This window comes from Citrobacter sp. Marseille-Q6884, from assembly GCF_945906775.1.
GTDB lineage: Bacteria > Pseudomonadota > Gammaproteobacteria > Enterobacterales > Enterobacteriaceae > Citrobacter.
In genome coordinates this window covers 226,835-283,381 of record NZ_CAMDRE010000003.1, presented here as the reverse complement: position 1 = coordinate 283,381, position 56,547 = coordinate 226,835, and the positions used below count along the sequence as shown (strand labels likewise).

54 protein-coding genes and 6 pseudogenes (2 of these 60 only partly in view) are annotated in these 56,547 nt (G+C 54.7%); 26 read left to right on the top strand and 34 right to left on the bottom strand.

Annotated features, from left to right (window positions below; translation table 11 throughout):
* The 3 genes and pseudogenes from N7268_RS25065 to N7268_RS25055 all read left to right on the top strand — a co-directional run.
* Positions 1-1,260 (top strand): annotated as a pseudogene (locus N7268_RS25065) (Tn3 family transposase) (its annotated part extends 1,532 nt beyond the left edge of the window); the annotation flags it as partial.
* An 84-nt stretch (positions 1,261-1,344) separates the two neighbouring features.
* Positions 1,345-2,367, top strand: a complete 1,023-nt coding sequence (locus N7268_RS25060) for an IS110 family transposase (protein WP_000156887.1) — start codon at positions 1,345-1,347, stop codon at positions 2,365-2,367.
* Between the two features lie 288 nt (positions 2,368-2,655).
* Positions 2,656-3,618 (top strand): annotated as a pseudogene (locus N7268_RS25055) (ISL3-like element ISPst2 family transposase); the annotation flags it as partial.
* Positions 3,619-3,753: 135 nt separating this feature from the next.
* Here the strand turns inward: N7268_RS25055 and N7268_RS25050 are convergent.
* The 7 genes from N7268_RS25050 to N7268_RS25020 form a co-directional block, all read right to left on the bottom strand.
* The gene (locus N7268_RS25050; protein WP_043086373.1) at positions 3,754-4,806 is read right to left on the bottom strand and encodes an aldo/keto reductase; all 1,053 of its coding nucleotides are present in this window, start codon (positions 4,804-4,806) and stop codon (positions 3,754-3,756) included.
* A 62-nt stretch (positions 4,807-4,868) separates the two neighbouring features.
* Positions 4,869-6,008, bottom strand: a complete 1,140-nt coding sequence (locus N7268_RS25045) for an alkene reductase (protein WP_023112348.1) — start codon at positions 6,006-6,008, stop codon at positions 4,869-4,871.
* An 80-nt stretch (positions 6,009-6,088) separates the two neighbouring features.
* Entirely contained in the window at positions 6,089-7,480 is a 1,392-nt protein-coding gene (locus N7268_RS25040) for an NAD-dependent succinate-semialdehyde dehydrogenase (RefSeq protein ID WP_023102500.1), read from the bottom strand.
* Between the two features lie 70 nt (positions 7,481-7,550).
* On the bottom strand, positions 7,551-8,720 hold the full coding sequence (locus tag N7268_RS25035) for a nitroreductase family protein (protein ID WP_085007665.1): 1,170 nt from the start codon (positions 8,718-8,720) through the stop codon (positions 7,551-7,553).
* An 11-nt stretch (positions 8,721-8,731) separates the two neighbouring features.
* Positions 8,732-9,409 carry a type 1 glutamine amidotransferase domain-containing protein gene (locus N7268_RS25030; RefSeq protein WP_023102497.1) on the bottom strand — a complete coding sequence of 226 codons (678 nt, stop codon included), beginning with the start codon at positions 9,407-9,409 and terminating at the stop codon, positions 8,732-8,734.
* A 37-nt stretch (positions 9,410-9,446) separates the two neighbouring features.
* Positions 9,447-10,475 (bottom strand): NADP-dependent oxidoreductase, encoded by a 1,029-nt coding sequence (locus N7268_RS25025; protein WP_023102496.1) that lies wholly within the window; start codon positions 10,473-10,475, stop codon positions 9,447-9,449.
* Between the two features lie 101 nt (positions 10,476-10,576).
* Complete coding sequence (locus N7268_RS25020; RefSeq protein WP_023102495.1) at positions 10,577-11,182, bottom strand: TetR/AcrR family transcriptional regulator; 606 nt, start codon at positions 11,180-11,182, stop codon at positions 10,577-10,579.
* Between the two features lie 318 nt (positions 11,183-11,500).
* Between N7268_RS25020 and N7268_RS25015 the strand changes: the two genes are divergently transcribed.
* Both N7268_RS25015 and N7268_RS25010 read left to right on the top strand, forming a co-directional pair.
* Positions 11,501-11,629 (top strand): hypothetical protein, encoded by a 129-nt coding sequence (locus N7268_RS25015; protein WP_257719772.1) that lies wholly within the window; start codon positions 11,501-11,503, stop codon positions 11,627-11,629.
* A gap of 128 nt (positions 11,630-11,757) precedes the next feature.
* A pseudogene (locus tag N7268_RS25010) lies at positions 11,758-12,225 on the top strand (PilL N-terminal domain-containing protein); the annotation flags it as partial.
* Positions 12,226-12,314: 89 nt separating this feature from the next.
* Here N7268_RS25010 and cadR read toward each other — a convergent pair.
* Entirely contained in the window at positions 12,315-12,722 is a 408-nt protein-coding gene (cadR, locus tag N7268_RS25005; RefSeq protein WP_004364961.1) for a Cd(II)/Pb(II)-responsive transcriptional regulator, read from the bottom strand.
* Between the two features lie 95 nt (positions 12,723-12,817).
* On the opposite strand from cadR, the gene N7268_RS25000 reads away from it, so the two are divergent.
* From N7268_RS25000 to N7268_RS24985, 4 genes are all read left to right on the top strand, one after another.
* Positions 12,818-13,714, top strand: a complete 897-nt coding sequence (locus N7268_RS25000) for a cation transporter (protein ID WP_004574643.1) — start codon at positions 12,818-12,820, stop codon at positions 13,712-13,714.
* A 3-nt stretch (positions 13,715-13,717) separates the two neighbouring features.
* A complete protein-coding gene (lspA, locus tag N7268_RS24995) occupies positions 13,718-14,230 on the top strand; it encodes a signal peptidase II (protein ID WP_004863699.1) in 513 nt (170 codons plus the stop codon).
* 21 nt (positions 14,231-14,251) lie between these two features.
* Positions 14,252-15,541, top strand: a complete 1,290-nt coding sequence (locus tag N7268_RS24990; protein WP_004574636.1) for an ISL3-like element ISPpu12 family transposase — start codon at positions 14,252-14,254, stop codon at positions 15,539-15,541.
* A 137-nt stretch (positions 15,542-15,678) separates the two neighbouring features.
* On the top strand, positions 15,679-16,659 hold the full coding sequence (locus N7268_RS24985; protein WP_260864728.1) for an IS5-like element ISKpn26 family transposase: 981 nt from the start codon (positions 15,679-15,681) through the stop codon (positions 16,657-16,659).
* Between the two features lie 420 nt (positions 16,660-17,079).
* On the opposite strand, the gene N7268_RS24980 is transcribed toward N7268_RS24985, so the two are convergent.
* Together N7268_RS24980 and N7268_RS24975 are read right to left on the bottom strand one after the other, a co-directional pair.
* Positions 17,080-17,508 carry a hypothetical protein gene (locus tag N7268_RS24980; RefSeq protein ID WP_032155219.1) on the bottom strand — a complete coding sequence of 143 codons (429 nt, stop codon included), beginning with the start codon at positions 17,506-17,508 and terminating at the stop codon, positions 17,080-17,082.
* A gap of 133 nt (positions 17,509-17,641) precedes the next feature.
* The gene (locus tag N7268_RS24975) at positions 17,642-17,956 is read right to left on the bottom strand and encodes a hypothetical protein (RefSeq protein ID WP_009652923.1); all 315 of its coding nucleotides are present in this window, start codon (positions 17,954-17,956) and stop codon (positions 17,642-17,644) included.
* Positions 17,957-18,771: 815 nt separating this feature from the next.
* Between N7268_RS24975 and parM the strand changes: the two genes are divergently transcribed.
* Both parM and N7268_RS24965 read left to right on the top strand, forming a co-directional pair.
* Positions 18,772-19,782 (top strand): plasmid segregation protein ParM domain-containing protein, encoded by a 1,011-nt coding sequence (gene parM, locus N7268_RS24970; RefSeq protein WP_223883253.1) that lies wholly within the window; start codon positions 18,772-18,774, stop codon positions 19,780-19,782.
* 13 nt (positions 19,783-19,795) lie between these two features.
* Positions 19,796-20,182 (top strand): plasmid partitioning/stability family protein, encoded by a 387-nt coding sequence (locus N7268_RS24965; RefSeq protein ID WP_009652914.1) that lies wholly within the window; start codon positions 19,796-19,798, stop codon positions 20,180-20,182.
* A gap of 26 nt (positions 20,183-20,208) precedes the next feature.
* On the opposite strand, the gene N7268_RS24960 is transcribed toward N7268_RS24965, so the two are convergent.
* Positions 20,209-20,613 (bottom strand): FCD domain-containing protein, encoded by a 405-nt coding sequence (locus N7268_RS24960; protein ID WP_007372197.1) that lies wholly within the window; start codon positions 20,611-20,613, stop codon positions 20,209-20,211.
* 112 nt (positions 20,614-20,725) lie between these two features.
* Between N7268_RS24960 and hdeB the strand changes: the two genes are divergently transcribed.
* Positions 20,726-20,977: an acid-activated periplasmic chaperone HdeB gene (gene hdeB / locus N7268_RS24955; RefSeq protein ID WP_007372196.1), complete on the top strand. Its 252-nt coding sequence runs from the start codon at positions 20,726-20,728 to the stop codon at positions 20,975-20,977.
* Positions 20,978-21,028: 51 nt separating this feature from the next.
* On the opposite strand, the gene N7268_RS24950 is transcribed toward hdeB, so the two are convergent.
* The 5 genes from N7268_RS24950 to N7268_RS24930 are packed head-to-tail and all read right to left on the bottom strand — an operon-like array spanning position 21,029 to position 26,402.
* A complete protein-coding gene (locus tag N7268_RS24950; protein WP_007372195.1) occupies positions 21,029-21,832 on the bottom strand; it encodes an MIP/aquaporin family protein in 804 nt (267 codons plus the stop codon).
* A gap of 53 nt (positions 21,833-21,885) precedes the next feature.
* Complete coding sequence (locus N7268_RS24945) at positions 21,886-23,697, bottom strand: diol dehydratase reactivase subunit alpha (protein ID WP_007372194.1); 1,812 nt, start codon at positions 23,695-23,697, stop codon at positions 21,886-21,888.
* 10 nt (positions 23,698-23,707) lie between these two features.
* Positions 23,708-24,136 (bottom strand): diol dehydratase small subunit, encoded by a 429-nt coding sequence (locus N7268_RS24940; RefSeq protein ID WP_007372193.1) that lies wholly within the window; start codon positions 24,134-24,136, stop codon positions 23,708-23,710.
* A 2-nt stretch (positions 24,137-24,138) separates the two neighbouring features.
* A complete protein-coding gene (locus N7268_RS24935; RefSeq protein ID WP_009652918.1) occupies positions 24,139-24,723 on the bottom strand; it encodes a propanediol/glycerol family dehydratase medium subunit in 585 nt (194 codons plus the stop codon).
* Positions 24,724-24,734: 11 nt separating this feature from the next.
* The gene (locus tag N7268_RS24930; RefSeq protein WP_016241522.1) at positions 24,735-26,402 is read right to left on the bottom strand and encodes a propanediol/glycerol family dehydratase large subunit; all 1,668 of its coding nucleotides are present in this window, start codon (positions 26,400-26,402) and stop codon (positions 24,735-24,737) included.
* A 392-nt stretch (positions 26,403-26,794) separates the two neighbouring features.
* Here N7268_RS24930 and N7268_RS24925 point away from each other — a divergent pair, with 392 nt between their 5' ends.
* From N7268_RS24925 to N7268_RS24910, 4 genes are read left to right on the top strand one after another with little or no spacing between them, the layout of a single operon-like run.
* On the top strand, positions 26,795-27,223 hold the full coding sequence (locus tag N7268_RS24925; protein WP_007372190.1) for a GlcG/HbpS family heme-binding protein: 429 nt from the start codon (positions 26,795-26,797) through the stop codon (positions 27,221-27,223).
* Positions 27,224-27,245: 22 nt separating this feature from the next.
* Positions 27,246-28,409 carry a 1,3-propanediol dehydrogenase gene (dhaT, locus tag N7268_RS24920; protein ID WP_007372189.1) on the top strand — a complete coding sequence of 388 codons (1,164 nt, stop codon included), beginning with the start codon at positions 27,246-27,248 and terminating at the stop codon, positions 28,407-28,409.
* 16 nt (positions 28,410-28,425) lie between these two features.
* The gene (locus tag N7268_RS24915; RefSeq protein ID WP_007372188.1) at positions 28,426-28,779 is read left to right on the top strand and encodes a glycerol dehydratase reactivase beta/small subunit family protein; all 354 of its coding nucleotides are present in this window, start codon (positions 28,426-28,428) and stop codon (positions 28,777-28,779) included.
* Entirely contained in the window at positions 28,780-29,310 is a 531-nt protein-coding gene (locus N7268_RS24910; RefSeq protein WP_007372187.1) for a cob(I)yrinic acid a,c-diamide adenosyltransferase, read from the top strand. It abuts the gene before it with no gap.
* On the opposite strand, the gene dhaR is transcribed toward N7268_RS24910, so the two are convergent.
* Entirely contained in the window at positions 29,288-31,213 is a 1,926-nt protein-coding gene (gene dhaR, locus N7268_RS24905; protein ID WP_009653098.1) for a dihydroxyacetone kinase operon transcriptional regulator DhaR, read from the bottom strand. The genes N7268_RS24910 and dhaR overlap by 23 nt on opposite strands.
* A gap of 89 nt (positions 31,214-31,302) precedes the next feature.
* Positions 31,303-32,400, bottom strand: coding sequence for a glycerol dehydrogenase (locus N7268_RS24900; RefSeq protein ID WP_007372185.1), 1,098 nt, complete (start codon positions 32,398-32,400; stop codon positions 31,303-31,305).
* Between the two features lie 560 nt (positions 32,401-32,960).
* Here N7268_RS24900 and N7268_RS24895 point away from each other — a divergent pair.
* Positions 32,961-33,176: pseudogene (locus N7268_RS24895) on the top strand (dihydroxyacetone kinase subunit DhaK); the annotation flags it as partial.
* Here N7268_RS24895 and N7268_RS25255 read toward each other — a convergent pair.
* Both N7268_RS25255 and N7268_RS24890 read right to left on the bottom strand, forming a co-directional pair.
* Positions 33,166-33,315, bottom strand: a pseudogene (locus tag N7268_RS25255) (hypothetical protein); the annotation flags it as partial. The pseudogenes N7268_RS24895 and N7268_RS25255 sit on opposite strands and share 11 nt — an antisense overlap.
* Positions 33,316-33,428: 113 nt before the next feature.
* Complete coding sequence (locus N7268_RS24890) at positions 33,429-34,526, bottom strand: glycerol dehydrogenase (protein WP_007372182.1); 1,098 nt, start codon at positions 34,524-34,526, stop codon at positions 33,429-33,431.
* A gap of 555 nt (positions 34,527-35,081) precedes the next feature.
* Here N7268_RS24890 and dhaK point away from each other — a divergent pair.
* The 4 genes from dhaK to N7268_RS24870 all read left to right on the top strand — a co-directional run bounded on the left by dhaK (position 35,082) and on the right by N7268_RS24870 (position 39,948).
* Positions 35,082-36,152, top strand: coding sequence for a dihydroxyacetone kinase subunit DhaK (gene dhaK, locus N7268_RS24885; protein ID WP_260864727.1), 1,071 nt, complete (start codon positions 35,082-35,084; stop codon positions 36,150-36,152).
* Positions 36,153-36,162: 10 nt separating this feature from the next.
* The gene (gene dhaL, locus N7268_RS24880) at positions 36,163-36,795 is read left to right on the top strand and encodes a dihydroxyacetone kinase subunit DhaL (protein ID WP_007372179.1); all 633 of its coding nucleotides are present in this window, start codon (positions 36,163-36,165) and stop codon (positions 36,793-36,795) included.
* A gap of 10 nt (positions 36,796-36,805) precedes the next feature.
* Positions 36,806-38,224: a dihydroxyacetone kinase phosphoryl donor subunit DhaM gene (gene dhaM / locus N7268_RS24875; protein ID WP_007372178.1), complete on the top strand. Its 1,419-nt coding sequence runs from the start codon at positions 36,806-36,808 to the stop codon at positions 38,222-38,224.
* Between the two features lie 74 nt (positions 38,225-38,298).
* Positions 38,299-39,948, top strand: coding sequence for a glycerone kinase (locus N7268_RS24870; RefSeq protein ID WP_007372177.1), 1,650 nt, complete (start codon positions 38,299-38,301; stop codon positions 39,946-39,948).
* A 103-nt stretch (positions 39,949-40,051) separates the two neighbouring features.
* On the opposite strand, the gene N7268_RS24865 is transcribed toward N7268_RS24870, so the two are convergent.
* On the bottom strand, positions 40,052-40,822 hold the full coding sequence (locus tag N7268_RS24865; RefSeq protein ID WP_007372176.1) for a siderophore-interacting protein: 771 nt from the start codon (positions 40,820-40,822) through the stop codon (positions 40,052-40,054).
* Positions 40,823-41,061: 239 nt separating this feature from the next.
* Between N7268_RS24865 and N7268_RS24860 the strand changes: the two are divergent.
* The 3 genes and pseudogenes from N7268_RS24860 to N7268_RS24850 all read left to right on the top strand — a co-directional run.
* Positions 41,062-41,279: pseudogene (locus N7268_RS24860) on the top strand (PadR family transcriptional regulator); the annotation flags it as partial.
* Between the two features lie 48 nt (positions 41,280-41,327).
* Positions 41,328-41,870, top strand: a complete 543-nt coding sequence (locus N7268_RS24855; protein ID WP_226988882.1) for a hypothetical protein — start codon at positions 41,328-41,330, stop codon at positions 41,868-41,870.
* A complete protein-coding gene (locus tag N7268_RS24850; protein WP_043016716.1) occupies positions 41,867-44,440 on the top strand; it encodes a DEAD/DEAH box helicase in 2,574 nt (857 codons plus the stop codon). The genes N7268_RS24855 and N7268_RS24850 overlap by 4 nt, the downstream gene beginning before the upstream one ends.
* A 90-nt stretch (positions 44,441-44,530) precedes the next feature.
* Here the strand turns inward: N7268_RS24850 and N7268_RS24845 are convergent, their stop codons facing one another.
* The 8 genes from N7268_RS24845 to N7268_RS24810 form a co-directional block, all read right to left on the bottom strand.
* Positions 44,531-45,064, bottom strand: coding sequence for an inovirus Gp2 family protein (locus N7268_RS24845; protein WP_373886939.1), 534 nt, complete (start codon positions 45,062-45,064; stop codon positions 44,531-44,533).
* Positions 45,065-45,138: 74 nt separating this feature from the next.
* A complete protein-coding gene (locus N7268_RS24840; protein ID WP_000019445.1) occupies positions 45,139-46,119 on the bottom strand; it encodes an IS5-like element ISKpn26 family transposase in 981 nt (326 codons plus the stop codon).
* A gap of 40 nt (positions 46,120-46,159) precedes the next feature.
* Entirely contained in the window at positions 46,160-47,683 is a 1,524-nt protein-coding gene (locus N7268_RS24835; protein ID WP_260864726.1) for a DUF4942 domain-containing protein, read from the bottom strand.
* 191 nt (positions 47,684-47,874) lie between these two features.
* The gene (locus N7268_RS24830; protein WP_032951326.1) at positions 47,875-48,459 is read right to left on the bottom strand and encodes a hypothetical protein; all 585 of its coding nucleotides are present in this window, start codon (positions 48,457-48,459) and stop codon (positions 47,875-47,877) included.
* Between the two features lie 51 nt (positions 48,460-48,510).
* Positions 48,511-48,951 (bottom strand): hypothetical protein, encoded by a 441-nt coding sequence (locus N7268_RS24825; RefSeq protein ID WP_223226831.1) that lies wholly within the window; start codon positions 48,949-48,951, stop codon positions 48,511-48,513.
* Positions 48,941-49,423 carry a hypothetical protein gene (locus N7268_RS24820; protein ID WP_032951323.1) on the bottom strand — a complete coding sequence of 161 codons (483 nt, stop codon included), beginning with the start codon at positions 49,421-49,423 and terminating at the stop codon, positions 48,941-48,943. Before N7268_RS24820 ends, N7268_RS24825 begins: the two co-directional genes overlap by 11 nt.
* Before the next feature lie 97 nt (positions 49,424-49,520).
* Positions 49,521-49,949 (bottom strand): HNH endonuclease, encoded by a 429-nt coding sequence (locus tag N7268_RS24815; RefSeq protein ID WP_032951321.1) that lies wholly within the window; start codon positions 49,947-49,949, stop codon positions 49,521-49,523.
* An 18-nt stretch (positions 49,950-49,967) separates the two neighbouring features.
* Entirely contained in the window at positions 49,968-50,570 is a 603-nt protein-coding gene (locus N7268_RS24810) for a hypothetical protein (protein WP_223226832.1), read from the bottom strand.
* Between the two features lie 223 nt (positions 50,571-50,793).
* On the opposite strand from N7268_RS24810, the gene N7268_RS24805 reads away from it, so the two are divergent.
* Positions 50,794-51,914 (top strand): IS3-like element ISSen4 family transposase gene (locus tag N7268_RS24805; RefSeq protein ID WP_085950818.1). Its coding sequence is split into 2 segments (ribosomal slippage): positions 50,794-51,052 and positions 51,052-51,914, totalling 1,122 coding nucleotides; the frame shifts between segments, so codons are not numbered across the junction.
* Positions 51,915-51,923: 9 nt separating this feature from the next.
* On the opposite strand, the gene N7268_RS24800 is transcribed toward N7268_RS24805, so the two are convergent.
* The 5 genes from N7268_RS24800 to dnaN form a co-directional block, all read right to left on the bottom strand.
* Entirely contained in the window at positions 51,924-52,670 is a 747-nt protein-coding gene (locus N7268_RS24800) for a hypothetical protein (RefSeq protein WP_260864725.1), read from the bottom strand.
* A gap of 11 nt (positions 52,671-52,681) precedes the next feature.
* A complete protein-coding gene (rdgC, locus tag N7268_RS24795) occupies positions 52,682-53,665 on the bottom strand; it encodes a recombination-associated protein RdgC (protein ID WP_007372167.1) in 984 nt (327 codons plus the stop codon).
* Positions 53,652-53,882 (bottom strand): hypothetical protein, encoded by a 231-nt coding sequence (locus N7268_RS24790; protein ID WP_007372166.1) that lies wholly within the window; start codon positions 53,880-53,882, stop codon positions 53,652-53,654. The genes rdgC and N7268_RS24790 overlap by 14 nt, the downstream gene beginning before the upstream one ends.
* The gene (locus N7268_RS24785) at positions 53,879-54,700 is read right to left on the bottom strand and encodes a DNA adenine methylase (RefSeq protein ID WP_007372165.1); all 822 of its coding nucleotides are present in this window, start codon (positions 54,698-54,700) and stop codon (positions 53,879-53,881) included. Before N7268_RS24785 ends, N7268_RS24790 begins: the two co-directional genes overlap by 4 nt.
* A 150-nt stretch (positions 54,701-54,850) precedes the next feature.
* Complete coding sequence (dnaN, locus tag N7268_RS24780) at positions 54,851-56,119, bottom strand: DNA polymerase III subunit beta (protein WP_223307982.1); 1,269 nt, start codon at positions 56,117-56,119, stop codon at positions 54,851-54,853.
* A 227-nt stretch (positions 56,120-56,346) separates the two neighbouring features.
* Here dnaN and N7268_RS24775 point away from each other — a divergent pair, with 227 nt between their 5' ends.
* Positions 56,347-56,547, top strand: the 5' portion of a protein-coding gene (locus N7268_RS24775; protein ID WP_000019473.1) for an IS5-like element ISKpn26 family transposase. Its footprint extends 780 nt past the window's final position; the window shows 201 of its 981 coding nt (coding positions 1-201); it begins with the start codon at positions 56,347-56,349; the stop codon falls past the right edge of the window.

Sequence of the window (56,547 nt, the reverse complement as noted above, 5' to 3'; positions counted from 1 at the left end):
ACCTAAAATCACGGAAATTCTCGATGAGGTAAACAGCTGGACGACGTTTACCCGACATTTTTCGCATATAAAAAATGACATTACCCGTCCCGATACCCGACTGCTCCTCACCACCATTCTTGCGGATGGCATCAACCTTGGCCTGACCAAAATGGCAGAAGCCTGCCCCGGGAGCACCAAATCATCACTCGAAGATATTCAGGCATGGTACATCCGTGATGAAACTTATTCAGCCGCTCTTGCAGAGCTGGTAAATGCGCAGGGAAAAAGGTCTCTGGCGGCATTCTGGGGAGACGGGACAGCGTCATCATCAGACGGACAAAATTTCAGAACAGGCAGCTCAGGCCGCTACGCAGGGCAGGTTAACCCGAAATATGGGCAGGAGCCTGGACGTCAGTTTTATACCCATATATCGGATCAATACAGCCCGTTTTACACCTGCATAATCAGCCGGGTCAGGGATTCAACCCATGTTCTCGATGGCTTGCTGTACCACGAAAGCGACCTGGAAATCAGGGAGCATTACACCGATACTGCGGGTTTCACCGATCATGTCTTTGCCCTGATGCATCTGCTGGGATTTGCGTTCTGTCCACGAATCAGGGATCTCCACGACAAGAAACTGTTTATCAAAGGGAAAGCAGACCAATACCCGGCGCTTCAGTCACTGATATCAACGACCAGCCTGAATCTGAAAGAGATCGAAATTCACTGGCGTGAAGTGCTGCGTCTGGCAACCTCGATAAAGCAGGGAACCGTGACGGCATCCCTGATGCTGAAAAAGCTTGCCAGCTACCCCAAGCAAAACGGACTTGCCAAAGCACTGAGAGAAATTGGCCGTATTGAACGAACGCTGTTTATGCTCGACTGGTTCCGCGATCCGGCACTGCGTCGGCGTGTACAGGCGGGACTGAATAAAGGAGAAGCCCGTAACGCGCTGGCGCGTGCGGTATTCCTGCACCGGCTGGGTGAAATCAGGGACCGAAAACCGGAAAATCAGAGCTATCGCGCCAGTGGACTAACGCTCCTGACAGCTGCCATATCCCTGTGGAATACCGTCTATATGGAAAGAGCGGTCGATGCGCTGAAGCGTAAAGGGGTGAAGATCAACGAGCAACTGCTGTCGCATTTGTCGCCCTTAGGCTGGGAGCACATCAATCTGACAGGAGATTATATCTGGAAAAGCAACCGGATACCCGCTTCCGGTAAGTTTCGTCGGCTGAGGCCAGCTAAAGTAGAAAGGTCAAAAAACAACCTTAACGAATGGAAGGGACTTCCCCTGATTATGCGCCTGATTAACTCTTGTGCAATCATGGGGTACACATCGTCCCGGAGGAATTCGTTATGACTATCACGACTGTCGGTATCGATCTTGCTAAAAATGTGTTTGCTGTTCACGGTGTTGATCAAAATGGTAGAACTGTTCTGGTTAAGCCTAAAGTATCGCGTGCTGCACTTCCTGAGTTAATTGCAAGTTTGCCTCCCTGTGTTATCGGGATGGAAGCATGCTCCGGGGCTCACTACTGGGCAAGATTGTTTCGGCAGTATGGTCATGAGCCACGTCTGATGGCTGCTAAGTTTGTATCGCCTTATCGTATGGCCGGAAAATCAGGAAAAAATGATGCAGCTGATGCTCAGGCTATCTGTGAAGCTGTTCGTCGTCCGCATATGCGGTTCGTACCAGTGAAAGACGAAAGCCAGCAGGCCATGCAGTGTTTACATCGTACCCGTCAGGGTTTTATCGAAGAGAAAACAGCAACGTATAATCGTCTGCGAGGATTGATATCTGAATTCGGTGTCATCGCGCCACAAAGTGCTGATGCCCTGCGCCACATGGTTTCTGTGCAGAAGAGCTCTTTACCGCTTCAGGTTCAGCAATGTGTTGATGATTTGATGGAACACGTTGATCGCATTGAAGCTAACATCACTGAATATGACCGAATTTTGTCCCACATAGCCAAAACAGATCATCGCAGTCAGCGGCTGATGGAGCTAAAGGGCGTTGGTCCCACAACGGCCTGTGCACTGGTCGCCAGTATCGGTAATGCACATGATTTTAAAAATGGACGTCAACTGGCAGCCTGGCTGGGGCTGACGCCATCACAATACAGCAGCGGGGGAAAGTCGAAACTCGGCAGGATCACAAAAGCCGGTGATTCGTATCTGCGAACGCTTCTGGTTCAGGGGGCTCGTTCAGTGCTTATTGGCGCCGGGAAAAGGACTGACTCATTCAGCCGTTGGGTTTGTATGTTGGTTGAGCGCAGAGGGTACTGGCGGGCTGTTGTGGCCATCGCCGCCAAAAATGCGCGGCTGTGTTGGGCATCACTACATTACGGTGATGATTTCCGGCTGTACTCAGTCAACTAAAGCTCGAAGCTGTATAACCATCTGACCTGCAATTCGTTGATGATAAAGGGTTAGACCCCGTGAGGCCTATCTGGCTATTGTACAGGATATACGTATCCGCTTAACGAACAAGAACCTCACGCGCGTCTTTCATCAGGGCCCGAATCGATGACGATTCATCATGGCCGTTTATAGTACCGCAGTCTCTCCCCTTTATTTTTACTGAAGAGCAGACAGAAACCATAAATACCGGCTTTGACATGCCGGGGAAGTCCTTATAGTACAATAATTTTCGATATCCAAACTGACCCCTTCAACCACCCCTACACCTTTGTGGCGGCACAGACCGGCCTGGACGAGAAGACGGTGCGCGACATCTTCAACGCCCGCGCCGAGTTCCTGGGGCGCTGGCACCGCTTCGAGACGCCCCGCATCCTGGGCATTGACGAGCTATACCTGAACAAGCGCTACCGCTGCATTCTGACCAACATTGAGGAGCGAACCCTGCTCGACCTGCTGGCCACCCGCCGCCAGGACGTGGTGACCAACTACCTGATGAAGCTGAAAGACCGGCAGAAGGTCGAGATCGTCAGCATGGACATGTGGAACCCCTACCGGGCAGCGGTCAAGGCTGTGCTGCCCCAGGCCCGTATCGTGGTCGATAAGTTCCATGTGGTGCGCATGGCCAACGATGCCCTAGAGAGAGTGCGCAAGGGCCTCAGAAAGGAGCTGAAACCGTCCCAGAGCCGGACTCTCAAGGGAGACCGGAAAATCCTGCTGAAACGCGCTCACGAAGTCTCAGACCGGGAGCGCCTCATCATGGAGACCTGGACAGGCGCGTTCCCGCAACTGCTGGCCGCCTACGAGCACAAGGAGCGCTTCTACGGCATCTGGGACGCCACCACACGGCTCCAGGCAGAAGCCGCCCTGGACGAGTGGATAGCCACCATCCCGAAGGGCCAAAAGGAAGTCTGGAGCGATCTGGTCAGGGCAGTGGGAAACTGGCGCGAAGAGACCATGACCTACTTCGAGACGGACATGCCCGTCACCAACGCTTACACGGAGTCCATCAACCGACTGGCCAAGGACAAGAACCGTGAAGGGCGCGGTTACTCCTTCGAGGTGATGCGGGCACGAATGCTCTACACCACGAAGCACAAGAAGAAGGCACCGACTGCGAAGGTCTCTCCTTTCTACAAGAAAACCATCGGTTACGGACTGCCGGACTTCGCAGAGGAACTCAACTACGGAGTCGATCTATCAACCATCTGAGGGTGGTATCAGATTGATGGGGTGAAGGTGCCCCATCAACCATTAAATCCGTATACCCTAGAAAATCTTCATGATGTCAACTCCTAAGGGTCAAGGGATCGGAAAAGAGCGGACCGGAGTGGTCCGCGACGAATTTCAGGAAGAAAGGCCGGACCAGCGGTCCACGGGGCCGAGCCGATCCGCGTTCTGCACTTCCAGCACCCAGCCGGGGTACTCGCGCAGCAAGGCGCTGGCCGCATCAAGCGCGGTCAGCTCCACCTCGCTCAGCGCCAGTTCGACGGCGGCAAGATTGTCGTGCAACTGCTCCAGGCGCCGGGCGCCGACGATCACCGAGGTCACCACCGGCCGCGACAGCAGCCAGGCCAGCGCGACGCGGGCGACACTGCAGCCGTGCGCCGCAGCTATCGGTTTCATCGCCTCGACGACGTTCCAGGCCCGTTCCTTGTCGACGAACGGGAAGTCGAACTCCGAGCGACGCGCGCCTTCCGGCTTCTGGTGCTCGCGGTCGAACTTGCCCGAGAGCAGCCCGCCGGCCAGTGGACTCCACACCAGCAGCCCGATCTTCTCGGCCTGCAGCAGCGGTACGAGTTCGCGTTCGATGTCGCGCCCGGCAATCGAGTAGTACGCCTGCAGGGTATCGAAGCGGGCCAGGTTGCGCGCTTCGGAGACGCCCAGCGCGCGGGCGATCTTCCACGCCTGCCAGTTGGAGACGCCGACGTAGCGGACCTTGCCCTGGCGCACCAGGTCATCGAGCGCGCGCAGGGTTTCCTCGATAGGCGTGACCGGATCGTTGGCATGGATCTGGTAAAGGTCGATGTGATCGGTCTGCAGGCGCCGCAGGCTGGCCTCCACCGCATCGAGGATGTGGCCGCGCGAAGCGCCCACATCGTTGCGCCCGGGGCCGGTGCGGGTATAGCCCTTGGTCGCCAGCACCACATCCTTGCGGGCGATGCCGAGGTTGCGCAGCGACTGGCCAAGCACCTGCTCGCTGCTGCCGGCCGAATAGGCATCGGCGGTGTCGAAGAAGTTGATCCCGCCGTCGACGGCAGCCTTGACTATCGCGTCGGCCTCGTCCTGGCCGGCGCTGCCGATGTGCCGGAAGATGCCCTGGCCGTCGCCGAAAGTCATCGTGCCCAGGCACAGCGAAGAGACCAGCAAGCCGGTGTTCCCCAGCGTCTTGTATTCCATCGCGATGTCCTCTGTGGTGAGGGCGGCCATGGCTGCCCGGTGGGTGATGCGACGCGCGCCGGCTAGCCGGCGTGGACCGGATAATCCGTGTAGCCTGCCGTACCGCCGCCATACATGGTGGCGGGGTTCAGCGCATTGAGCGGCCAGCCGTGCGCGATGCGCGCCGGCAGATCAGGGTTGGCGATGAACGGGCGACCAAAGGCGATCAGATCGGCCAGCCCCGCCTCAAGCAGGCGCTCGCCGCGCTCGGCGGTGTAGCGACCGGCGACGATGATGCGTCCGCTGAACGTCTGGCGCAGGTCGCGACGAAAGTCCTCGGGCAGTTCCGGGGCGTTGTCCCAGTCGGCCTCGGCGATCGAGACATAGCCGATTCCCGCCTCCTCCAGCACCCTGGCGGCAGCGATGTAGGTCGCGTGCGGATCGTCCTCGACCAGGCCCAGGTAGACGCGATCCTCATCGGTCGTGGTGAACAGCGGCGAGAAGCGCACGCCCAGGCGCTGCGGGCCGACCACGCCGGCCACCGCCTGGACCACCTCGCGCAGAAAACGCAGGCGGTTGTCCAGCGAGCCACCATACTCGTCGTCGCGCTGGTTGGTACGGGCGGAGATGAACTGGTTAACTAGGTAGCCATTGGCGGCGTGGATCTCCACGCCGTCGAAGCCGGCGTCCAGCGCGTTGCGGGCAGCCTGGGCATAGAGCTGCACCAGCTCCTTGACTTCGGCGGTGCTCAGGGCGCGCGGCACTGACGGCGGCACCAGGGTACCGGCGCCGGGGGCAGTCTCTATGAACACGCTGACCCGGTCGGCCGGGATCGCAGAGGGAGCGACGGGGGCCGCGCCCCCCGGCTGCAGCGCGCTGTGGGAGACGCGACCGACGTGCCAGAGCTGGGCGAAGATGATCCCGCCTTCGGCGTGTACGGCCTCGGTGACCTTGCGCCAGCCCTCGACCTGGGCCGGGCTGTAGATGCCCGGGGTCCAGGCATAGCCCTCGCCGCGCGGCTCGATCTGGGTGCCCTCGCTGATCAGCAGGCCGGCACCGGCGCGCTGCTGGTAATAAGTGGCCATCAGCTCATTGGCGGCATTGCCGGGCTGGGTGCTGCGTTGCCGGGTCAACGGCGGCAGCACGATACGATTCTTCAGTGTGTAGCTGCCGAGTTGCAAGGGCCGGAAAAGGCTTCGGTTGCTCAAGATGTTTTCCTTCATGTTGTGAGCAGAACGGGGTTGGGCGCCGCCAATCGTTCCCGCGATGAGAGCGGGAGCGACTGGCCGCCGGCCGGCCCGCATCAGAACGGCGCGTCGATATCGACCACGTCGATCAGCTTGTGGTTGACGAACTCCTTCAGGCCCAGGCCTAGCAGCTCGCGGCCGTAGCCGGAGCGGCGCACTCCGCCGAACGGCAGGTCGGCCTTGGCCATGGTCGGGTGGTTGACGAACACCATGCCGGTGGAGATGCGCTTGGCGACTTCCGCGCCATGTTTGGCGTCGGCGGTGAACACCGAGCCACCCAGGCCGAACGGCGAGTCGTTGGCGATGGCGATCGCCTCTTCCTCATCGGCGGCGCGGTAGATCAGCGACACCGGCCCGAAGAACTCCCAGTAGTAGGCTGGGTTGTCCGGGGTCACGCCGGTGAGGATGGTCGGCTGCACGAAGGCGCCTTGGGTCGGCACCTTGGGTCCGACCTCAGTGGCGGTAGCGCCGTGGGCGACAGCTTGACGAATCTGCTCCTTGATGTCGTCGGCGGCTTTCTGCGAGGACAATGGCGCCAGGGTGGTTGCCGCATCGAAGGGGTCGCCCGCCTTGAGCGCGGCCACGCCCTCGGTGTAGCGGCGCAGGAACTCGTCGTAGATGGCCTCGACCAGGATGATGCGCTTGGAGGACACGCAGACCTGGCCGGCATTCCAGTGGCGACCGAACACCGCCCACTTCACGGTCTTGTCCAGTTCGGCGTCGGCCAGTACCACGAAGGCGTCGGCGCCCCCCAGTTCCAGCGTCGACTTCTTCAGCGCCTTGCCGGCCTGGGCGGCGACCACTGCGCCGGCACCCTCCGAGCCGGTCAAGGCCACGCCGTGCACGCGCGGATCGTTGATGATGGTCTCGATCTGCTGGCGCGTGGCGTAGAGGTTCTTGAAGGCGCCTTGCGGCAAGCCCGCGTCGAGCATCAGTTTCTCGAAGGCGTCCGCGCTCTGCGGCACGTTGGCGGCGTGCTTGAGCAACAAGGTATTGCCAGCGGCCAGCTGCGGAGCCAGGATGCGGGCGATCTGGTAGTAGGGGAAATTCCACGGCTCGATCGCCAGGATCACGCCCAGCGGCTCGTGCACCAGCAGCGCGTCGCCTTCGGCCGGATCGGCCACCGGCAATTTCTCCGGTGCCAGCAGGGCTTCGGCGTGCTTCACGTAGTACTCAAAGATGCGCGCGGACAGCTCGACCTCGGCCAGCGCTTCGGCGGTGATCTTGCCCATCTCCAGGGTCAGCAGCCCCGCATGCGCCTCGGCATTCTCGCGCAGCAGGTCGGCGGCGCGCTGCAGGATCGCACCGCGCTCTTCGAACGAGCGCTCGCGCCAGGCCAGGAAGGCTTCATGGGCGGCGCCGATGGCCTGGGAGACTTCGGCGTCGGTAGCGTCGGGGAAGGTCTTGACGACTTCGCCGGTGTAGGGGTTGGTGGTGGCGTAGGCCATAGCTATGACTCCTTGCAGCAGTGAACGAACAAGTTGCGTTCGGCTCGACACGAGCCGGACGCGGTGGGTTTCAGCGCAGGGCGAAGCCGAGCGCGTTCAGGGCCTCGCGCAGGCGGTGGCGGCCCATCAACGCTTCGGCACTGCCGACGCGCTGCAATGACGTCTGCGACCAGGGCCGGTCGTCGCGTTGCTGGTCCTGCTGGAAGCGGCGCATCAGCGGGTCGTAATGCCCCACCGCGACCGCCTCGCCCGCGGCGTCGTAGTGCTCGCGGTGCAGCACCGCCGCCTGCGCCAGGCGCGGCTTGATCTCGGCCGGGCGGGCCTGATCGGGATGGCCCACGCACATGCCGAACACCACGAAGCTGTCCTGCGGCAGGCCCAGTTCGGCGGCGGCCGCCTCCGGCTGGTTGCGCATGCCGCCGATATAGACGATGCCCAGCCCCTGGGCCTCGAAGGCGACCACGGCGTTCTGCGCGGCCAGCGCGGTGTCGACCACACCGACGGTGTAGCTCTCCAGGTAGTCGATACCGTCGGTCGCCACGCCTTGCGCGGCACCGAGCCGGCGCAGCCGCGACCAGTCGGCGACCCAGGCCAGGAACAGCGGGGCCTCGGCCACGTGCCGCTGGCCGCCTGCCAGCTCGGCCAGCCGCGCCCGCCGCGCGGGGTCGCGCACGGCGATCACGCTCCATGGCTGCAGGTTGGACGAACTGGAGGCCGATTGCGCGGCGGCGATGGCGAGTTCAAGCGCCTCGTCGTCGACCGGCTGATCGGTGTAGGCGCGCACCGAGCGGTGCGCCAGCAGCGCCGCCAGGACGGCGGGAACGGGCGGCAACGGTCGGGTGGCAACCTCCCCGTAGCGGGCCTGCCACGCAGTGGCGGGATCAATTTGTTGGGATGTCATGCCAGATTCCTGTGCGTGTGTGGGAGCGTCGACCCAGGCCGCAGGCGGCGCATCGATACCGTCGAGCAGGACCACGCGGTATTCCGCGCCCTTGAACCGGTGCGCTCGTGCCGCCTGGTAGGCGGGGCTGTGATACCAGGCGCGCGCGGCCTGCATATCGGGAAAGCGCAGGATCACGCCGCCCTCGATCGTCGGGCCTTCCAGCACTTCGAAATCGTCATAGAACGCCAACGGCGTCAGGTCGTGCCCTTCGCGCGCGGCTGGAGCTTCCTTGGCGTAGGTGTCAAGTTCGCCGGCGTCGAGGGTGCGTTCTCGCAGGAAAACCACATAAGCGGACATGTTCAGACTCCTCACAGAAGGGAAAGCAGGGCCTTGGCGGCGTCGGCGGACGAGGCCGGGTTCTGGCCGGTGACCAGCAGGCCGTCGGTCTGCACATGCGAGGCCCAGTCGGCGCCCTGGCTGTAGTGGCCGCCATTGGCCTTGAGCACGTCTTCGACCAGGAACGGCACCACCTCGGTCAGGCCGACCGCTTCCTCCTCGCTGTTGCTGAAGCCGGTCACCCGCTTGCCGGCGACCAGCGGCTTGCCGTCGACGCCCTCGGCGTGGCGCAGCACGCCCGGCGCGTGGCAGACCGCACCGACCGGCTTGCCGGCCCTGACCGCCGCCTCGATCAGGCCGATCGAGGCGGGGTCTTCGGCCAGATCCCAGAGCGGGCCGTGGCCGCCGGGGTAGAACACCGCATCGAATTCGCCGATGGCGACTTCGGACAGCTTGCGGGTGTTGGCCAGCGCCTTCATCGCGTCGGCGTCGGACTGGAAGCGGCGGGTGGCCTCAGTCTGGGCGTCGGGTTCGTCGCTCTTGGGGTCGAGAGGCGGCTGGCCGCCCCTGGGCGAGGCCAGTGTCAGGGTCGCGCCGGCATCGTGGAAGGCGTAGTAGGGTGCGGCCAGTTCCTCCAGCCAGAAACCGGTCTTCCTGCCGGTGTCGCCGAGCTGGTCGTGAGAGGTGAGGACGACGAGAATGTTTGCCATGTGGAAGTTCTCCTTGGAATGATGAAGATGGAAAGGTTCAGGCGCCGGCCACGCGCACCACGACCTTGCCGAAGTGCTTACCGGCCAGCAGGTCGATCAGCGCCTGCGGCGCGCGCTCCAACCCCTCGACGAAGTCCTCGCGGAGCTTGACCTTGCCCGCGGCGACCCAGCCGCCCATGTCGCACTGGAAGGCTGTGAAGCCGTCGGCGTAGTGATCGCTGATGATGAAGCCCTGGAGCAGCAGGCGCTTGCGCAGCACCAGGCCCAGCAGCTGCGGCATACGGTCCGGGCTGGGCGGCAGGCCGGTGTCGTTGTAATGCGCGATCAGCCCGCACACCGGCACGCGGGCGCCGACGTTGAGTCGCGGCAGCACGGCGTCGAGCACTGCACCACCGACGTTCTCGTAGTAGACGTCGATGCCCTGCGGCGTGGCGGCCGCCAGTTGCTCGGCGAAGTCAGGCGCACGGTGGTCGAGGCAGACGTCAAAGCCCAGCGCTTCCACCGCGTAGCGGCATTTCTCCTCCCCGCCGGCGATGCCGATGGCGCGCGCACCCTTGAGCCTGGCAAGCTGCCCGACCACCGAGCCGACCGCGCCGGTGGCCGAGGCGACGACCACGGTCTCGCCCGCTTGCGGCCGGCCGATGTTCAGCAGGCCGTGGTAGGCGGTGAACCCCGGCATGCCCAGCACGCTCAGCGCCAGCGAGGGCTGCGCCAGGCTGCGGTCGAGCAGGCTCAGGCCATGCCCGTCGGACAACGTGTGGCTCTGCCAGCCGGTATCGCCGAGCACCAGATCGCCGGGTTGAAAATCGGGGTGATGCGAGACCGCCACCCGGCTCACCGCGCCGCCGCTCGGCACCGCGCCCAGTTCCCACGGCGGCGCGTAGGACGGTGCATCGCTCATCCGCCCGCGCATGTACGGGTCGAGCGAGAGATAGAGCGTCTCCAACAGCAATTGACCCGCGGCGGATTGAGGCAGCGGCCCCTGCTCCAGCCGGAAGTCTTCCGGCTTCGGCTCGCCCACAGGGCGCGAGGCAAGCACGATGCGGGTCTGGGTGATCTCAGTCATGAGTGAGCTCCTTGAGGATGTGAGGTAAAGGCGGCCAAACAAAACAGATACATTGCTTGATTAGACCGGTCGTATAGCTCCCGGACAAAAAAACTGGTGTTTCAGGTGCCGACCGCAGCAGGCAGCCCCAGCAACCCACGCGTAGCGGTCAATGCGGACTCAAGAGGTACGCGGTCGCGCGTAATCTTGGCGCGCAAGCTCGCCCCTAGCCACAATTGGTACAGCGTGGTCGCCATGGCGCTGGCATCCGGCTGCGAGGCAAGGGAGCCGTCTGCTACGCCAGCCTCGATGGCACGGGTCAGGCGCGCAATGATGCGTGCAGTCCCATAATCGAGGACGGAACGCATCGCTTCGGAAAGGTCGCTGACCTCGGCGGCCAGCTTGACCGCCAGGCACTTGCCTTTCGGATCGCAGGTTGCCTGGGTCTCCAGCCAGTGCTCGAAATAGGCCATCAAGCGCTCCCCGGCCGACACGTCGGACCGAGCCAGCACGGCATCAAGCGCAGCCAGGTAATCGGTGAAATAGTTTTCCAGCAAGGCCTCACCAAACGCCTCCTTCGACCCGAAGTAATGATAGAACGAGCCCTTGGGCACGCTCGAGGCATGGAGGATTTCATTCAGGCCAACGGCACTGAAGCCCTTACCGCCAATGATGCTTTGCGCGGTAGTCAGGATGTGTTGGCGAACGTCGTTCGTAGTATTGGTCATGCGATGCAGTATATTCCAAATTAGACCAGTCGGCTAGTCCTTAAATGCTCCTGCTCCAAATCACACGCCGATCAGTGGCTAAAAATGGAACATCTCCAACCTAATGTCTTCAGTTTTGCGATATCGGGAGCCCTCTTGTTGCATGGACGCGGGATACGCGCATCGCTGTAGTGCCTGCCCCGGCGGATCCGGACACTCTGCCGCTAAGAATCGGGTTGACCCGGACTGGAACCGCCCCTTTAGCGTTTCTTGGCGGCTTGGGCATGACGTTCTGGTACCACGACTGTCTGGCGACGCGCTACCAAGGGAGCCAGGAAAATGGCCTCCGGGTTGCAGTCGCTGACCTTCCACCGCGACGGCGTGGTCGGCACCAAGGTGCTGGAGGCCGGCGGCTTCTTTGACACCGATCGCGGCGGCGGCCTGGACACCCAGCGCATGGTGGTGTGACTCAGGCCCAGGCTGCGCAGCGACATCGCAGATGACTTAAATAGGGAGAGCCAGCAAATCCCTTTGTTTGCTGATGCTCCCGCCATCAACAGCGATGGTGTCGGTTCAACGTCCCAGAGAACCGACACATGCAACCACTCAGCCACTTTCATCGCCGTCTGGCGGGCGGCGGCCTGCTGATCGCCGCCGTACTGATGAGCGGCTGCGCGACGACAACGCCTCCGCCCAAGGCCGCCCCGATCGCAAAGCCGGCGATCGCACCGACGAAGCCGAATCCGGAATTCGTGCCCGTCGTTCGCTATGGCCGTTACACGCTGGTCGAACTGGCGCCGGCATCGGCACAGCAAGACCTGTTGCTGCAGGTTGTCGATGTCTCCATTCCCGACACGCGCAGCGCGACAGTGGGCGATGCACTGCATCACGTCTTGCTGCGTTCCGGCTACCAACTTTGCCCGGTGGGCGACATCACCGCACTCAACTCATTGCCGCTGCCAGCATCCCACTATCGGCTGGGGCCGATGCTGCTTCGCGATGCCCTGCTGACGTTAGCAGGTCCTGCGTGGGATCTGAAAGTCGATGATGGCGCTCGCCGAATTTGGGGTAAGCGGATTAAATGGTTGATCTTACCTTTGCATGAGAGTGAGACAGACCGGCATCTCATCGGATTATCTGGTTGATGCTTCACCTACTGCTGGTGCATGTTTCCTTCGCTAATTCCAGCAAGAACCCCACACGCCTCAACTTCCCGGTCATCGTTGCAACTCGCTCTCAGTGAAACGAGTTGTTTCTCAAGCGCTTGCAGAGCGGTTATCTGCGACCGCACATGAGAGATGTGATCATCGAGCAAGGCGTTGACGGCGGTACAAGGCTGATGAGGGTCGTCCTGATAGCTCTGTAGTTCGTGAATCTCAGCCAGTGACAGGCCCAGGATTCTGCAGCGACGGATGAAGGCCAGCCCCTCACCATGCTTCTCGGTATAGACACGGTAACCGTTGTCCTGCCGATCAGGCGGCGGCAACAAGCCCTGCTGTTCATAGAAGCGGATCGTCTGTGTTTCGACCCCTACCAACTGCGCCAACTGACCAATGCGCATCAGCCTCCTCCCCAACGGATTCTTTACTCTATTGACCTTATAGTAGCTTTATAGTTTTAAATGGTACCACAACATTGTTCAAGTGGAGTCGTATCATGAGCAAATCCTGTGGTGGCGCCTGTGGCGGTGATGCAACGTCCGCAGCGGATACCGATATACAGGCCTCCTCCGAGGCGCCAGGGAGATGGGTCAGTGTTTATGCCGTGCCGAAGATGGACTGTCCATCAGAAGAACGAATGATTCGCCTAGCCCTGAACGGCTTTGAGGAGATTCGGGCGCTGTCCTTCGACTTGTCGAACCGCCGGCTGAAGGTCGTGCATGACGGCGAGGTCGAGCCCGTCACCTCGAAACTGAAGACCTTGGGGCTAGGCGCCTCGCTTCAGGAAACCGTCGCTGCAAATCCGGAGACCATCAAGGCCGCCGAGTTTTCGGCAGCTTCTGCTAAGCAAGAATCCGGGACCCTGCGCTGGTTGCTCGGCATCAATGCACTTCTGTTCGTGGTGGAAATGACTGCCGGTCTGATCGCCCAGTCCACCGGCCTGATTGGAGAATCCCTGGACAATTTTGCCGATGCGGCGGTGTACGGGCTTGCCCTTTATGCGGTTGGACATAGCGTGAAAATGCAGGTACGTGCCGCGCATCTTGCTGGTGTACTGCAACTGATCTTGGCTGTGGGCGTGCTCGTAGAGGTGGTGAGACGCTTTGTATTCGGTAGTGAGCCTGAATCGCTGGTGATGATGGCTATCGCATTCGTCGCATTGATTGCCAATACCAGTTGTCTGCTGCTCATATCCAAACATCGGGAAGGCGGGGCGCACATGAAGGCAAGCTGGATATTCTCGGCCAACGACGTGGTGATCAACCTGGGGGTCATCACCGCCGGCGCCCTGGTCGCGTGGACCGGTTCCAATTATCCGGATCTGATTATCGGCACCATCGCGGGGGGCATTGTACTTAACGGTGCCAGACGCATTTTGGCGTTGAAGGGTTAAATAATGCTCATTATTGGCAAAAAGCTCTCGCCGTATGCCCTATTGTCCATATCGGGCCTGCTGGCAGCGTCTGATCAGGCTGTAAAGTGGCTGGTGCAGCAATCAATGGCCTATGGCGAGTATGTTTCGGTGACCCCGTTCTTTAACTGGGTGCACCTATGGAACACCGGTGCCGCATTCAGTCTTTTTGCGAATGGTGGAGGCTGGCAGCGCTACTTTTTTATCGGAATCGCGGTAGTGGTCTCGATTTTTCTGATCAAGCTGATCCTTGAAAATCGTCATAAAGGAGAAGCCATCGCTTACAGTCTTATCCTCGGTGGCGCCATGGGCAACCTGATTGACCGGGTCTTTCGCGGCTATGTTGTGGATTCCTTTGATTTCTATTGGCGAGACTGGCATTGGCCGGCCTTCAACCTGGCTGATATTGCAATTGTCCTCGGTGCCTTACTTTTCGTTTCCAGCAGCTTGTTGGGTAAAAAAGCAAACACCAATGCCGAGCCGGATGGATCTGACTGACACCTACGCCTATACAACACCATGACCGAACTTCCCGACAACATCCTTCACCTGCCGCAATACCAAGTACTGGGCTGCAAATCAACCGACGACGAAATGCACTTCCAGGTGGACGTGCCCGATCCCATCGCCTGCGAGGAATGCGGCGTGCAGGGTGAGTTCGTACGGTTCGGCAAGCGTGACGTTCCCTATCGTGATCTGCCCATCCACGGCAAGCGGGTCACTCTCTGGGTGGTCCGCCGCCGATACACCTGCCGGGCCTGCAAGACAACATTCAGGCCCCAGCTACCGGAGATGGTGGACGGATTCCGTATGACACTGCGGCTGCATGAGTACGTGGAGAAGGAATCCTTCAACCACCCCTACACCTTTGTGGCGGCACAGACCGGCCTGGACGAGAAGACGGTGCGCGACATCTTCAACGCCCGCGCCGAGTTCCTGGGGCGCTGGCACCGCTTCGAGACGCCCCGCATCCTGGGCATTGACGAGCTATACCTGAACAAGCGCTACCGCTGCATTCTGACCAACATTGAGGAGCGAACCCTGCTCGACCTGCTGGCCACCCGCCGCCAGGACGTGGTGACCAACTACCTGATGAAGCTGAAAGACCGGCAGAAGGTCGAGATCGTCAGCATGGACATGTGGAACCCCTACCGGGCAGCGGTCAAGGCTGTGCTGCCCCAGGCCCGTATCGTGGTCGATAAGTTCCATGTGGTGCGCATGGCCAACGATGCCCTAGAGAGAGTGCGCAAGGGCCTCAGAAAGGAGCTGAAACCGTCCCAGAGCCGGACTCTCAAGGGAGACCGGAAAATCCTGCTGAAACGCGCTCACGAAGTCTCAGACCGGGAGCGCCTCATCATGGAGACCTGGACAGGCGCGTTCCCGCAACTGCTGGCCGCCTACGAGCACAAGGAGCGCTTCTACGGCATCTGGGACGCCACCACACGGCTCCAGGCAGAAGCCGCCCTGGACGAGTGGATAGCCACCATCCCGAAGGGCCAAAAGGAAGTCTGGAGCGATCTGGTCAGGGCAGTGGGAAACTGGCGCGAAGAGACCATGACCTACTTCGAGACGGACATGCCCGTCACCAACGCTTACACGGAGTCCATCAACCGACTGGCCAAGGACAAGAACCGTGAAGGGCGCGGTTACTCCTTCGAGGTGATGCGGGCACGAATGCTCTACACCACGAAGCACAAGAAGAAGGCACCGACTGCGAAGGTCTCTCCTTTCTACAAGAAAACCATCGGTTACGGACTGCCGGACTTCGCAGAGGAACTCAACTACGGAGTCGATCTATCAACCATCTGAGGGTGGTATCAGATTGATGGGGTGAAGGTGCCCCATCAACCATTAAATCCGTATACCCCATTAAATTAAGGAAGGTGCGAACAAGTTCCTGATATGAGATCATCATATTCATCCGGAGCGCATCCCAGAGGGACATCATGAGCCATCAACTCACCTTCGCCGATAGTGAATTCAGCACTAAGCGCCGTCAGACCCGAAAAGAGATTTTCCTCTCCCGCATGGAGCAGATTCTGCCATGGCAGAATATGACCGCTGTCATCGAGCCGTTTTATCCCAAGGCGGGCAATGGCCGACGGCCCTATCCGCTGGAGACCATGCTGCGTATTCACTGCATGCAGCATTGGTACAACCTGAGCGACGGTGCCATGGAAGATGCCCTGTACGAAATCGCCTCCATGCGCCTGTTTGCCCGATTATCCCTGGATAGCGCCCTGCCGGATCGCACCACCATCATGAATTTCCGCCACCTGCTCGAGCAGCATCAACTGGCCCGTCAATTGTTCAAGACCATCAATCGCTGGCTGGCCGAAGCAGGCGTCATGATGACCCAAGGCACTTTGGTGGATGCCACCATCATTGAGGCACCCAGCTCTACCAAGAACAAAGAGCAGCAACGCGATCCGGAGATGCATCAGACCAAGAAAGGCAATCAGTGGCACTTTGGCATGAAGGTCCACATTGGTGTCGATGCCAAGAGTGGCCTGACCCACAGCCTAGTCACCACCGCGGCCAACGAGCATGACCTCAATCAGCTGGGTAATCTGCTTCATGGAGAGGAGCAATTTGTCTCAGCCGATGCCGGCTACCAAGGAGCGCCACAGCGCGAGGAGCTGGCCGAGGTGGATGTGGACTGGCTGATCGCCGAGCGTCCCGGCAAGGTAAAAACCTTGAAGCAGCATCCGCGCAAGAACAAAACGGCCATCAACATCGAATACATGAAAGCCAGCATCCGTGCCAGGGTGGAGCACCCGTTTCGCATCATCAAGCGGCAGTTCGGCTTCGTGAAAGCCAGATACAAAGGGCTGCTGAAAAACGATAACCAACTGGCGATGTTATTCACCCTGGCCAACCTGTTTCGGGTGGACCAAATGATACGTCAGTGGGAGAGATCTCAGTAAAAACCGGAAATAACGCCAGAAATGGTGGAAAAAATAGCCTAAATAGGCTGATTCGATGTGTTTGCGGGAAAAAAATCGGCCCAGATCCGCGAAATTTTAATCAGCGAGTCAGCTTGGGAAGAAATGACCTGCTTATTCGCACCTTCCCTAACATTATCTTCGGTTTTCCTTGCCCACATGCGGAGGCGGTAATCTATTATGTATTCGTCATACTCTATCCACAGATGAGGTCGAATTATCTGGCCAGTTCCAGCCAACGTTACTTCTCCAACGATGCGCTGGTGCGGTATACAGAATCTATCTAGCAGGCAACTTACAACCATAGTATGACCATCACATTCGAGTGGAAGTACATCATATTTATGTAACAGCTCGCAGACATAAGCAACTTCAGGGGTTATGAACATTTACGGCCTCATATTAGACGGGGAGGGTGCTTAATTGGTCATTAAGCCTAAGTGATGATGGAGCCCAGTAGCCGGAACCGCACATCCACCGTTCACCAGGAAATGAAAAACCCTCTCTGATAAGAAACTCCCTAAGTTCGGTGCTGATGACATTCTCAACCTTTAAGATGTAGTTATTTGTCTCAGCTGCTTCTTTTAATTTCGAGAGTAACTGTCTGAAAAATCCTTTGCCTGGGGTCTTCACTGAAATGGTTGCGACTACCAGTACCGACGAACCGAGGTATGACATTTTTCCCGTCCGGGCACGGATGTATAACTCATCTACTAACTGAAGACCTTGAACCTTCATTGATTTTGAATGAAAGATGCTTTTTTTTGCTTCAACCATTAAGTGAGTGAATGATTGAAGGATCTTATTGATGTCTCTGTCATGACAACTCATATAATCACCAAATTAAATCAGCATAATAAATTGCACAGTGTATAGCGTAACTTTTCAATAAAGTTGATGCTTTGAAATAAAAGCAACAATACATAATCTTTGTGTCTTATTGGCTAAGGTTGTTATGTAATTATCAGAGGTTTTTAATCCTTTCTAAAGATGCTAGATATGCTTCATAGTTATCTCCAAATTTTTTCTTTGCCCGTCTTACTCTCATCTTTTCTGCCAGTTCACTCTTATGCTCGGTCTGGTATTTTTTATTGTTTTGGAGTTTTACACCTGCACCGGAACCGGCAGCATAATTTCTGTTTTTATCGCTAATGCACAACTTGCATTTACTTTTAAGGCCAAACTTACCCTTAAGTTCCTTACCGAATTCTTCGAAGGGTTTAACCTGATTGCATCCTTTACAGCGTTTGCACCCAGAGGGGAGATCTTCATTAGCCATGTCTAGTTCCAGTGGTTAAAGGTAATGAACTGCATTTTACTGCAAACAGGCACTTCCAACCATAAAATCGACTACTTAACCATAATTCAACATAAGGTTCATTAAGCGCACCAAGGTAAGGTGTTGATTGTTAAGGGTTTATCAGGGGGTTCTCTTGACTTGTTGGTATCCTCGGACTCAGGCTGTTACGTATCCTGTGACTAACTGAGCCCCGTCCGTGGTGACCAGTTAACAGATTCTCCAAGGAACCTTGTTAACGCTGCTTTAGCATACTGAGGCTTTGAGTAGTATCTGGGAAACCAGCCATCATAAGTTTGTGTGCCATTGCGCCGGTATTCTGGCCTGACTGACAGCTTACATCCATTACCATCAGTAGAAATACAAAAAGTGTACCCATCAACAGAATCAGAAGTAAGCAGAATGGATGTCATTGGGGATACCTCATTATTGAACTAACCAGAAACTACAATGGTGATCCGACATGGTTTCCTCGATTTTACCGACTGAGCTGTCATATAGCGATACCTTTTATTCTTAGGTTCTCTTGCAGTATTGGCTATCGATTGTCACAATTTAGTCTGGTGGCACTGGTTCATTTTTCGGGTGGTTTGTTACTTTTTCCGTTGGTGTTCCAGGGCTACCGACCTCTGCATGTACGTATACATCCCTCTTTCTCGTTTACCCCGCCAGATTTCAATCCGATAGAATCGTTCCTGTTTTACTCACTCGTAATTCACTTTTCATAGTCATTTTGTGGACATTAAACGTGCGCTACAGGTGCGCATTCCTTGCTTCAGGATGGCTTACTATCTAAAATGGCAGAGATTTTTGATACTTTTGAACATTTTAATGAGGTATATACCATGATGAACATCGCTTGTGATGACGGCTCAACGAACGTAAAACTTGCCTGGATTGAGAATGGTGAAATCAAAACTCATGTTTCGCAGAACGCCTTCCGCGAAGGCTGGGCTACTCCACTCGCATTTGGTGGTAAAACTATCTACAACTATCTCATTGATGGGCGGAAATTTACTCACGACATTGGTTCAACATCTGCAATTACAACAACGCATACCTCTTTCCAGTTCGACGCTGTAAGTCGCGTAGCAATTCATCATGCCCTTTTGACTTCCGGTCTTGAGCCACAGGATGTTGAACTTACAGTGACACTGCCGGTGGCCATGTTCTTCACGAGCGATGCGCAGTTGAACGAAGCTAATATTGAAAAGAAAAAGGCCAACGTTATGGGCCCAATAACCCTGAATAATGGCGAAACTTTTCATGTTGTAAAAGTTAACGTAATGCCTGAATCAGTACCTGCGGCTGAATATCTGATTGATCCTAAAACAACCACGCAGCTTACACGAACCCTGGTTGTCGATCTGGGGGGAACAACCCTAGACCTGGCCATCATTCAGGGGGCAATGGAGGGCATATCTGATATCTTTGGCAACAGCGATGTTGGCGTTTCACGAGTGACAAAAGCTGTTATGGCTGCGCTCCAGGATGCCCAGTCTCCAAGTAGTTATGCCATTGCGGATATCATCATTAAAAACCGTCATGATAGAGCGTTGATTGCTTCTGCGGTCAATGATCACTCTAAAATTGATGCCATCATTGACGTTATCGATTCTGAGTCGAAAAATCTGGCCGAAGCTGTTGCAGCTGATATACGTCGTCAGAACAGCGTCCACAAAATCATACTGGCCGGGGGCGGTGCTGAGCTCATCCATTCTCATATTGTCGAACTATTCCCTAAGCTGGATGTCATCAAAGCGCCTGACGCGCAGCTCGCGCTCGTCAAAGCAATGGCAAGCGTCTAAACGAGGTTATGTGATGGAAGAAGATAAACGTTTACTCGTCTGGCTCCGCCCCGGCAATAATCCAGAAGACGGTAAAGCTCTTGATATTATGGAGCGCTTACCCCGCCGATCCCGGGGGGAATTTTACCGTAAGGCACTGGTAATTGCGTCTGCCTTGCATGAGCTCGACCCTCGGTTAATAAATTTGCTGGCCGCACAAACCACGACATCGTTTAATGCCGAAACGCTGAGCAACATTCTGTCGCAAACGCTGGGCATTGCCGTTGAACGGAATTCTTCACCAGTGGAAACCCAGGCCACAGGTATCCGAGCAACAACCATCATTGATTCGGATAAGCCTGCTGAGCAGAAAGAACCAATTCCTAAACCCTCCCTGATGATGCAAACCCTCAAACGTTGAATCCGAACCGGCTACTAGTAGCCGGTTTACTCACCTTGCTCGGTTAACAAGCTGAGATAGATCCGCAACCCCTTATCCAGTGACTCTCTAATGGCATCTGCTGCTGCCCCTGCATCCCTGTTTGAAAGAGCGAGTTCAAGCGACGAGAAAAATATTGGCCATTTATCCTCCGAGTCAGATTCGAACGTGTAACTCAGAGTTGGCCACAGGTTAATCCACAGTTGGGTTACAATTTTGAAAAACTCAGGCAGACCGGCGTATATGTAAAGCTTCAGCCGCAGAGTGAGGTTTAGCTGGTGCGCCAGATAAACATCCCTACGTTCATATGCGGAACGCAGCTTTTGGCACAAAGACAGGCATTCTTCAAAGCCATTGGCATCCATTTTCAGTACGGCCTTTTCTGCCAGTTCTGGCTCAATCAATCGCCTCATAATGAACCCTGTTCCATGGCTCCAGATGACAAACATGATCTCATATCAGGGACTTGTTCGCACCTTCCCTAAAGCACTCGTATTGACCGTGGCGGCTACCACATTCTGTCTGATGACCAGCCCGGCGTTCGCGGTTGAGGAAACCACGCCGCAGAATATGACCTGTCAGGAATTTATGGATATGAACCCAAAAAGCATGACCCCGGTGGCCTTCTGGGTAGTGAATCGCAACACCGACTTTAGCGGCGGCGACTATGTTGACTGGCATGAAGTCGAGACCGTTTCGGTACCGAAAATGCTGCAGGAGTGCCACAAGAACCCCGCCGCTAAACTTGGCGATCTCAGCGCGGTCATCAAAAAATAACCCCCCCGGCATCAGGCCGGGGAAACCCGCCGCGCTGCGGCGGGTCCCGCTTTACTCATCGATACCGCATTCGCACGGCAGAAAGCGGCCGATAAGCTTGCGATACAAAAACGCCCCGATAATCGCCCCCACCACCGGCGCCAGCAGCGGCACCAGAAAGTAAGGGATCGCCAGCACACCGGTAAAGGCGATCGAGCCCCACCCGGCCAGACTGGTAAACAGTTTTGGGCCGAAGTCGCGCGCCGGATTCAGCGCAAAGCCGGTTAGCGGCCCCATCGACGCGCCGATCACGGCGATCAGCAAGCCAATCAGCAACGGCGCCAGCGGCCCGCGCGGAATTCCGTTGCCGTCGTCGGTCAGGGCCATGATCATCGCCATCAGGATTGCCGTGATGGTGGTCTCAACGGCAAACGCTTGTATAAAAGTGATATGTGGATGCGGGTACGTGGAAAAGACCCCGGCCAGGTTAAGGCTGGCGGCAGTGCCGCGCACGATATGCTGACTCTGTTCAAGATCGAGAAACAGCTGGCGATAGAGCCCATACACCAGCGCGGCGGCGCAGAAGGCCCCGGCCGTCTGGGCAACAATAAACGGCAGCACCTTGCGGCGTTCAAAACAGGCGAACAGCCACAGGGCAATGGTCACCGCCGGATTAAGGTGCGCGCCGGAGACACCGGCCGTCAGGTAGATGGCCATGGCGACGCCAAGGCCCCAGATAATACTGATCTCCCACTGACCAAAGCTGGCCCCGGCGACCCGCAGCGCAGCGACGCAGCCCGCGCCGAAGAAAATGAGCAATCCGGTGCCAAGAAACTCGGCCACGCACTGCCCGGTTAAGGTAGAAGTCTGGTTCATTATCGGCATCCTGAAATAGCACGTTAAAGAGAGAGGCTGGCGCGAGCGCCCGTTTAATTCGCCTGACCGGCCAGTAGCAGCCCGGTGGCGACCGCATTGCGCGGCCCTTCTGTTCCCCGAATATTGCCCTGCCCGGCGACTACGCCATAGTGCGACAAGGCTTCCGTGATAAGCTGCGGGATCTCAAAGTCCAGCGATGAGCCGCCCACCAGCACCACAAAGGCGATATCGCGAATGGAACCGCCGGGTGAGACCTGGCGCAGCGCGCGCAGGCAGTTGGTGACAAACACTTTCTCTTTCGCCTGCCGGCGCACGAGACGAATTTTTTCCAGCGGGCTGGCGTTATCGATCGGCACCAGTTCGCCCTCCTTGATGTACACCACTTTGGCGAACACCGCCGGGCTGAGGGCTTCCCGAAAGAACTCCACCGCGCCATTCTCGTGACGAATACTGAACAGGCTTTCCACTTTGGCCAGCGGGTATTTTTTTATCGCTTCCGCCAGCGAAAGATCCTCGAGGCCCAGCTCGGTTTTAATCAACAGGCTGACCATATTCCCCGCCCCGGCGAGATGGACCGCCGTTATCTGCCCCTCCGCGTTGACGATCGCCGCATCCGTCGAGCCGGCGCCGAGATCGAGGATCGCCAGCGGCGCCGCACAGCCGGGAGTGGTTAACGCCCCGGCGATGGCCATGTTGGCCTCCACGCCGCCCACCACCACCTCGGTCTGCAGTCGGGCGCTCAGTTCGCGGGCGATAACCTGCATTTGCAGACGGTCCGCTTTCACCATCGCCGCCATCCCGACGGCATTTTCCATGGCGCACTCGCCGGCCATCCCGCCCTGCACCTTGCGCGGAATAAACGTATCCACCGCCAGCAGATCCTGGATGTATATCGCGCTCATCTCATGGCCGGTCAGGGACGCCATTACCTTTCGCACCCGCTCCAGCATGCCGCCTGCGTGCGTGCCTGCTTCACCACGAATATCACACACGGGCGCGCAGGCGCTCATCGCCTGCATAATGGCCTGCGCGCCTTGCGCTACGTCGGCTTCACCGCCACGCTTTTCACCACGGATAAAGATCTTACCCGCCGGGATCACTCTTGATCGCACATCTCCCTGCGGGGTTTTCAGCACCACAGCGGAACGGTTGCCAATCAGCGCTCTGGCGATGGGGACAATAGTTTGTGTTTCCTCAGGGGTCAGGGCAAAGAAGGTTGCGATACCGTAAGGATTCGACAGCACCCGCACCACCTGTCCCGGGGCCGCCACTTCCACCGCCGCCAGCACGCCTTCCGGCACCTTCTCCAGTAGAGTGACTTCATCAACCACCGGTATTGGCCGATGCAGGCGATTATTCACCAGCACGCCATCATCTTTTTTCAGGATGGCCGCCACCACGTTGACGCCGCGATCCAGCGCTTCATTGATAAACCAAACCGCCTCAAGGAAATCCATCTCCTCACCCACCAACGGTATCCAGCCCTGGGCAAATCGATCCTCGCTCAACGCCGCCAACTTCTCCACGGCGATGGTGGTTCCCATGCCCACGCCAACGCCGCCGGGCGTTTGCGGGTTATGACCAATCATCGTTGATTCGGTAATGATGGTTTCAGTGATGGTTTCCATCGCCACATCGCCAATCACCGGTGCGGCCTCGTTGATGCAGATTTTTGCCACGTCCTGCAGCGACCACGGCGTTTTATCCAGCGCCTGCTGCAGGGACGCGACCACCCCGGCGATATTCTCCCGCGTGCCTTTCATCCCGGTCGTGGCGACAATCCCGCTGCCGATAAACCGGCCATCCTGCGCCAACGCCACTTCAGTGGTGGCGTTGCCGATATCGATCCCTGCAATTAACGGCATGCTGCCTCCGTCACTGACTGCCTTTACGCAGCTTATTTCTCTGCTGGTATACCTCTGCCGACTCGCGGACAAACCCGGCGTTCACCGTGGCGTGCCAGGTGTGTTCCAGTTCATCGGCAATGGCCTGCAACTCGGCGAACGAAGAACGAAACGGCCTCAGTGCGTTGTAGATCTCCAGAATGCGGGCATCCGGGATCGCAATCAGTTCTGCCGCACGACGAAAATTGCGCGCCACGGCATGACGCTGCATCTGCTCGGCAATCTGCGCCTGGTACTCCAGCGTTTGCTGAGAAATACGCACATCCTGCGGCCCTACGCGGCCCGCCAGCACATTCTCAAGGGTAATGTCGGTTAGCGGCTTGCCGCCAGGCGTCCGGATTTTCTCCGGGCAGCGGGTGGCTAATGGGTAATCCTGCGCGGTCATGATGTTGTCGTTCATGGTCATTCCCTTACCAGTGCAATATGCAACGTGACAGGCGCAGCATCCTGCACCACGTGTTTGGTTTCTTTGATGTGAAACAGCGCGGCCTTGGCCATAAATTTAGGGCGCACCATCTGGTCATTGACCACTGGCACCGGCGAAGGCGACTCTTTGCGTGCATAGCGTGCGGCGTTTTTACCAATCTGACGATAGGTTTCCAGCGTCAGCAGCGGAGCCTGAGAAAACAGTTCCAGGTTACTTAGCGGCAGCAGATCGCGCTGATGAATCACCGTGGTTCCTTTCGACTGGATACCAATCCCAATGCCTGAGCCGCTGAGATTTGCCGCATCCCATGCCATAAAAGAAACATCTGAGGTGCGCAGGATCCTCACTACTCGCGCATGCAGCCCCTCTTCTTCGATGCCAGCAACCAGCTCTTTCAAAATCGCGTTGTGCGGCATATCAATCAAGGTTTTATGCTGATACTTATCAAAGGCCGGGCCGACGCCTATCACGACTTCATCCACGCGTTCGTCCGCTTTAGCCGCCTCGCCTTCGCTCACCTGTAAGATGAAAACCGGCTTACGTTCAGTTGTGCATTCCACTGTGTACCGCCTTATTCGATCGAGCCGGGCTGAACCACGCCCGCAATATTTTTAATTTCCGCCCAGCGTTCGGCACTGATGCGATAGCCGGTACCAGGTCCCTGATAATCATTGATGTCGTTGACGGCGCTGACGACGTCGAACTGGCGATCCAGAATAGCCGACGTTTGCAGGTAATCACCGGTAACACGCTGTCTCAGCATATTGAGGATGTTACTGGCGATATCTTCGAAACCGCTACGGCTTAGTGCGCCGACGATATCCAGCCCGGTGATATTGCGCTTCATCATCTCTTCCACGGCGGCCAGATCTTCCACCACATTGCGCGCGGGCATATCTTTGCTGCCGTGAGCATAAGTAGCAGCTTCGACTTCTTCATCGCTAATCAGCGGCAGGCCCAGTTCGCGGAACACTGCCTGAATGGCGCGTGCCGCCTTGTTGCGGATGGCGATGGTTTCTTCTTCGGTTACAGGACGCAGACCACCATCAACCATCAGATCGCGTTGCAGAATGTTGTAATCATCGAAGTCTTCCGCGTCGAAGTTCGACCCGGCAAACATGTTGTCGTAGTTCGGTACGGCGCTATAGCCGGAGAAGATAAAGTCGGTGCCGGGAAGCATTTGCATCAGGGTACGGGCGGTACGGCGAATATCAGAGTGGGAAAAGGTCTGGTCATTGGCGGAGGCCACTTCAAGGTCGAGCATTGAGGCAATCAGGTTTTCCGCCAGCACCGCGCGGATCCCCGACGGCACCGCGCCGGTCATGCCAATACAGCTGACCGCACCGTTTTGCAGCCCCTGTACGCCCGCGCCTTTGGTGATAAAGATGCAGCGCGACTCCAGATAGAGCATCGATTTACTCTCGGAATAGCCCATCAGCGCTTCCGAACCGGTGCCAGAGGTGTAACGCATTTTCAGTCCGCGAGACGCATAGGCCGAGGCGAGAAACGCTTTGGACCACGGCGTATCATCGCCGTCGGTAAACACAGACTCTGTACCGTATACCGACACGGTTTCGGCGTAGCTGGTTAACCCGCGCATCCCCAGCTCCAGCTCAGTCGCCTCCTCAACGGAACATTGCGTCAGCACGCCGGGGCGACCGCACTGGGAACCGACCAGCAGCGCCAGGGCGTTAAACGGCGCATAGCGGGCGATCCCGACCGTCGTTTCCTGTTCTGAAAAACCACGGATCCCCGCTTCAGCCGCATCGGCGGCAATCTGTACCGGGTTGTCTTTCAGGTTGGTGACATGGCACTGGTTGGACGGCGTGCGTCTGGCGCGCATTTTTTGCAGCGCCATCATCATTTCCACCACGTTCATTTGCGCCATCACCTCCACCGCTTTCGCCGGGGTGATAGCGGTGGTAATAGCAACAATCTCTTCCCGGCTGACGTGGATATCCACCAGCATTCTGGCGATCTCCAGCGCGTCGAGCCGCATGGCGCGTTCAGTTTCAGCCACGTTAATCGCGTAGTCGGCAATAAAACGGTCAATCATGTCGAACTCGGCGCGGCTCTTGCCGTCCAGCTCAACAATACGACCATTCTCTACCTTCACCGACGAAGCCGGATCGTAGGGGCTTTCCATGGCGATCAGTCCCTCTTCAGGCCATTCGCCAATCAGCCCATCCTGATTTACAGGGCGCTTCGCAAGCACTTCGAATCGTTTTGATCTTCTCATAGTTTATGGACTCAAAAGATAAAAAATAGGGACGCCGGGCCGTATTGCCGGGGACACACCTCCCGGCATTCGCCTTTCATCAGCAATGGCCGAACTCTAAATGAGCACAGCAATAAAAAAATAAAATTAATTTCGTTCCAATTTGGCACGTAATAAAAATTCATCGTTCCATATTGAAACGGTTCTCAGGAATATTCGTAGCGAATTGTGACGAAGTTAAATGATCATTATCAATAAACACTAATACACAAAATTAAATTAATACTTTTTAAATTTTCACCCTATTGACTTAATAACGCGCGGCGAGAAAATAAAGCCAAACCCAATGATAAAAAATAGCTGTATCGCGATATTTTCGTGACATCAGCCCTACAACATTTTCAGGAGAGACTGTGAATAAGAGCCAACCAATCGCCACCATTACGCTGGCGGCGGCGAAAAAAATGGCGCAGGCCGTCGAGGCTAAAGCGCTTGAGATCAACGTGCCGGTGGTCTTTTCCGTGGTGGATCGCGGCGGCAACACGCTGCTGATGCAACGCATGGACGACGCGTTCGTCACCAGCTGTGATATTTCTCTTAATAAAGCGTATACCGCCTGCTGTCTGCGGCAGGGGACCCATGAAATTACCGACGCGGTACAACCGGGTGCGTCACTATATGGTTTACAGCTAACGAATCAACAGCGGATCGTTATTTTTGGTGGCGGCTTACCTGTCATGTTAAACGATAAATTAATCGGTGCTGTCGGCGTAAGTGGCGGTACTGTCGAACAAGACATGTTATTAGCGCAAACCGCACTGAATTGTTTCTCTGAATTATAATTTAAATCTAAGAAGGTAAATTATGAGCTATCGTATGTTTGATTACCTGGTGCCAAATGTGAACTTTTTTGGCCCGAATGCTATTTCCGTCGTGGGCGAACGCTGCAAACTGTTGGGCGGTAAAAAAGCGCTGCTGGTGACTGATAAAGGTCTGCGAGCCATTAAGGACGGCGCGGTTGATAAAACCCTCGAACATCTGCGTGAAGCCGGTATTGACGTGGTGGTGTTTGACGGCGTCGAGCCAAACCCTAAAGACACCAACGTGCGCGACGGCCTGGACGTTTTTCGTAAAGAGCAATGCGATATCATCGTTACCGTCGGCGGTGGTAGCCCGCATGACTGCGGTAAAGGCATCGGTATCGCGGCGACGCACGAAGGCGATCTCTATAGCTATGCCGGGATTGAAACCCTGACCAATCCGCTGCCGCCGATCGTCGCGGTGAATACCACCGCCGGTACCGCCAGCGAAGTCACCCGTCACTGCGTGCTGACCAATACCAAAACCAAAGTGAAGTTTGTGATTGTCAGTTGGCGCAACCTGCCGTCGGTTTCCATTAATGACCCACTGCTGATGCTCGGCAAACCTGCGCCACTGACTGCGGCAACAGGAATGGACGCCCTGACCCACGCCGTTGAGGCCTATATTTCAAAAGATGCCAACCCGGTTACCGACGCCGCCGCTATCCAGGCAATTCGTCTGATCGCCCGCAACTTACGCCAGGCCGTAGCACTGGGCAGCAACCTGAAAGCTCGCGAGAATATGGCCTATGCCTCTTTGCTGGCGGGTATGGCCTTCAACAACGCCAACCTTGGCTACGTTCACGCGATGGCGCATCAGCTTGGCGGTCTGTACGACATGCCGCACGGCGTAGCAAATGCCGTCCTGCTGCCGCACGTGGCGCGCTATAACCTGATCGCTAATCCGGAGAAATTTGCCGACATCGCGGAGTTTATGGGTGAGAACACTGACGGTCTGTCCACCATGGATGCTGCCGAGCTGGCGATTCGCGCCATCGCTCGCCTGTCAGCCGATATCGGTATTCCGCAGCATCTGCGCGAGCTGGGCGTCAAAGAAGCCGATTTCCCGTATATGGCGGAAATGGCGCTGAAAGACGGCAATGCCTTCTCCAACCCGCGTAAAGGTAACGAGAAAGAAATTGCCGGGATCTTCCGTCAGGCATTCTGATCAATAAGGGGGCGCAATGTCACTTTCATCACCGGGCGTACATCTGTTTTATCACTCACGCTGGCAGGATACGCGCGTGCTTGATGAACTATGCTGGGGGCTGGAAGAGCAAGGCGTCCCTTGCCGGACAATCTGTTGCGACGAGCATGACTGCGCGCTGGCCCTCAGCAAGCTGGCGGCTAAAAGCTCAACGCTACGCGTGGGTCTCGGCCTCAGCGCCAGTGGTGATATTGCCCTAACCCACGCCCAGCTACCCGAGGATCGGGCGCTGGTCTGCGGGCATATCGCCGCTGGGATAGCCAGCATCCGCACGCTCGGCGCCAATGCGGGCCAACTGGTCAAAGTGCTTCCCTTCAGCGAGATAAAATAAATGTATCGCATCTATACCCGAACCGGTGATAAAGGCACGACCGCGCTATTTGGCGGCAGCCGTATCGACAAAGACGACATCCGCGTTAACGCCTATGGTACGGTGGATGAACTGATTTCCCAGCTTGGCGTCTGCTATGCCAGCTCGCGCCAGGCAGAATTACGCCAGGATCTGCATGCCATCCAGAAGATGCTGTTTGTGCTGGGGGCGGAACTCGCCAGCGATGAGAAAGGTCTCGCCCGCTTAACGCAGACGATTAACGCCGAGGATATTCAGGCGCTGGAGCAACTTATTGATCGCAATATGGCGCAGAGCGGCCCCCTGAAAGAATTTGTCATTCCGGGGAAAAATCTGGCATCGGCACAACTACACGTGGCGCGCACCCTGGCACGGCGGCTGGAGCGGATCCTCATCGCGATGGACAAAAAGCTGACGTTACGCGATGAACCCAGGCGTTATATCAACCGGCTGTCGGATGCGCTGTTCTCCATGGCCAGAATCGAAGAAACTACTCCAGATGTTTGCGCTTAAACTGGCTGGCGTCGATGTCGTACTGCTTCATCTTACGCCACAAGGTGGTGCGACCAATATTCAGCAGTTGCGACATCTCCTGTACTCGCCCACTGGTGACACGGGCGGCATGGATAATCGCCTCTTTTTCGATAGCGGTAAACGTCAGGCTGGCTGGCAGCAGGGAAGACGCGGTCTCCAGACCGGGACGCTCGGCAAACAGATAATCAGGTAAATTACTCAGCCGGATATGCCCGTTATCGCTACTGATAGCGATGTTTTCGATAATGCTGTTCAGCTCGAAATCATTGCCCGGCCACGAATAAGCCACCAGTTGTGCCAGCGCGTCGTCGTCGATCTTCAGGCTGGATGAGAAGCGTTTTTTCAGGCTATTCAGTCGCGTATAAATCAGCGAGGGAATACTGTTACGCCGCGCCCGTAGCGGCGGGATAACAATCTCAAAAGAGTGCAGCGCGTAATACAGTTGGCGGCTAAAGCGGTTTTGCTCCACCAGATTAGCGAGATCAACCGTAGTGGTGGCGATCACTTTCACATCCACCGGAATCAGCCGACGGGCATCAAGACGGGTTAATACTCCCTGCTTAATCACCTGTAACAGCGCGGATTGCAGCTCCGGTGCCAGATATTCAATTTTCTCCAGAAACAGCGTGCCGCCGTTCGCCAGCTCAAGGCGGCTCAACCGACCATTTTCATCATCGGTAGGCGCACTGCCCATAAAATCCTGCCCCAGCACGCTGTTGGCATACAGCTGACAGTTCACGGCAATATACGGTCCGCTGGCGCGTTCGCTTTCATTGTGAATGGCCTGGCTCAGCAGCTCTTTCCCTACGCCCTCTTCCCCACACAGCAGGATCGGGAAACTCCCCCTTGCCGCCTGGCGACCAAAATGGATCAAGCGTCGGGTTTCCGGATCGTCCGTCGACATCTGCTCAAAGGTGTGGCTCACCTTACCAAGCTGGCTGGTCATCAGCTGACGCATTTGCTCCACCGGGTGCAGCAGCAGGATAAAGCTGTTGCCCTGCTCCTCAACAATCGGCTTCAGGGTGATAACAGCATCAACAAACTGGTGCTGGCTTTCAAAAGTGACTTCGACGTGATTCAGACCGCGGGCATGTTTAATTGCCCGACGCAGCAGCATGGGCATATTGAGCAGGTCGTGAATGTTTTTGCCCTGGCTGGCCTGCGCGTCGAGATGCAAAAGCAGCGCCGCGCGCGCATTGAGGAACTGCAACACCCCCTGCTCATTCCAGGCCATCACGCCATCATCCATGCTCTCCAGCAGCCCGTACATCTGGTTCAGATGGCGGTTGGATTCTGCCAGCAGGCTGTCGGTCAGCAATGAATTGCCGACTTCTCTGGCAATCGCCAGCGTCAGGGATAAATCAGAAACGGACTCATGTTCTACCAGACAGCACAATGAGATGGAGCCAAACAGATGCCCATGGTTATCGAACACCGGCGTCGAGCAGAACGACCACGGATGCAACGCCTGTTTAAAGTGCTGAGCGCCAGAGGTTTTTGTCGGCTGCCCCGGCATCGTCGCCAGCGACAGCGCACAACTGCCGATAATGCTTTCCGCGCAATAGCTGCCGTCGCGAAATCCAAGCTCCGCCAGCTGTTCTATCGTCTGCGGATCGCCGCAACGGCTGAGAATACAGGCTGATTCATCCAGAATCAGCAGTGCGCACGGACGACCGTCCATAAACTCCCAGGCATCTTCCAGCGCGGCCTGCGCAATCGTCAGCAGCGCCGTCTTGCGACGACAAATCGACTCAAAGGTCAGCCCTTGCGCCTGATGCGGCGCCTGCCAGGTTTCCCGCTGCATAAACTTGCTGCAACGATGCCAGGACTGGGCGAGAACCGAAGAGACTTCCTGCCCGATGCTATGCGTGTGCGCCGTCATATCCCTTTCCGCTGTTTTGCCATAGACAACCCCTCCGGCAGAGACTGTCAGAGGGGGAGAAGATGCTGGGTAAATTTACCTGTGCCCGATTAACGCGCCAGCCACTGCTGTCCCAGCAGGTCTGCCGTCAAAATAGCGGCATGTACGCTTTCAGGCGTCACCGGGAACGGCATATTGTGAATAGTTTCACCTTCTGCGCAGGTGGCTTTAGCCACGGCCATAATCTTGCCGTCAATGTCGTCTTTCACACCCATTTCCGCTAACGTTACCGGCAGGCCCACTTTCTGACAGAAATTCAGCACGGTTTCGATCTCTTCCATCGGGCTGTTCTGCAGCACCAGCTGCGCCAGCGTACCAAAGGCGACTTTTTCACCGTGGTACAGATGGTGGCACTCTTCCAGAATCGTAAAGCCGTTATGGATGGCATGTGCCCCCGCAAGGCCGCTGCTTTCAAAGCCGATACCGCTGAGGTAGGTGTTGGCTTCGACAATACGTTCCAGCGCATCGGTCACCACGCCAGCCTGGGCGGCTAAGCGTGCCTTTTCGCCTTCCGCCAGCAGGGTATCATAGCACAGGCGCGCCAGGCTCAGCGCCGCCACGGTGGACTGCCCGCCCGCCATGCTGGTCGCCCGAGCGTCATAACAGGCTTTCGCTTCAAACCAGGTCGAGAGCGCATCGCCCATCCCGGCCACCAGCAGACGTACCGGCGCTTTGGCAATAATTGCGGTATCCATCACCACCATATCCGGGTTTTTCGGGTAGATCAGATACTCTTCAAACTCACCCGCTTCGGTATAGATAACGGACAGCGCGCTGGTTGGCGCATCGGTTGAGGCGATGGTCGGGATCACCACTACCGGCAGCTTCTGGTAATAACCAATTGCTTTGGCGGTATCTAACGTTTTCCCACCGCCAATCCCAACCACGCCGCGGCAACCGTGTTTTTTCAGAATGGCAATCAGGCGATTAATTTCAACATGGCTGCATTCACCGTTGAAGCGTTCCGCGTGGCAGCTAATGTCATGGCTGTGCAGGCCATTGAGTACCTTTTCTCCCGCCAGCTTCATGACGAAGTCGTCCGCAATCACGAAAAAGCTGTCCGCCAGATTTTTAGCGTATTGACCAAATAAGGTAGAAGCGTCAGGACCCTGGAGATATTTGGCTGGAGATTGAATAACTTTTAGCATTCCTTTCATCCTCAAATAAGTACATGTTTTTACATGGTGAGCCCTGGCGTTAACCCGTTTAGCCTGATGTTGACGGCGAAAGCGGACGTACCGGAGCGATGTAATAACTGTATGGCGAGGCGTGTACAAAAAAATCTTTCGTCATTTTGTTCTGATATGGAACAGATAAAAATGACATGCGTTTCATATTGGAACGCTTAACCACAAAAATAATGAGATTTGCGATCTCGATCCGTTCCGTTACCGCGAAATTACCGACAAACACGATGATAAATTTCCCCAATTACGCGCCATCCTGGGTAAAGCCCCGCAAAAAAGACTGACTGCGCCGTGTGGCCTGCTCTGATCGCAGGAGGAAAAAGTCGAGCGAGTTCGCTTTGTGATGATTTCTCGCCTAATTAAGTTTCATTTCGGAACAAAAAACAGCAATCACGTTTCGTAATGAAACTCATTTTCGTGTTGTTTTTTTCCATGCTGACTTCGCCAGAATCTCTCTATCGCCTCCGCACCATGAACATGCATTCGGGGGTTTGTCTTACACTCAACCTCGAGGAGCCGTTATGTCTCAATTCTTTTTTAATCAACGCACCCATCTCGTTAGCGACGTGATCGACGGTACAATTATCACCAGCCCGTGGAATAACCTGGCGCGTCTGGAGAGCGATCCGGCCATTCGCATCGTGGTTCGCCGCGACCTTAACAAAAATAACGTGGCGGTGATCTCCGGCGGCGGTTCAGGACACGAACCCGCGCACGTTGGGTTTATTTGCGACGGCAGATCGATTCAAAGGTCAGCCCCTGCGCCTGATGCGGCGCCTGCCAGGTTTCACGCTGCATAAATTTGCTGCAGCGATGCCACGACTGGCTGATAACGGCTGAAACTTCATTTTCCGCACCCTGAGTCTGAGCTGTCATATCCCTTTTCCGCTGGAGTTAACACAGTTAAAACGACAAAACCCTCCGGCAGCGGCTGCCGGAGGGAGGAGTTGATGCCGCAATGCGCCGCGGCATAGAACCTTGTGAAAGACTTAACGCGCCAGCCACTGCTGCCCAAGCAGGTCCGCGGTAAGGATGGCGGCGTAGACGCTATCCGCGGTGACCGGGAACGGCATATTGTGGATGGTTTCGCCTTCCGCGCAGGTGGCTTTCGCCACCGCGTGGATTTTGCTTTCGATACCCTCTTTCACGCCCATCTGGGCAAGGGTGATCGGCAGGCCGACTTTTTCACAGAAGCCCATCACGGTTTCGATCTCTTCCAGCGGGCTATTTTGCAGTACCAGCTGCGCCAGGGTGCCGAAAGCGACTTTTTCGCCGTGATACAGATGGTGGCACTCTTCAAGGATGGTGAAACCGTTGTGAATCGCGTGCGCGCCGGCCAGGCCGCTGCTCTCAAAACCGATACCGCTCAGATAGGTGTTGGCTTCGACAATACGCTCCAGCGCATCGGTCACCACTCCAGCCTGAGCCGCCAGGCGTGCTTTTTCGCCTTCCGCCAGCAGCGTATCATAGCACAGGCGCGCCAGGCTCAAGGCCGCCGCCGTGGACTGCCCGCCCGCCATGCTGGTGGCTCGCGCATCGAAGCAGGCCTTGGCTTCAAACCAGGTGGAGAGCGCATCGCCCATCCCGGCCACCAGCAAGCGTACCGGCGCTTTGGCGATAATCGCCGTGTCCATCACCACCATATCCGGGTTTTTCGGGTAGATCAGATACTCTTCAAACTCGCCCGCCTCGGTGTAGATAACCGACAGCGCGCTGGTCGGCGCATCGGTTGAGGCAATTGTCGGGATCACCACCACCGGCAGCTTCTGGTAATAGCCGATCGCCTTCGCTGTATCGAGGGTTTTCCCGCCGCCGATACCCACCACGCCGCGGCAGCCGTGCTGCTTAAGAATGGCGATCAGGCGGTTGATTTCCGCATGGCTGCACTCGCCGTTAAACCGTTCCGCATGGCAGCTAATATTGTGGCTATGCAGGCCGTTCAATACTTTGTCGCCCGCCAACTTCATCACGAAGTCATCGGCGATAACAAAAAAGCTGTCGGCCAGGTTTTTAGCGTATTCGCCAAACAGCATGGCGGCATCAGGTCCCTGGAGATATTTGGCTGGAGATTGAATAACTTTTAGCATTCCTTTCACCCTCAAATAAGTGCGTATGTTGACACGTGAGCCCAGGCCGTCATGCCGCGGCGCCTGATATCAATGGCGCTTACAGCCACGCTGCCGGAGCGATGCATCCACTGTAGGGCGAGCCGCGGCGAAAAAAATTTTCCCTTTTTTGTTCTGTTCTGAAACAGATAAAAAAATAATGCGTTTCACATTGAAACAATGTGACTGAGAAAGCGATGGGATTGCGATCGCGATCGGATCATTTTGGCAAAAAAGCCGCTATCGTCTCCCCTCTTTAACGCAGAAAATCGCCTCAATGCGGCACAATGGCGAAAAAAATCATCCTTGCCCCATTTCTGATAGCAGAAAAAAACGGACAAATTATTAGCGCTGGCTCGCATTTCTCCTGTTTATCGGCAATTAATGTTCCATAAAGGAACAAAAATTCTTTTCTACGTTCCGTTATGGAACCAATTTTGACGGCATTTTATTTTGCGCCCGCTCAGCCAGAATCACTACATCGCCGGGCTACCCTTATAGACAGGCGACCTCCCCCTACCCTACGGAGCATAAACAATGAAAAAACTGATTAACCGTGTGGAAGATGTACTGAGTGAACAGCTTATCGGCCTGGCGAAGGCGCATCCTGAACTGACGCTGCACCAGGACCCGGTCTATGTCACCCGCGCTGATGCACCGGTCGCCGGCAAAGTGGCGCTGCTCTCCGGCGGCGGCAGCGGACACGAACCGATGCACTGCGGCTACATCGGCCAGGGCATGCTCTCCGGCGCCTGTCCGGGGGAAATTTTCACCTCGCCGACGCCGGACAAAATGTTCGAATGCGCGATGCAGATTGACGGCGGCGAAGGCGTCCTGCTGATTATCAAAAACTATACCGGCGACATCCTGAATTTTGAGACCGCCACCGAGCTGCTGCACGAAAGTGGCGTTAAGGTTACCACCGTCGTGGTGGATGACGACGTGGCGGTAAAAGACAGCCTCTATACCGCCGGACGCCGCGGCGTCGCCAATACCGTGCTGATTGAAAAACTGGTCGGCGCCGCCGCCGAACGCGGCGACTCGCTGGAAGCCTGCGCTGAACTGGGCCGCCGTTTAAATAACCTTGGTCACTCGATTGGCATCGCGCTGGGCGCCTGCACCGTACCGGCCGCCGGACAGCCCTCCTTTACCCTGAAAGATGATGAGATGGAGTTCGGCGTCGGCATCCATGGCGAGCCGGGTATCGACCGCCGCCGCTTCAGCTCGCTCGACCAAACCGTCGATGAGATGGTCGATACCCTGCTGGAAAACGGCGCATACAGCCGCACGCTGCGCCAGTGGGATAACGTCAAGGGAGCGTGGCAGGAAGTGAAACAGAGCAAAACCGCGCTGCAAAACGGCGATCGGGTTATCGCGCTGGCCAATAACCTCGGCGCCACCCCGCTTTCCGAACTGTACGGCGTTTACAACCGCCTTGCCCAGCGCTGCGAAGCGTCCGGCATTGTGATTGAACGCAACCTCATCGGCAGCTACTGCACCTCGCTGGATATGGCGGGTTTCTCCATCACCCTGCTGAAAGCGGATGATGACACACTGGCGTTATGGGACGCCCCGGTCCATACCCCAGCGCTGAACTGGGGAAAATAAGGAGCACGACATGTCACTGAACAGAACGCAAATCGTCGACTGGCTGTACCGCTGTGGCGACATTTTCACCAAACAGAGCGATTTTCTCACCGGCCTTGATAAAGAGATCGGCGACGCCGACCACGGCCTCAATATGCATCGCGGCTTCAGCAAAGTGGTCGAAAAGCTGCCGTCGATCGCCGATAAAGACATCGGTTTTATTCTCAAGAATACCGGGATGACGCTGCTTTCCAACGTCGGCGGCGCCAGCGGCCCGCTGTTCGGCACCTTCTTTATCCGCGCCGCCCAGGTCACCCAGGCGCATCAGAGCCTGACCCTCGACGAGCTTTATCAGATGATCCGCGAAGGCGCGGACGGCGTCGTCAACCGTGGTAAAGCGGAGCCGGGCGATAAGACGATGTGCGACGTCTGGCTGCCGGTGGTGGAATCCCTGCGTCATTCCAGCGAGCAACATCTGTCTATCCCTGCCGCGCTGGATGCCGCCTGCGAAGTGGCCGAGCGCGCCGCCCACGCCACCATCACCATGCAGGCGCGTAAAGGCCGCGCCAGCTATCTCGGCGAGCGCAGCATCGGGCATCAGGATCCCGGCGCGACCTCGGTGCTGTTTATGGTTCAGATGCTGGCTGCCGCCGCCAAAGAGTAAGGAAATCGCGATGGTAAACCTGGTTATTGTTTCTCATAGCGCCCGGCTGGGCGAAGGTGTCGGAGAACTGGCCCGGCAGATGTTAATGAACGATGGCTGTAAGCTGGCGATCGCCGCCGGGATCGACGATCCCGACAGCCCGATCGGCACCGATCCGATTAAAGTCATGGAGGCGATCGAATCCGTCGCCGATACCGACCATGTTCTGGTGATGATGGATATCGGCAGCGCCCTGCTCAGCGCCGAAACCGCCCTCGATCTGCTCGATCCGGCGATGGCGGCAAAGGTGCGGCTGTGCGCCGCGCCGCTGGTCGAAGGGACGCTGGCGGCCACCGTCAGCGCCGCCTCCGGCGCCGGGATCGACAAAGTTATCGCCGATGCCATGAACGCCCTGGAAGCCAAGCGGGTTCAGCTGGGTTTACCTTCGCACACGCCTGACGCCGCCGCCCCAACGCTTGCTGACGACGGCGATGCTAAATCGGTTTCAGTCATTATTAACAATCACAACGGCCTGCACGTGCGTCCGGCATCAAAGCTGGTCGCCGCGCTGGCGGGTTTTAACGCCGACCTGGTGCTGGAGAAAAACGGCAAATGCGTCACCCCGGACAGTCTGAATCAAATCGCTCTGCTACAGGTGCGCCGCCACGATAAGCTGCGCCTGCTGGCCCGCGGTCCGGACGCCGATGCGGCGCTGGCGGCGTTTCAGGCGCTGGCCGCCGATAACTTCGGCGAGTCGCCGGAGGCGCAGCCGACAGCGGAACCCGCCATACCTGCGCGTGTTGAAGGCGCCGCGATGATTTATCCGCAGGCGCCGATCCAACCGGCGCTCCCCGCCGCCGCCGACATCGCCCGCGAGCAGCAGCGCCTGCGCCAGGCGATCGACCAGACGCTGGCCGATCTCAATGCGCTCACCGAGCTGGCGGAACACAAATTTAACGCCGATATCGCGGCGATCTTCGCCGGTCATCACACCTTGCTCGACGATGAAGATCTGTTTGATGCCGCCAACGATCGCCTGCTCACCGAACAGTGCTCGGCGGAATGGGCGTGGCATCAAGTGCTGATGGAGCTCAGCCAGCAGTATCGTCAGCTGGATGACGCCTATCTGCAGGCCCGTTATATCGATGTCGACGATATTCTGCAGCGCACGCTGCGCCATCTGCAGGGTATTAAGGAGACGCTGCCATTCGCCAGTGAGCCGACGATTATTATCGCCGACAATATTTATCCCTCGACTGTACTCCAACTGGATGCCAGCAAGGTCACCGGCCTGTGCCTGCGCGACGGCAGCGAACAGGCCCACGGCGCGATTATCGCCCGCGCGGCGGGGATCGCCTGGCTATGCCAGCAGGGCGAAGCGCTGAATGATATTCAGCCTGGCGAAGCCATCACGCTCGATATGCGTCTGCAACGTCTTATTCGTCGCTAAATCCACTTTGACCGTTACCACTCCGGGGGCCCGCCTCCGGAGGGTGAGTTTTCGCTTACTGATCAGGAACCACTATGTCTCAATTCTTTTTTAACCAGCGCGCCAGCCTCGTTAACGACGTGATCGAGGGAACCATTATTGCCAGCCCGTGGAACAACCTCGCCCGCCTGGAGAGCGACCCGGCGATCCGTGTAGTGGTACGCCGCGATCTGAATAAAAACAACGTGGCGGTGATTTCCGGCGGCGGCTCCGGCCATGAACCGGCGCACGTCGGCTTTATTGGTAAAGGCATGCTGACCGCCGCGGTCTGCGGCGATCTGTTCGCCTCGCCGAGCGTCGATGCGGTACTCACCGCGATTCAGGCGGTGACCGGCGAGGCGGGCTGTCTGCTGATCGTTAAAAACTACACCGGCGATCGGCTTAACTTCGGCCTCGCGGCGGAGAAAGCGCGCCGTCTTGGCTATAACGTAGAGATGCTGATCGTCGGCGACGATATTTCGCTGCCGGATAACAAACAGCCGCGCGGTATCGCCGGGACTATTCTTGTGCATAAGGTGGCGGGTTATTTCGCCGAGCGCGGCTTCAACCTCGCCACCGTCCTGCGTGAAGCGCAATACGCCGCCAACCATACCGCCAGCATCGGGGTGGCGCTGGCCAGCTGTCACCTGCCGCAGGAAGCGGAAAGCGCGCCGCGCCATCAGCCCGGCCACGCCGAGCTGGGGATGGGCATCCACGGCGAACCGGGAGCCTCGACGATCGCGACCCATAACAGCGCGGAAATCATGCAGATTATGGTAGAGAAGCTGACCGCCGCCCTACCTGAAACCGGCCGCCTGGCGGTGATGCTCAATAATCTCGGCGGCGTGTCGGTGGCCGAGATGGCGATTCTGACCCGCGAGCTGGCCAACACCCCACTCCATGCGCGCGTTGACTGGTTGATTGGCCCGGCTTCGCTGGTAACGGCGCTGGATATGAAAGGCTTCTCGCTGACCACTATCGTGCTGGAAGAGAGCATTGAAAAGGCGCTGCTGTCGGATGTCGAAACCGCCAGTTGGCAGAAGCCGGTGCAGCCGCGGGCTGTTAATATCATGCCGTCCGCGCTCGCCAGCGCACGCGTCGCCTTTACGCCATCGGCCAACCCGCAGGTGGGCGATTACGTGGCGCAGGTGACCAGCACCCTCTCCGGCCTCGAAACCCATCTCAACGCGCTTGACGCCAAAGTGGGCGACGGCGATACCGGCTCCACTTTCGCCGCTGGCGCGCGTGAGATTGCCGCTCTATTGCAACGCCAGCAACTGCCGCTCAATGATTTACCCACGCTGTTCGCGCTAATTGGCGAACGCCTGACGGTGGTGATGGGCGGCTCCAGCGGCGTATTGATGTCGATTTTCTTCACCGCCGCCGGGCAGAAGCTGGAGCAAGGCGCCAGCATGGCGGAAGCGCTGAACGCCGGTCTGGGGCAGATGAAATTTTACGGCGGCGCCGATGAGGGCGACCGGACGATGATTGACGCTCTACAGCCGGCGCTGGCGGCGCTGCTGGCCGAACCGGATAATCTGCAGGCCGCTTTCGCCGCGGCGCAGGCCGGCGCGGATCGCACCTGCCAGTCGAGCAAAGCCGGCGCCGGACGCGCCTCCTATCTCAATAGCGAGAGCCTGCTCGGCAATATGGACCCCGGCGCCCACGCGGTGGCGATGGTGTTTAAGGCGCTGGCGGAACGCTAAGCCTCACCCGGTGGCGCTGCGCTTACCGGGGCGACATAACACCATTGAAAGGTAGCCCGGAGAAGGCGCAACGCGCCGCCATCCGGGTTTACCACACTGCCGATTATTTGCTATGCCAGTACGCCTGCGAACGCACCAGTTGCTGATCGATACTCGGCTCCTCAAAGCGCGCCAGCAGCGATTTCACCACGCCGCCTTCTCCGGTCAGCCAGATAAAATAATCTTCTGACGGCACCTTGACCTGAGCCAGCCGCTCGGCGACGAACGCCGGGTTGTGGCCTACCACCCATTCGATATTAAAGCCGTCGAGATCCGCCAGATAATCTTTATACGAAGCATCCGCGACGGTGACGATGGCCGTCACCTGCGGCGTCACCGGCAGCTGACGTAATCCCAGCAGGCGACGGCGCAGCGCCGGCATGCCCGACTCGTCACAGACATAAAGCTGCCAGGCGTAATCTTCCGGCACCACCAGCGAGCCGCGCGGCCCGCCGATCACCAGCTTATCGCCGATGTTGGCTTCCAGCGCCCAGCGGCTGGCAATACCGCCATCGTGGATATAAAAATCGTAAGCCAGCTCGTGGCGTTCGGCATCGTACAGCGGCGTGTAGTCGCGGGTCGCCGGGCGCACGCCCTCGCCCCAGTTAATGCCTTCGTCGGTCACTTCCGGCGGCGTAAATACGCTGCCCGCCTGCGGGAAAAACAGTTTGGTGTGGTCGTCAAAACCTTGTGAAACAAAGCCATCCAGCGCCTCGCCCCCCAGCACGATCCGCTGGAACGCCTGGCCGATACGCTCAACGCGCAGCACGGTTAATTCGCGAAAACGTAGTTCGTTACGCACGCGCTGTGGGTAGCGTGAGGTGTTTTTTGTCATTTTTTCGCCTTCGTGAAGATAATACGATATATCTAAATTTATTTTTAAATGATAATGATTGCTAATCAAAAAGATTGCAAGCACTTTTTTGATATAGTCAGCTTGAGATTAAACAGCTATCAGCAATCCATAAAAACCATTAATAATCATTAAATTAAACAAAAATTATTTTATAGACTTGCAAGTCGATAAACTTTAGATATAAATTAGATATATCTAAATAACATCAGGAGACGATGATGCAAAACCATCATGAAGGTTGCTGTAAACATACAGAGCACCAACACGAAGGCTGCTGCAAGGGTGAAGGACATCACCACGAAAGCCGCCACAGTGAGCACCATGCAGGCTGCTGCAAAAGTGAAGAGCATCGCCACGCAGGCTGTCACCAGGAACATCACCACGAACAGGGTGCGGACGCCGCCACGGTCGCGGCGGAGGTGGTGGTCGTCGCCAGTGCATCTCCGTCACTAACAACGAAGTCGCTGCCGACGAACAGAAAAAATTGCGCGAACAGGGCTTAAGGCCTGGAGATCCTGATTGGGAAAAGTGGGGGATCTGTGATTATATCACCAAACCACGTGTACAAGCTGCTATCACAGGCAAAACGCCGAATGAACAACCGATTAAGGTCAATTATAGGTTTACAGACGAGTTCCCAATGTCTGACGGTTTTGAGGAAAATGCCGAGTTTTTCACTCTGACCTACGAAGCTGAGAAGTCGGTTAGCCACAACTTGGCCTTTGTTCGCATTGCGCCGTTGCTATGGCTACGCGCGGGTGCGCGCGGCGAACGTATTGAAAAAATACCTACTAAAGGATGGGAAGTGACCGATGCGTACGGTCTACTGCTAGATGTAGACCAAGCAACCCCATTCATTGAAGCCATTGATACCTCCAGTGGCGTGTGCGTGGCTTTCATCGTTACTGATGATGACCGTCACTTCCAGTCTGTAACAAAACGTTTGCCAAAAGATGTTGAACCAGTGCGGTTATACGAGTCGTACCTGACCAATTTCAGCTTCACCAGTGGGGAATGGACAGAATGAAATTTACTCTCAAGGACTATCAGCGCGATGCGGTACATGATGCTCTGGCGAATCTCAGGAAGGCTCGACGTTACTGGCACAACGAGAGCGACAAAAGCGCCTTCTCTTTAACGGCTGTAACCGGTGCGGGTAAGACCGTCATGGCTGCTGCTGCATTTGAAGCATTGTTTCATGGTGACGACGAATTTAATTTCGATGCAGATCCCGGCGCGGTGGTGATCTGGTTCAGTGATGATCCAGCACTGAATGAGCAAACCCGTTTTCGCCTGATGGAGGCGAGTGACCGTATCAACTACAACGATATGGTGGTAGTTGAACATCCCTTCAGTCGGCGTAAGTTTCAGGCTGGAAAAATCTATTTCCTTAACACGCAGAAGTTTGGCAAAAAAAGCCTCGTGGTGCGCGGGTTCGATGATAAAGGCGGCCTTTTCGAAGCAGCCCCTGATGCACAGGCTTATACGCTGTGGGATACCATCCAGAACACCATCGAAGACCCGGATCTGACCCTTTACTTAGTGCTGGATGAAGCGCACAGAGGGATGGGCTCGTCAACGGCTTCCAGTGAAGCTGCTAAGAGTACTATTGTACAACGGCTTATCAATGGTTCGGCTGGAGTGAAGGGTATTCCAGTAGTGTGGGGTATTTCCGCCACAGTTGAACGTTTCGACAAAGCCATTGCCAATGCTGGTCATCATGTCAAACTGCCGAATGTGGTGGTTGACCCCGCTAAAGTGCAGGAATCTGGACTTATCAAGGACGATATCATTCTGGGTGTGCCTGATGAAGCTGGTGACTTCGATACCGTGTGGGTACGCCGTGCTGCCGACAAACTCAGGGAAGCGACCGATGCCTGGGCAGAGTACGCAAGACAGCAGGAAACCGTGCGCGAAGTAGTGCCGCTAATGGTATTCCAGGTACCTAATACGCCTGACCCGAATGAGGTGGGGCGTTGGCTGGATACGTTATTCTCCCGTTATCCTGAATTGTCCATTGACAGTGTTGCTCATGTCTTCGGTGAACACACCACACAACGTTTCGGCCAACATCAGGTGCCTTATATTGAACCGCAGCGGGTGCAGGAATCAACCTGGATGCGAGTACTGATTGCTAAAGATGCCATCAGCACTGGCTGGGATTGCCCACGTGCCGAAGTGATGGTTTCCTTCCGCGCAGCCAGCCACAGGACGCATATTACGCAATTGTTGGGGCGTATGGTGCGTACCCCATTGGCGAGGCGTATTCCGGGTAATGAGCGTTTAAACTCTGTAGAATGCCTGTTGCCCAAGTTTAATACCAATACCGTGAGAGATGTCGTCAATACCTTGTTTAAGGGCGATGATACCTCTCCTCCAAGCGGACGCATCCTGGTTAACCCTGTGGAGATGAAACCTAACCCGGCTGCTTCAACTGCCGTATGGGAAGCATTTGAAGCGCTACCTTCGCAAACCCGACCACAGAAAGGAGCCAGACCCGCCAGACGTCTGACCGCGCTGGCACAGGAACTGGTTGATGACGGCATTCTTGATGGGGCAGTCAGGAAAGCCCATGCTGCTTTGCACGCTGTTCTGGACAAGTTCCAGATAGAAAATGCCGAGAAAATCAAAAACAAACGCAATGCAGTGCTCGTCGTAGATGGTAAGGCTGTGGTTGCCAGCCTCAAGAACAAAGCAATGACCTTCAACGAATTCTGGGAGGAGGCGGACGTAACGGTGATTGATGACGCCTACCGGCGTGCAGCCCGAATTTTCAGCCCGGATGTTTCACGTACCTATGTCGAATATCTGGCCGATAAGGTCGCGGATCGAGAAGAGGATGCTGAGGAGTATTTGGAAGCAATCATGGAAGCTCGTGTGACCGTTGCTGGCATGGGGCTGGTGATGGAGGTGCAGGATTACTTCGATGGCGAGGCCGATAGACTGGCGAAGGCGTGGCTGGCCGAGTACACACCGCAAATCAAGTCATTGAAAGATGAGCGTAAAGAGGCCTATCGTCAAATCGTCGAAATGAGTACCGAACCGCAGGATGTGGATCTGGTCAGGCCGGCGAACAAGTTTGAAATGACCAGGGTGCGTGAAGGTGAAAAGGAAGCTGACCTTCCAGTCTGGAAACACCATTTGTTGTGTGACGAAAACGGGATCTATCCGGCTCTGTTGAACCATTGGGAAACCAAGGTTTTTGAGATCGAAACCAAACGTGAAGGATTTGCTTTCTGGTATCGTAATCCACAGTACACAGGGCAGTCGTCACTGGGAATCGCTTATGTTGAAGCTGAACAGTACAAGATTGTTCGTCCCGATTTCCTGTTCTTTGCCGAACAGGATGGCGAAATGATTGTGGACCTGGTAGATCCACATGGCCTGCATCTGGCTGATGCCTTGCCTAAACTGAAAGGACTGGCGCTATATGCCGAACACCATCCTGATGCTTACAGGCGAATCGAATCCGTCGCCGAAGTAAAAGGTAAATTACGGGTGTTAGATTTGAAACGGCAGGATGTGCAGGATGCTGTTGCTAATGCTGAAAATGCAGAAACGTTATTTAGTAGCGGACTTGCTGATGACTATCAGTAATCTATAGAAAATTGCGTAACGAAACTGCATTTCAGTAATTAGTTGAGGCAATACAAATATGGCCTTCTCACTGAGAAGGCCATTGCCGACTTACAGATCGATTTGGCTACAGCCGAAGTTACGATCCCCTTCACCAAACACTTTAGACTCAACTTTGGTCAGGTAGTCCAGCCGGGTTAGCAGTGCCTGGTAATGATCCTCAAAGTCAGGGTCTTCGTTATCTAGTACGTAACGACAGTTATCAGGGAATGTCACCAGGTCAGGGCAATCATCCCGTTGCAACGCTAGAGCGCTGTACCATGCACCTGTAATCATCCCTCTCAGGTTGTCTTCTCGTTCGTAATCCCCAAGGTGGTAGTAAGCGTCTTTGTTGAACAGCAGACAAATGTGGTAGTGGCATTTACCCGATTCGGAATATTCTTTAGCCCACATAATAAATAATGGACAACGGTAAATACGCTTACCTTCACGCTTCTTACGGATGCGATCAGCATCCAGCTTAGCTTTAAGGGACTCACGCATTCGGGATATCACACCTGGTTCAAGATTAGGGAAGGTGCGAATAAGCAGGTCATTTCTTCCCAAGCTGACTCGCTGATTAAAATTTCGCGGATCTGGGCCGATTTTTTTCCCGCAAACACATCGAATCAGCCTATTTAGGCTATTTTTTCCACCATTTCTGGCGTTATTTCCGGTTTTTACTGAGATCTCTCCCACTGACGTATCATTTGGTCCACCCGAAACAGGTTGGCCAGGGTGAATAACATCGCCAGTTGGTTATCGTTTTTCAGCAGCCCCTTGTATCTGGCTTTCACGAAGCCGAACTGCCGCTTGATGATGCGAAACGGGTGCTCCACCCTGGCACGGATGCTGGCTTTCATGTATTCGATGTTGATGGCCGTTTTGTTCTTGCGCGGATGCTGCTTCAAGGTTTTTACCTTGCCGGGACGCTCGGCGATCAGCCAGTCCACATCCACCTCGGCCAGCTCCTCGCGCTGTGGCGCTCCTTGGTAGCCGGCATCGGCTGAGACAAATTGCTCCTCTCCATGAAGCAGATTACCCAGCTGATTGAGGTCATGCTCGTTGGCCGCGGTGGTGACCAGGCTGTGGGTCAGGCCACTCTTGGCATCGACACCAATGTGGGCCTTCATGCCAAAGTGCCACTGATTGCCTTTCTTGGTCTGATGCATCTCCGGATCGCGTTGCTGCTCTTTGTTCTTGGTCGAGCTGGGTGCCTCAATGATGGTGGCATCCACCAAAGTGCCTTGGGTCATCATGACGCCTGCTTCGGCCAGCCAGCGATTGATGGTCTTGAACAATTGACGGGCCAGTTGATGCTGCTCGAGCAGGTGGCGGAAATTCATGATGGTGGTGCGATCCGGCAGGGCGCTATCCAGGGATAATCGGGCAAACAGGCGCATGGAGGCGATTTCGTACAGGGCATCTTCCATGGCACCGTCGCTCAGGTTGTACCAATGCTGCATGCAGTGAATACGCAGCATGGTCTCCAGCGGATAGGGCCGTCGGCCATTGCCCGCCTTGGGATAAAACGGCTCGATGACAGCGGTCATATTCTGCCATGGCAGAATCTGCTCCATGCGGGAGAGGAAAATCTCTTTTCGGGTCTGACGGCGCTTAGTGCTGAATTCACTATCGGCGAAGGTGAGTTGATGGCTCATGATGTCCCTCTGGGATGCGCTCCGGATGAATATGATGATCTCATATCAGGAACTTGTTCGCACCTTCCCTAAATGGAGGATTCATCAGAATTCTTTCAAACAAGCCGGTATTTTCAGGCTTGACCAATAGAAAATCATTAAGGGTGACGTTCCAGCGCAGGCCAGTAATTGCAACAGCTGCGGGGTGTATATCAAAACCAGTAACATCCACCCCCTCTGGTAACCCTTTCAGTAGCGCACCAAGACCGATATTCGGTTCCAGCAAACGCATACCTGAAGCCACCATACATTCATCAATTGCTCGTTTCTGGAGTTCTCCGACCGTTGCATAGAACTGGTGCGTATAGCGGTCAGGTATAGAACCATGTAATGCCAGAAGTTTGAATGCTTCAACGGGGCTAAAGTCAAAGTCATATACTTCTCTATATCTTCTGACAGCACCCAATGACTCCCATATGTTCACCAGTTCTTTTTTCTCACTAACAGACTGGTTGTCCCGCAGGATAAAAGTGTGCGGCCCCGGTGACAGGTGTTTGCCCGCGTTCAAATGGTCAGTGGCATATGATATTAAGGAGTTAACAGCAGAGAATGATATCAACTGCGACCGATATTCATTGGTTTTTACAGTTCTTGCGGAGTTATGGCCGGTGGTGTATCGGCGATCGAGAGGAATGCAGCCTGGCATTAAATGGGATAGTACCAGATTGAGATTGTCACAAGTTTCCTCCTCAATCAGGATATGCACATTGCCGTTAATAAACCCCTTCACTTTAAGACTATCGTTATCAATACTTACCCATTCGCCAGGGTTACTCATCATGTACTCTTTGACCGCAGCCGAATTCACATCCTCAGCACCGCTTCGTCCATACATCAGTCCAATAACCTTACGAAGGTCATTAAAATAGTTGAGATAGTCATAGGATCTGCGGTTATCTCTACTTGGTAAGCAGCTGGCTATGATGAGTTTGTTGCTGAAGCCCTGGGCACGGTTAGTCTTATGCAGAGCGGAGAGCTTTTCAAACACACCATGAACCATCTGGGCGAAGTAGTCTTTTTTCTCTTCATTCAATGCGAATGCGGTAGAAAAGATACTTTCTTCGTTGAAGGGTACAGGCTTAAGCTTCTCAAAATTTGATTCTGATGATTTTCGCCATGCCCTCAATCCTTCGTTCCAGTCATCGTATCTTTCGGTGGGCATAAATGGTTTTACGCCGGTCAGATCGAGCAGCTTTTGCCAGTACTTTTCATCGAGAGCACAGCGGGCCCGTTCTATACAGAACAAATTTTCTACAGCCAGCGTATATTTGATGGAATTGTCACAAGAATCACAGAACATGCGCCATGCTTCATCATGCCGGTTCCGCATCACTGCATCATACATGGCCTGCATGTGCTTCAGTGTTGTGTTGTATTCCACCAGCAGATCGCGCATGGCATTTAGTTTTTGAAAGCCGTCATGTTCAATGAGGCCACTTTGACTGTCTACGGGATTAGCATAAAGGCTGAGGACGTCTGATTCATTTTCATCGTTATTCGCTAATACAGCTGTCGGTAGGTTCATCAGATTTCTCCAAATAGAGAAATTATGAGACAGGTATGGCAGGTGACGAAGCAAATCGACGAACTACATAAGCCGGGATATTTGGGGATACCGTGAAGTACATAGCACGGCGGAAGTCCAAAAAAAGAGACCCCAGTAAGGGGTCTTAAATGAGGTATATATAACTATCAGATCACAGAGCCCGAAGCAGACTACTCAACGTCCTGAATTTCAGGAAGCTTCAACCCTTTCGGATAGAAGATTGTATGAACAGTCAGGTCAGCCAGGAACGTAGATTTGATAATTAATTTTATTATAGGGTTAATACTATCCCAAGAATCGGGCGAATTCCAGATAGTGGCATCACAGCTTTCAGGATACTGGTTAACTCCAGGAGCATGGCCAGCCGTGCAGCGCATTGGGTCGGTTGATTCATGCTCGCATTTAGGGCAAATATAGCGCCGCAGCTGGTGTTCACCTAGGTCTTGGTCAAAATCGTGAGGAGTTTCCCAGCAATGAACATCTTCAAGCTCAGGTAGCCTGGACGGAGTGTAAAAAGCCCACGGCACTTCCGTACCTCGCAGTACCTCAAGTGCGTGTATCACCCGCTCAGGCTCGATTTTAAGCACGTCACTGTATGCTTCTATTCGATCACGTAACAGGCTGGCCATTACAGAGATTGTATGGATATCGATACCGGCTGCTTGAGCGTCCCTTTCCAGCTGCTCAATAACGACATCAATACTTGCTGGTGGTGCAGACATAAATAACTGCGTTGCGGCTTCTTGTCGTGACATATACGAAGGTTCCTTCGGTTACCGGTGACAGTAACCGATATTTTCCCCTCGCTACAGCTGGTCACGAATTTTTTCAGCTTGTACATCGGATACCAGAACACAATCACCTGTTGCAGAATTACAAACGTAATATTTTCCGTCCTGATGCTGCTGTAATTTCAGTTTTGTACCCGTAAGTGACACTGTAACGCCACTTGCTTCAAACTGCCCTTTGTTGGTGATGAAAAAGTTGTTTTTTGCGAGGGTTCCGGCTTTCAAATCAACGCCTCTGATCACTTCACCCAGGTCCCATTCGTTCATTACTGAGCGTTGTTTATGGATCAAGGAGCCAAGACAGACAAACACCACGACACTGATTGCAGCAAGACCCATAAGGTTTTTAAACGAATGGTGGGCTTTCAGGTCAAGCGTCTTCGCTTCTACCAGCTGCTCGGACGTTAACTGGACAGCTCGATTGTTACGCGAAGGACGTTTACGTTGGTTAGCAGTCATGGTTCACCTCTGTTTGAAGGAGAGATAATTTTAAACCTGCCAGTATATAAGCGATCTGAATTGGGTGAAGCGAATCATCAATGCTCATGGCCAGTCTACCCTTCTGATTGGTATCTACGGCTTTGCTGCCTCGGTACTGGTATCCATATCTCTTCCTGGCAAGTTCCAGGCCAGCCAGCATGTACTGGACTTGCTGTAACGATAATGAATCAATTTGCAGAGACTTGAGCCTGTTTTTTTGCTGGCACAGACCAAATAACTCCCTCGACTCGAAATCGTCGGGGTAAGAGTGTAGTAACCCATCAACTGAGCAGGCATTCAACTTATCGAATTCACGTTCAATACCCTCGACCGAGAAATGTCGGTCTCGAACGGACTCGACTCTACATTTGCTGAGCTGGCCATCTGGTGTGGCTACAAATATAGTTGCGCCTTCGGTCAGGTCTCCAGTCCAGTTTGTATGATTAGTCATATACGCTCCGTAATGGGCCTACTAAACAATATTATCACGGCTGAATATTTGACGAAGCAGTGCGCGATACGCGCCATGATAATGTTAAATTAGTCGTTTATTTGATAGCACCATTTTTCTCTGAATACTGTTCAAACCAGAAAACAATGGGTTTCTCTACAATGCTTATCTGGCCGAATCTTTCTGCCGTTCTGAAATTCATACTACTCTTCCGTGCCCTTTCAACCTGTAAACTTATTTGTTTGCGGAACATTTCCAGTGAATATGTTGTTTTGAGCAGATTGCAGGGCGCACAGGCTGGGAAAAGATTTTCTAAGCAGTTGGCACTTTCATTAAACACTTCACCGGTAGCCTTAAGCTTAAATTTCCCTCTGGCCGCAGCTTGCATATCCTGGACGGATTTCCTTAGCACAGGTTCTACGTGATCAGCGTGCCAACCTTTTTCTTTCAGTACCTCGCCACAATATGCACATCGACCACCAAATTTAGCCCTCAGTACTATTCTTTGTTTTTTTGACAGAGACATAATAAATTCCTTGTGGAACTAAGAGAATCGGCCATCGTCTATTGATTCAGCGATGTTGACTGCCAGGGCGTTATCGTCCAAGCCTGACAACGTTTCATAGCGAAAGACAGGAATGTGAGTTCTTTTAAAAAGGGCAATAATGAACTCTCCTTCAGGCTGAGCGCTGATAGCATCTTCATTGATCATTGCTAGCACTAGTTCCCCGGTATGCGCATCGGAGAGAACAAAATCGAACACGAATTCATCTGCGTACTGTTGCGCCTGAAGTACGTCAACCGGGGCAACCGGTTCATCTTCGAGCTCCAGCTCTACTAAGTCCCGGGCAAGCACCTGGGGTGCGATAATGTACTGACCATTGAACACCGCACTCAAGCGCACATAAAGATCCATCAGGACTTTTGGCAATATCGAATTTTTTTTGATGAAGTACTCGCTCAACCCATCAAGTGCGGCGTTCTCGTCGGCATCGGCATTAATATCTGCCTGCTGATCATGCTCGTCCAAAGGTTGCTGAGTTTGTTGTTGTTCTCGTTTTGTTCGACTCGCGTAGATAAGTATGAAAGCTGCAAAGCACACAAATGTCAGAAATATTGCGAGAGCGATTATATATTTTAGAGTCATGGGTTCATTCCTATAGTCTGGAGATACTCAGGCTCCTTGAACTTCATATTTTCGGGTATATGCCGCATCACCTTTTTGATGTATGGTTGTTCAATTCTCTTAAGCGTATCTAATTGAGATTGATAATCCTTAGTTCTCAAATCATGCTCAGCTGACCTGCTCCCCGTTGATTAGTACACCCCGATGTTAGTAATGTCTTCATAAGCCACATGAGGACATCCCCATGAAGAAGCGTTTTTCCGACGAACAGATCATCAGTATTCTCCGCGAAGCCGAAGCTGGGGTACCCGCCCGTGAACTCTGCCGCAAGCATGCCATTTCCGATGCCACGTTTTACACCTGGCGTAAGAAGTATGGCGGTATGGAGGTGCCTGAAGTTAAGCGCCTGAAGTCGCTTGAGGAAGAGAACACCAGACTCAAGAAGCTGCTTGCCGAAGCCATGCTGGATAAAGAGGCGCTTCAGGTGGCTCTTGGGCGAAAGTACTGACGACAGACCAGAAGCGGGAAGCCGTGATGTTGATGTGTGATGCGACCGGTCTGTCGCAACGTCGTGCCTGCAGGCTTACAGGTTTATCCCTGTCGACCTGCCGCTATGAGGCTCACCGTCCGGCTGCTGATGCGCATTTATCAGGGCGCATCACTGAGCTGGCACTGGAGCGCAGGCGTTTTGGCTACCGTCGTATTTGGCAGTTGCTGCGCCGTGAAGGGCTTCATGTTAATCATAAGCGCGTGTACCGGCTTTATCACCTCAGTGGCCTGGGCGTAAAACGCAGAAGACGTCGTAAAGGGCTGGCAACAGAACGTCTGCCGCTGCTCCGTCCGGCGGCGCCCAATCTGACCTGGTCGATGGATTTCGTCATGGACGCACTTTCCACCGGTCGCAGGATCAAGTGTCTTACCTGCGTCGATGATTTCACAAAGGAATGCCTGACGGTCACTGTTGCCTTTGGGATTTCAGGCGTTCAGGTCACGCGTATTCTGGACAGCATTGCACTGTTTCGAGGCTATCCGGCGACGATAAGAACTGACCAGGGGCCGGAGTTCACTTGCCGTGCACTGGATCAATGGGCCTTTGAGCATGGTGTTGAGTTGCGCTTAATCCAGCCGGGCAAGCCAACGCAGAACGGATTTATTGAGAGCTTTAACGGACGATTTCGCGATGAATGTTTGAATGAGCACTGGTTCAGCGATATCGTTCATGCCAGGAAAATTATTAATGACTGGCGGCAGGATTATAACGAATGCCGCCCGCACTCCACGCTGAATTATCAGACACCGTCTGAATTTGCAGCGGGCTGGAGAAAGGGTCATTCTGAGAATGAAGATTCCGACGTTACTAACTGAGTGTTGTATCTAATCGTGGGGGCAGGTCACAGCACCCAGTTGTCCTAATAACGTCTGAAGTTTCTTTAAGGCTTTGCTGCACTGCACTTCGGCATTATCCAGCTTTTCAATATTTAACCAGGAGAGAATATCGATAACAGGATTTATAGTCAGATCGACAAACAGATCAAGCGTGTCATCTGGTAAATTTGAATCAATAGGTGATTGCCGGGCAGGCATTTCATCTGCTAATCGCTTAAGCGCACCCATAGCTCTCTTTAACGAACTACTCGCAGAGGATGTGTCTATTGCTGAAAGTATGGATATTGCTTTACTGGTAGTAACCATATCCAGAAATTCAGTTGTGGAAGCACTATTACATTCATCCTTTGCTGTTTTTAATAGTTCACGGGCATTTTCTGCAAGTTTGAGTCGTCTGCCTGACTCGTTATATTTTATCTGAGCTTCTTTCCAGCAGTTGACTAGATGCTGATAAATCTCACAATCTGGTGATTTCGAAATTTCTTCCAACGAGGACATAACTACGTATTGAAGAAAGATGCTCCTGCATTTTGGCAGCAGCAGGTTAAGATGCAATTCACATTCGTTCAGCTTTTTTCGCGCCGGTGTCTCTCTGAAGAGACCAATAAATAGCGCCCACAATGAAAACTGACGATCTCTTGTCTCTTTAACCAACTCTTTAACTGCCAGGGCTCGGGCAATGTTAGCATTTTCAACCTGGCGTGATAACTCTTGGAGTTCTGTAGCTGTAATCATCTCTCAGCCCTTTAATGGAAGGTTTTTTCTGGTTGTTTGGCTTCTGCCGCGACACCTTGTTGTTCGTCTGACGGCGTTGTGATGAGTCCTGGGCTTTCACCCCCGAGGGCTTTTATCATTGTGTCCAGAACCTCCATAACAACAGAGGTAAACAAAACGAAATCGGCATCAAATCTTTGGGCGTGATCTTCTGGCGAAATGTCATCGTTCTGTTCAATAAGTTCTTCCGTAAAGGTCAGTCGTGAAAAGATGAAATTGTCATTCAGGATGAAAAACATCTGGTTCATCCAGCCCAGTGCAACCTTTGTCACAAGCTTTCCGGCCTCGATGTGATGAGCGATCTCATCACATATCAAATCCTGGCGTTTTGTTGTAACGACCCCCCCGTTTTCGAGCACATCTTTGAGCGTGGCTTCGTCGCATAAAGCTAGGCCAGGCGGCAGACTTCCTGTTTTGACCCACTCTGTTAACGTCAGTTCTACCGGCGTTTCCAGCGTGAATGGGATAATTGGAAGTGAGCCAATAGTTTTACGTAGCAAAGCTGTTACATCATCTGCTTTTTTATGGCTGGTGGTCTCAACAAGCAGTAGACGTGATTTAGTATCCACCCAAATGTTTGTAGTGCTGTATTTGCTGAAAGCCTTTGGTATGAGCTCAGCGAGCACGGCATCGTTGACGGCCTGGATCTCCATTTTCTTTAGCCTGCGGTTTTGCTCTTTCTCCAGTTTCTGAACCCGGGTTCGCACAATTTCTTTGATGGTCGCGGGAGGAAGTATTTTCGATTCGTGCTTAACAGTCAGAAGAATGAGATTATTCGACTCATGCTTTAACAGCTCGACATCTTCACCCAATGGCGGGATCCATCCTGACCGTGCCATATCATTAGGCCCGCAGGGAGTGTATTTCAACTCACTTAACTGTTCATCCAGCTTGTCTAATTCCAGAGCTTTTTGGATGCGGTAGACTACAAGGCTTTTGGGTTTAAATTGGCTCATCGTGGCCCTCAGCTGTTGCTTGATTAATTTTAATAAGGTCAGAGACACGCTCGCGGATCACGACACACTCCCAGTAAGTTAGAGGCTTAGAGCTCAGCACTTGTTTAAACTGCGCCACGGCAATATCAGGTGCTGTCCGATATTGTTCGGCGATATCCTGACAAAATTTCTCAGTCTCTGGGTTATGCAGCTTTTCAGAACAATGGAAGCGTTTCATGCCGCAGCTCCCTTTTTCGAGTTATCCGCTAATTTGACCGCGAAGATTTCTGAAGCTTTTTTCCCATCCCCGCTGCCTTTAAATATGCTTCTCCGGGCAGTCACACCATGAATAGCGAAGGCTTGATAAAGCTCACGAATATCAGGCGCATCGTGGCATGATGCGATGACATGAACCCCGCGTTCAGGCAGCAACTGGAGCAGTTTGGTAAGCTCAATCTGCATAGCGGGTGTAAAACCGCTGGCATGGTAAGCCGTGAATCTGCCGGGATTAACATATGGTGGGTCGCAATACACCACATCACCCGGGCGGGCCATTGATAGCGTGGTCTGGAAGCTGGCGCAAAGTAAAGTTGCTGAGGACATTTTCTCAGCCATTGCGTATAACTCTGTCTCTGGGAGATAGGGGTTGGCGTAATAACCCCAGGGGACGTTAAAGATGCCTTTCCGGTTGTATCGGCATAGTCCGCGATGGCCAAACCTATTCAGATAGATAAACAGAGCAGCTTGAGTGTCACTTGCACTATCATGATTATTGAACTGGCTTCGCAGCTCATAATAGGCGTCCTCAGAACGCCCGAGACAGTAAAGGCGTTTAAGCTCAGAAAGTACCTTTTCAGGCGACTTAAAAATACTCTGGTATGTATCGATCAGGTCGCTATTAATATCGGCCAAAATGTATTCTGGGTAATTCGTATTCATCATTACAGCGCCTGAACCGCCAAAGGGCTCAATAAGCCGACCACCTTTCGGTAGTACATGCTTAAGACTTGCCATAATGTTGTGTTTGGCTCCTACCCACTTCAGAACGCTTTTCATTTCATTCTGGCTCCAGAATATTAGGACGCAGTGATCGCGACCAATGGGAGCGAGATGGCATATAGCCATCCCGTCAGGAAGCTTGTTTTAACGTTATCACGCCCATGAAATTGGCTATTTCGAAAAGGCCGACAAAACGAGAGCGTTTTGTCAGACACGGACAGGCATGATGATGTCGTAATTGTTTTTGTTTACTGAAATCAATATGCCGGTCGTTGTATCACGCAAAGCAATCTGTGCGGCTTCTCCTTCTTCCGAACACGCCCCCAGGCTTGCCAGTGATTCCAGGAGGTAATCGGCATTCATACCGATATCAACAATTGTTTCGGGCTCGCCTGCCTCTTTCGCAATGTCCATCACCTCTTTGCAACTGATTGCATTTGAGCCGGGCGACTTAAGCTGTAGGGCGTTGTCTTTGAATGACATCACACAAACACTGGTGTTGTTTGGCGAGCCCTCTTTAAGCAATGGGGTTGCGCGTTTTAGTGCGGTGGTGAGTTCAGAAGGATCAACCTTAAACAGTTCAGTATTTTTGGCTACCGTGCTGGCCACGCGCTTCCAGTCCGGGTAACGGCCATCGACAAGATTTGAAATGACTGTATGGCTTCCGAGCGTAAATGTCAGGTTACGGTTGCTGTAGTCAATTTTGAATTGACCCTGGCTACCGCTCAGGATTTTATGGAGCACGGGGAAAACCCCGTTGGGTAAAATCACACCTGCATTCGTGTTACTGATAGAGGTAGGAGCTGTCGGAGATTGAATCTCATCGCCCACGTCATCGCTGAAGTCGATATCATGAGAACTGACGGCCATACGATGTCCATCAGTGGCTACAGCAATAAATTGGCCATTATCGATACCGAGGTAGACCCCATTCATATAAAAGCGGACATCGTTCTGAGCCGCAGCGTGGCTGACACGCTTGATAATCTGACTCAGCATCTGCGTTGGAAAGTAAACGCTGTAATTATGTTCCAGCGTCTCAGCCTGAATTTCGGGTATATGGTCTAAGCAAACCGGGATGTTATAGGAGTTTTTGTCGGTGCGAATGACAAGATGGTTTTTTGCCGCATGGAAGCGGACGTTAATTTCATCTTCGCCGCGCATGTTGCGGATTAAAGAAAAGAGTTGTGTTGCAGGTACTGATACGTCCATATCACCATTGCCCCCCGATACCGTCCCTTTACTGGTAATTTGGGCAGAGTTTAAGTCAATGCCAAGGGCAGAAAGACAATCCCCACGTAACCGCAGCGTGATCATCTCCAGTACTTTCATTGCAGGAGACCGGCGAATAACCATACACGGCATTTCGATAATTTTGAGAAGTGCTTCAGCAGAAATATCAAACCCTGGAAGCTCTTTAAATGATAAGCGTCTTGCCTTTGGTTGAACTGCGTCTATTGTAGATGCGTCTGTCATTTTACTGTCTCCCATAATTATCCGTGTTAAATTAATCGTACCCCCGGTCAATCAAGTGACGAATAGCAAATTATGAAAAAATGAAGTTTATTTGTGGTGACGGCGATAACCTAATTCAAACGCGAACTGCCATTGGTATTCATTTAAAGCACATCCAAGGGAAGGTGCGAACAAGTTCCTGATATGAGATCATCATATTCATCCGGAGCGCATCCCAGAGGGACATCATGAGCCATCAACTCACCTTCGCCGATAGTGAATTCAGCACTAAGCGCCGTCAGACCCGAAAAGAGATTTTCCTCTCCCGCATGGAGCAGATTCTGCCATGGCAAAACATGGTGGAAGTCATCGAGCCGTTTTATCCCAAGGCGGGCAATGGCCGACGGCCCTATCCGCTGGAGACCATGCTGCGTATTCACTGCATGCAG

Excerpts from the sequence above, each read along its gene's own strand:
- N7268_RS25060 (WP_000156887.1), top strand. The coding sequence starts at position 1,345 with ATGACTATCACGACTGTCGGTATCGATCTTGCTAAAAATGTGTTTGCT.
- N7268_RS25050 (WP_043086373.1), bottom strand. The coding sequence starts at position 4,806 with ATGGAATACAAGACGCTGGGGAACACCGGCTTGCTGGTCTCTTCGCTG.
- N7268_RS25045 (WP_023112348.1), bottom strand. The coding sequence starts at position 6,008 with ATGAAGGAAAACATCTTGAGCAACCGAAGCCTTTTCCGGCCCTTGCAA.
- N7268_RS25040 (WP_023102500.1), bottom strand. The coding sequence starts at position 7,480 with ATGGCCTACGCCACCACCAACCCCTACACCGGCGAAGTCGTCAAGACC.
- N7268_RS25035 (WP_085007665.1), bottom strand. The coding sequence starts at position 8,720 with ATGTCCGCTTATGTGGTTTTCCTGCGAGAACGCACCCTCGACGCCGGC.
- N7268_RS25030 (WP_023102497.1), bottom strand. The coding sequence starts at position 9,409 with ATGGCAAACATTCTCGTCGTCCTCACCTCTCACGACCAGCTCGGCGAC.
- N7268_RS25025 (WP_023102496.1), bottom strand. The coding sequence starts at position 10,475 with ATGACTGAGATCACCCAGACCCGCATCGTGCTTGCCTCGCGCCCTGTG.
- N7268_RS25020 (WP_023102495.1), bottom strand. The coding sequence starts at position 11,182 with ATGACCAATACTACGAACGACGTTCGCCAACACATCCTGACTACCGCG.
- N7268_RS25015 (WP_257719772.1), top strand. The coding sequence starts at position 11,501 with ATGGCCTCCGGGTTGCAGTCGCTGACCTTCCACCGCGACGGCGTGGTC.
- cadR (WP_004364961.1), bottom strand. The coding sequence starts at position 12,722 with ATGCGCATTGGTCAGTTGGCGCAGTTGGTAGGGGTCGAAACACAGACG.
- N7268_RS25000 (WP_004574643.1), top strand. The coding sequence starts at position 12,818 with ATGAGCAAATCCTGTGGTGGCGCCTGTGGCGGTGATGCAACGTCCGCA.
- lspA (WP_004863699.1), top strand. The coding sequence starts at position 13,718 with ATGCTCATTATTGGCAAAAAGCTCTCGCCGTATGCCCTATTGTCCATA.
- N7268_RS24990 (WP_004574636.1), top strand. The coding sequence starts at position 14,252 with ATGACCGAACTTCCCGACAACATCCTTCACCTGCCGCAATACCAAGTA.
- N7268_RS24985 (WP_260864728.1), top strand. The coding sequence starts at position 15,679 with ATGAGCCATCAACTCACCTTCGCCGATAGTGAATTCAGCACTAAGCGC.
- N7268_RS24980 (WP_032155219.1), bottom strand. The coding sequence starts at position 17,508 with ATGAGTTGTCATGACAGAGACATCAATAAGATCCTTCAATCATTCACT.
- N7268_RS24975 (WP_009652923.1), bottom strand. The coding sequence starts at position 17,956 with ATGGCTAATGAAGATCTCCCCTCTGGGTGCAAACGCTGTAAAGGATGC.
- parM (WP_223883253.1), top strand. The coding sequence starts at position 18,772 with ATGGCAGAGATTTTTGATACTTTTGAACATTTTAATGAGGTATATACC.
- N7268_RS24965 (WP_009652914.1), top strand. The coding sequence starts at position 19,796 with ATGGAAGAAGATAAACGTTTACTCGTCTGGCTCCGCCCCGGCAATAAT.
- N7268_RS24960 (WP_007372197.1), bottom strand. The coding sequence starts at position 20,613 with ATGAGGCGATTGATTGAGCCAGAACTGGCAGAAAAGGCCGTACTGAAA.
- hdeB (WP_007372196.1), top strand. The coding sequence starts at position 20,726 with ATGACCAGCCCGGCGTTCGCGGTTGAGGAAACCACGCCGCAGAATATG.
- N7268_RS24950 (WP_007372195.1), bottom strand. The coding sequence starts at position 21,832 with ATGAACCAGACTTCTACCTTAACCGGGCAGTGCGTGGCCGAGTTTCTT.
- N7268_RS24945 (WP_007372194.1), bottom strand. The coding sequence starts at position 23,697 with ATGCCGTTAATTGCAGGGATCGATATCGGCAACGCCACCACTGAAGTG.
- N7268_RS24940 (WP_007372193.1), bottom strand. The coding sequence starts at position 24,136 with ATGAACGACAACATCATGACCGCGCAGGATTACCCATTAGCCACCCGC.
- N7268_RS24930 (WP_016241522.1), bottom strand. The coding sequence starts at position 26,402 with ATGAGAAGATCAAAACGATTCGAAGTGCTTGCGAAGCGCCCTGTAAAT.
- dhaT (WP_007372189.1), top strand. The coding sequence starts at position 27,246 with ATGAGCTATCGTATGTTTGATTACCTGGTGCCAAATGTGAACTTTTTT.
- N7268_RS24915 (WP_007372188.1), top strand. The coding sequence starts at position 28,426 with ATGTCACTTTCATCACCGGGCGTACATCTGTTTTATCACTCACGCTGG.
- N7268_RS24910 (WP_007372187.1), top strand. The coding sequence starts at position 28,780 with ATGTATCGCATCTATACCCGAACCGGTGATAAAGGCACGACCGCGCTA.
- dhaR (WP_009653098.1), bottom strand. The coding sequence starts at position 31,213 with ATGACGGCGCACACGCATAGCATCGGGCAGGAAGTCTCTTCGGTTCTC.
- N7268_RS24900 (WP_007372185.1), bottom strand. The coding sequence starts at position 32,400 with ATGCTAAAAGTTATTCAATCTCCAGCCAAATATCTCCAGGGTCCTGAC.
- N7268_RS24890 (WP_007372182.1), bottom strand. The coding sequence starts at position 34,526 with ATGCTAAAAGTTATTCAATCTCCAGCCAAATATCTCCAGGGACCTGAT.
- dhaK (WP_260864727.1), top strand. The coding sequence starts at position 35,082 with ATGAAAAAACTGATTAACCGTGTGGAAGATGTACTGAGTGAACAGCTT.
- dhaL (WP_007372179.1), top strand. The coding sequence starts at position 36,163 with ATGTCACTGAACAGAACGCAAATCGTCGACTGGCTGTACCGCTGTGGC.
- dhaM (WP_007372178.1), top strand. The coding sequence starts at position 36,806 with ATGGTAAACCTGGTTATTGTTTCTCATAGCGCCCGGCTGGGCGAAGGT.
- N7268_RS24870 (WP_007372177.1), top strand. The coding sequence starts at position 38,299 with ATGTCTCAATTCTTTTTTAACCAGCGCGCCAGCCTCGTTAACGACGTG.
- N7268_RS24865 (WP_007372176.1), bottom strand. The coding sequence starts at position 40,822 with ATGACAAAAAACACCTCACGCTACCCACAGCGCGTGCGTAACGAACTA.
- N7268_RS24850 (WP_043016716.1), top strand. The coding sequence starts at position 41,867 with ATGAAATTTACTCTCAAGGACTATCAGCGCGATGCGGTACATGATGCT.
- N7268_RS24840 (WP_000019445.1), bottom strand. The coding sequence starts at position 46,119 with ATGAGCCATCAACTCACCTTCGCCGATAGTGAATTCAGCACTAAGCGC.
- N7268_RS24835 (WP_260864726.1), bottom strand. The coding sequence starts at position 47,683 with ATGAACCTACCGACAGCTGTATTAGCGAATAACGATGAAAATGAATCA.
- N7268_RS24830 (WP_032951326.1), bottom strand. The coding sequence starts at position 48,459 with ATGTCACGACAAGAAGCCGCAACGCAGTTATTTATGTCTGCACCACCA.
- N7268_RS24825 (WP_223226831.1), bottom strand. The coding sequence starts at position 48,951 with ATGACTGCTAACCAACGTAAACGTCCTTCGCGTAACAATCGAGCTGTC.
- N7268_RS24820 (WP_032951323.1), bottom strand. The coding sequence starts at position 49,423 with ATGACTAATCATACAAACTGGACTGGAGACCTGACCGAAGGCGCAACT.
- N7268_RS24815 (WP_032951321.1), bottom strand. The coding sequence starts at position 49,949 with ATGTCTCTGTCAAAAAAACAAAGAATAGTACTGAGGGCTAAATTTGGT.
- N7268_RS24810 (WP_223226832.1), bottom strand. The coding sequence starts at position 50,570 with ATGACTCTAAAATATATAATCGCTCTCGCAATATTTCTGACATTTGTG.
- N7268_RS24800 (WP_260864725.1), bottom strand. The coding sequence starts at position 52,670 with ATGATTACAGCTACAGAACTCCAAGAGTTATCACGCCAGGTTGAAAAT.
- rdgC (WP_007372167.1), bottom strand. The coding sequence starts at position 53,665 with ATGAGCCAATTTAAACCCAAAAGCCTTGTAGTCTACCGCATCCAAAAA.
- N7268_RS24790 (WP_007372166.1), bottom strand. The coding sequence starts at position 53,882 with ATGAAACGCTTCCATTGTTCTGAAAAGCTGCATAACCCAGAGACTGAG.
- N7268_RS24785 (WP_007372165.1), bottom strand. The coding sequence starts at position 54,700 with ATGAAAAGCGTTCTGAAGTGGGTAGGAGCCAAACACAACATTATGGCA.
- dnaN (WP_223307982.1), bottom strand. The coding sequence starts at position 56,119 with ATGACAGACGCATCTACAATAGACGCAGTTCAACCAAAGGCAAGACGC.